Annotated in this window: 51 protein-coding genes (1 of these 51 only partly in view); 28 read left to right on the plus strand and 23 right to left on the minus strand. The window is 71.5% G+C overall.

All coding sequences use genetic code 11. From position 1 onward, the window contains the following. Window positions 1-114: 114 nt before the first annotated feature. The 5 genes from ACQP10_RS18060 (at window position 115) to ACQP10_RS18080 (ending at window position 7229) form a co-directional block, all read left to right on the plus strand. A complete protein-coding gene (locus ACQP10_RS18060) occupies window positions 115-1167 on the plus strand; it encodes an NAD(P)-dependent alcohol dehydrogenase (protein ID WP_433541768.1) in 1053 nt (350 codons plus the stop codon). Between the two features lie 102 nt (window positions 1168-1269). Continuing rightward, complete coding sequence (locus tag ACQP10_RS18065; RefSeq protein WP_433541769.1) at window positions 1270-3099, plus strand: glycoside hydrolase family 15 protein; 1830 nt, start codon at window positions 1270-1272, stop codon at window positions 3097-3099. Next, a complete protein-coding gene (locus ACQP10_RS18070) occupies window positions 3096-4466 on the plus strand; it encodes a glucose-6-phosphate dehydrogenase (RefSeq protein WP_346021565.1) in 1371 nt (456 codons plus the stop codon). Before ACQP10_RS18065 ends, ACQP10_RS18070 begins: the two co-directional genes overlap by 4 nt. Then, window positions 4466-6235 carry an IlvD/Edd family dehydratase gene (locus ACQP10_RS18075; RefSeq protein WP_433541770.1) on the plus strand — a complete coding sequence of 590 codons (1770 nt, stop codon included), beginning with the start codon at window positions 4466-4468 and terminating at the stop codon, window positions 6233-6235. The genes ACQP10_RS18070 and ACQP10_RS18075 overlap by 1 nt, the downstream gene beginning before the upstream one ends. Beyond that, entirely contained in the window at window positions 6222-7229 is a 1008-nt protein-coding gene (locus tag ACQP10_RS18080) for a C-terminal binding protein (protein ID WP_433541771.1), read from the plus strand. The genes ACQP10_RS18075 and ACQP10_RS18080 overlap by 14 nt, the downstream gene beginning before the upstream one ends. A 57-nt stretch (window positions 7230-7286) precedes the next feature. Here the strand turns inward: ACQP10_RS18080 and ACQP10_RS18085 are convergent, their stop codons facing one another. Genes ACQP10_RS18085 through ACQP10_RS18095 form a run of 3 tightly spaced genes read right to left on the minus strand, consistent with a single transcriptional unit; the run spans window position 7287 to window position 9639 of the window. After that, window positions 7287-8114, minus strand: coding sequence for an SGNH/GDSL hydrolase family protein (locus tag ACQP10_RS18085; protein WP_433541772.1), 828 nt, complete (start codon window positions 8112-8114; stop codon window positions 7287-7289). Beyond that, window positions 8111-8854, minus strand: coding sequence for a hypothetical protein (locus tag ACQP10_RS18090; RefSeq protein ID WP_433541773.1), 744 nt, complete (start codon window positions 8852-8854; stop codon window positions 8111-8113). Before ACQP10_RS18090 ends, ACQP10_RS18085 begins: the two co-directional genes overlap by 4 nt. Continuing rightward, window positions 8854-9639, minus strand: a complete 786-nt coding sequence (locus tag ACQP10_RS18095) for an SDR family NAD(P)-dependent oxidoreductase (RefSeq protein ID WP_346021560.1) — start codon at window positions 9637-9639, stop codon at window positions 8854-8856. The genes ACQP10_RS18090 and ACQP10_RS18095 overlap by 1 nt, the downstream gene beginning before the upstream one ends. A gap of 68 nt (window positions 9640-9707) precedes the next feature. On the opposite strand from ACQP10_RS18095, the gene ACQP10_RS18100 reads away from it, so the two are divergent. Then, complete coding sequence (locus ACQP10_RS18100; RefSeq protein ID WP_346021559.1) at window positions 9708-10202, plus strand: MarR family winged helix-turn-helix transcriptional regulator; 495 nt, start codon at window positions 9708-9710, stop codon at window positions 10200-10202. Window positions 10203-10506: 304 nt separating this feature from the next. After that, a complete protein-coding gene (locus ACQP10_RS18105; RefSeq protein ID WP_346021558.1) occupies window positions 10507-11760 on the plus strand; it encodes a cation:proton antiporter domain-containing protein in 1254 nt (417 codons plus the stop codon). Here the strand turns inward: ACQP10_RS18105 and ACQP10_RS18110 are convergent. Beyond that, on the minus strand, window positions 11741-12067 hold the full coding sequence (locus ACQP10_RS18110) for a hypothetical protein (RefSeq protein WP_346021557.1): 327 nt from the start codon (window positions 12065-12067) through the stop codon (window positions 11741-11743). The two genes, ACQP10_RS18105 and ACQP10_RS18110, sit on opposite strands and share 20 nt — an antisense overlap. A gap of 268 nt (window positions 12068-12335) precedes the next feature. Between ACQP10_RS18110 and ACQP10_RS18115 the strand changes: the two genes are divergently transcribed. Continuing rightward, the gene (locus ACQP10_RS18115; RefSeq protein WP_346021556.1) at window positions 12336-13112 is read left to right on the plus strand and encodes a glucose 1-dehydrogenase; all 777 of its coding nucleotides are present in this window, start codon (window positions 12336-12338) and stop codon (window positions 13110-13112) included. 1 nt (window position 13113) lies between these two features. Here ACQP10_RS18115 and ACQP10_RS18120 read toward each other — a convergent pair whose 3' ends face one another. Continuing rightward, window positions 13114-14583, minus strand: coding sequence for an alpha/beta fold hydrolase (locus ACQP10_RS18120; protein WP_433541774.1), 1470 nt, complete (start codon window positions 14581-14583; stop codon window positions 13114-13116). Window positions 14584-14755: 172 nt separating this feature from the next. On the opposite strand from ACQP10_RS18120, the gene ACQP10_RS18125 reads away from it, so the two are divergent. After that, window positions 14756-16018: a sensor domain-containing protein gene (locus ACQP10_RS18125; protein ID WP_433541775.1), complete on the plus strand. Its 1263-nt coding sequence runs from the start codon at window positions 14756-14758 to the stop codon at window positions 16016-16018. 15 nt (window positions 16019-16033) lie between these two features. Beyond that, complete coding sequence (locus ACQP10_RS18130) at window positions 16034-16678, plus strand: response regulator transcription factor (protein WP_346021553.1); 645 nt, start codon at window positions 16034-16036, stop codon at window positions 16676-16678. A 310-nt stretch (window positions 16679-16988) separates the two neighbouring features. On the opposite strand, the gene ACQP10_RS18135 is transcribed toward ACQP10_RS18130, so the two are convergent. Further along, window positions 16989-17384 carry a RidA family protein gene (locus tag ACQP10_RS18135; protein WP_346021749.1) on the minus strand — a complete coding sequence of 132 codons (396 nt, stop codon included), beginning with the start codon at window positions 17382-17384 and terminating at the stop codon, window positions 16989-16991. Between the two features lie 132 nt (window positions 17385-17516). On the opposite strand from ACQP10_RS18135, the gene ACQP10_RS18140 reads away from it, so the two are divergent. The 5 genes from ACQP10_RS18140 to ACQP10_RS18160 all read left to right on the plus strand — a co-directional run bounded on the left by ACQP10_RS18140 (window position 17517) and on the right by ACQP10_RS18160 (window position 21109). Beyond that, window positions 17517-18485, plus strand: coding sequence for a helix-turn-helix transcriptional regulator (locus ACQP10_RS18140; RefSeq protein WP_346021552.1), 969 nt, complete (start codon window positions 17517-17519; stop codon window positions 18483-18485). Window positions 18486-18614: 129 nt separating this feature from the next. Continuing rightward, on the plus strand, window positions 18615-19457 hold the full coding sequence (locus tag ACQP10_RS18145) for a helix-turn-helix domain-containing protein (protein WP_346021551.1): 843 nt from the start codon (window positions 18615-18617) through the stop codon (window positions 19455-19457). A 73-nt stretch (window positions 19458-19530) separates the two neighbouring features. After that, window positions 19531-20142: a dihydrofolate reductase family protein gene (locus ACQP10_RS18150; protein ID WP_346021550.1), complete on the plus strand. Its 612-nt coding sequence runs from the start codon at window positions 19531-19533 to the stop codon at window positions 20140-20142. A gap of 177 nt (window positions 20143-20319) precedes the next feature. Next, window positions 20320-20688 (plus strand): nuclear transport factor 2 family protein, encoded by a 369-nt coding sequence (locus ACQP10_RS18155; protein ID WP_343965530.1) that lies wholly within the window; start codon window positions 20320-20322, stop codon window positions 20686-20688. Window positions 20689-20743: 55 nt separating this feature from the next. Continuing rightward, window positions 20744-21109, plus strand: coding sequence for a DUF1330 domain-containing protein (locus ACQP10_RS18160; protein WP_433541776.1), 366 nt, complete (start codon window positions 20744-20746; stop codon window positions 21107-21109). Here the strand turns inward: ACQP10_RS18160 and ACQP10_RS18165 are convergent. The 3 genes from ACQP10_RS18165 to ACQP10_RS18175 form a co-directional block, all read right to left on the minus strand. Beyond that, entirely contained in the window at window positions 21099-21398 is a 300-nt protein-coding gene (locus ACQP10_RS18165; RefSeq protein ID WP_346021548.1) for an anti-sigma factor, read from the minus strand. The genes ACQP10_RS18160 and ACQP10_RS18165 overlap by 11 nt on opposite strands. A gap of 49 nt (window positions 21399-21447) precedes the next feature. Further along, complete coding sequence (locus ACQP10_RS18170) at window positions 21448-24186, minus strand: AAA family ATPase (protein ID WP_433541777.1); 2739 nt, start codon at window positions 24184-24186, stop codon at window positions 21448-21450. 248 nt (window positions 24187-24434) lie between these two features. Continuing rightward, the gene (locus tag ACQP10_RS18175; RefSeq protein ID WP_433541778.1) at window positions 24435-26552 is read right to left on the minus strand and encodes a hypothetical protein; all 2118 of its coding nucleotides are present in this window, start codon (window positions 26550-26552) and stop codon (window positions 24435-24437) included. Window positions 26553-26827: 275 nt separating this feature from the next. Between ACQP10_RS18175 and ACQP10_RS18180 the strand changes: the two genes are divergently transcribed. From ACQP10_RS18180 to ACQP10_RS18190, 3 genes are all read left to right on the plus strand, one after another. Beyond that, window positions 26828-27475: a DUF998 domain-containing protein gene (locus tag ACQP10_RS18180; protein WP_399500740.1), complete on the plus strand. Its 648-nt coding sequence runs from the start codon at window positions 26828-26830 to the stop codon at window positions 27473-27475. 34 nt (window positions 27476-27509) lie between these two features. Next, entirely contained in the window at window positions 27510-27674 is a 165-nt protein-coding gene (locus ACQP10_RS18185; RefSeq protein WP_346021544.1) for a hypothetical protein, read from the plus strand. A gap of 68 nt (window positions 27675-27742) precedes the next feature. Then, window positions 27743-28984, plus strand: a complete 1242-nt coding sequence (locus tag ACQP10_RS18190) for an RNA polymerase sigma factor (protein WP_346021543.1) — start codon at window positions 27743-27745, stop codon at window positions 28982-28984. A gap of 175 nt (window positions 28985-29159) precedes the next feature. On the opposite strand, the gene ACQP10_RS18195 is transcribed toward ACQP10_RS18190, so the two are convergent. From ACQP10_RS18195 to ACQP10_RS18220, 6 genes are all read right to left on the minus strand, one after another. Then, window positions 29160-29891, minus strand: a complete 732-nt coding sequence (locus tag ACQP10_RS18195; RefSeq protein ID WP_399500741.1) for an HAD family hydrolase — start codon at window positions 29889-29891, stop codon at window positions 29160-29162. A gap of 436 nt (window positions 29892-30327) precedes the next feature. Next, window positions 30328-31521, minus strand: a complete 1194-nt coding sequence (locus ACQP10_RS18200) for a cytochrome P450 family protein (RefSeq protein WP_433541779.1) — start codon at window positions 31519-31521, stop codon at window positions 30328-30330. A 210-nt stretch (window positions 31522-31731) separates the two neighbouring features. Next, the gene (locus tag ACQP10_RS18205; RefSeq protein WP_433541780.1) at window positions 31732-32358 is read right to left on the minus strand and encodes a TetR/AcrR family transcriptional regulator; all 627 of its coding nucleotides are present in this window, start codon (window positions 32356-32358) and stop codon (window positions 31732-31734) included. Window positions 32359-32585: 227 nt separating this feature from the next. Continuing rightward, window positions 32586-33815 (minus strand): cation:proton antiporter, encoded by a 1230-nt coding sequence (locus ACQP10_RS18210; protein ID WP_390001964.1) that lies wholly within the window; start codon window positions 33813-33815, stop codon window positions 32586-32588. 424 nt (window positions 33816-34239) lie between these two features. Continuing rightward, a complete protein-coding gene (locus tag ACQP10_RS18215; protein ID WP_346021538.1) occupies window positions 34240-34707 on the minus strand; it encodes a peroxiredoxin family protein in 468 nt (155 codons plus the stop codon). A gap of 48 nt (window positions 34708-34755) precedes the next feature. Further along, the gene (locus ACQP10_RS18220; protein WP_346021537.1) at window positions 34756-35331 is read right to left on the minus strand and encodes an RNA polymerase sigma factor; all 576 of its coding nucleotides are present in this window, start codon (window positions 35329-35331) and stop codon (window positions 34756-34758) included. Between the two features lie 1525 nt (window positions 35332-36856). On the opposite strand from ACQP10_RS18220, the gene ACQP10_RS18225 reads away from it, so the two are divergent. The 4 genes from ACQP10_RS18225 to ACQP10_RS18240 are packed head-to-tail and all read left to right on the plus strand — an operon-like array spanning window position 36857 to window position 39649. Beyond that, window positions 36857-37099 carry a hypothetical protein gene (locus ACQP10_RS18225; protein ID WP_433541781.1) on the plus strand — a complete coding sequence of 81 codons (243 nt, stop codon included), beginning with the start codon at window positions 36857-36859 and terminating at the stop codon, window positions 37097-37099. A gap of 4 nt (window positions 37100-37103) precedes the next feature. Next, window positions 37104-38903 carry a DEAD/DEAH box helicase gene (locus tag ACQP10_RS18230; protein ID WP_346021535.1) on the plus strand — a complete coding sequence of 600 codons (1800 nt, stop codon included), beginning with the start codon at window positions 37104-37106 and terminating at the stop codon, window positions 38901-38903. Between the two features lie 2 nt (window positions 38904-38905). Further along, on the plus strand, window positions 38906-39466 hold the full coding sequence (locus ACQP10_RS18235) for a hypothetical protein (protein ID WP_346021534.1): 561 nt from the start codon (window positions 38906-38908) through the stop codon (window positions 39464-39466). 12 nt (window positions 39467-39478) lie between these two features. Then, complete coding sequence (locus ACQP10_RS18240; RefSeq protein WP_433541782.1) at window positions 39479-39649, plus strand: hypothetical protein; 171 nt, start codon at window positions 39479-39481, stop codon at window positions 39647-39649. 805 nt (window positions 39650-40454) lie between these two features. On the opposite strand, the gene ACQP10_RS18245 is transcribed toward ACQP10_RS18240, so the two are convergent. Further along, the gene (locus tag ACQP10_RS18245; RefSeq protein WP_399500745.1) at window positions 40455-41891 is read right to left on the minus strand and encodes an MFS transporter; all 1437 of its coding nucleotides are present in this window, start codon (window positions 41889-41891) and stop codon (window positions 40455-40457) included. Window positions 41892-41980: 89 nt separating this feature from the next. On the opposite strand from ACQP10_RS18245, the gene ACQP10_RS18250 reads away from it, so the two are divergent. The 3 genes from ACQP10_RS18250 to ACQP10_RS18260 all read left to right on the plus strand — a co-directional run bounded on the left by ACQP10_RS18250 (window position 41981) and on the right by ACQP10_RS18260 (window position 47053). Beyond that, window positions 41981-42550: a TetR/AcrR family transcriptional regulator gene (locus ACQP10_RS18250; RefSeq protein WP_346021532.1), complete on the plus strand. Its 570-nt coding sequence runs from the start codon at window positions 41981-41983 to the stop codon at window positions 42548-42550. 568 nt (window positions 42551-43118) lie between these two features. Further along, window positions 43119-43448 (plus strand): trypco2 family protein, encoded by a 330-nt coding sequence (locus ACQP10_RS18255; RefSeq protein ID WP_433541783.1) that lies wholly within the window; start codon window positions 43119-43121, stop codon window positions 43446-43448. A gap of 62 nt (window positions 43449-43510) precedes the next feature. Then, the gene (locus ACQP10_RS18260) at window positions 43511-47053 is read left to right on the plus strand and encodes a tetratricopeptide repeat protein (protein WP_433541784.1); all 3543 of its coding nucleotides are present in this window, start codon (window positions 43511-43513) and stop codon (window positions 47051-47053) included. A gap of 66 nt (window positions 47054-47119) precedes the next feature. On the opposite strand, the gene ACQP10_RS18265 is transcribed toward ACQP10_RS18260, so the two are convergent. Genes ACQP10_RS18265 through ACQP10_RS18275 form a run of 3 tightly spaced genes read right to left on the minus strand, consistent with a single transcriptional unit; the run spans window position 47120 to window position 50418 of the window. Continuing rightward, the gene (locus ACQP10_RS18265; protein WP_433541915.1) at window positions 47120-47614 is read right to left on the minus strand and encodes a helix-turn-helix domain-containing protein; all 495 of its coding nucleotides are present in this window, start codon (window positions 47612-47614) and stop codon (window positions 47120-47122) included. Beyond that, window positions 47512-47733 carry a recombinase family protein gene (locus ACQP10_RS18270; RefSeq protein WP_390001978.1) on the minus strand — a complete coding sequence of 74 codons (222 nt, stop codon included), beginning with the start codon at window positions 47731-47733 and terminating at the stop codon, window positions 47512-47514. Before ACQP10_RS18270 ends, ACQP10_RS18265 begins: the two co-directional genes overlap by 103 nt. A 12-nt stretch (window positions 47734-47745) precedes the next feature. Further along, window positions 47746-50418: a tetratricopeptide repeat protein gene (locus tag ACQP10_RS18275; protein ID WP_433541785.1), complete on the minus strand. Its 2673-nt coding sequence runs from the start codon at window positions 50416-50418 to the stop codon at window positions 47746-47748. Window positions 50419-50584: 166 nt separating this feature from the next. On the opposite strand from ACQP10_RS18275, the gene ACQP10_RS18280 reads away from it, so the two are divergent. Further along, on the plus strand, window positions 50585-51049 hold the full coding sequence (locus ACQP10_RS18280) for a hypothetical protein (protein ID WP_433541786.1): 465 nt from the start codon (window positions 50585-50587) through the stop codon (window positions 51047-51049). A gap of 63 nt (window positions 51050-51112) precedes the next feature. Beyond that, window positions 51113-51853, plus strand: coding sequence for an ABC transporter permease (locus tag ACQP10_RS18285; protein WP_390001984.1), 741 nt, complete (start codon window positions 51113-51115; stop codon window positions 51851-51853). Window positions 51854-51923: 70 nt separating this feature from the next. On the opposite strand, the gene efeB is transcribed toward ACQP10_RS18285, so the two are convergent. The 4 genes from efeB to ACQP10_RS18305 all read right to left on the minus strand — a co-directional run bounded on the left by efeB (window position 51924) and on the right by ACQP10_RS18305 (window position 56730). Continuing rightward, window positions 51924-53180: an iron uptake transporter deferrochelatase/peroxidase subunit gene (gene efeB, locus ACQP10_RS18290; protein ID WP_346021525.1), complete on the minus strand. Its 1257-nt coding sequence runs from the start codon at window positions 53178-53180 to the stop codon at window positions 51924-51926. A 39-nt stretch (window positions 53181-53219) separates the two neighbouring features. Further along, complete coding sequence (gene efeO / locus ACQP10_RS18295) at window positions 53220-54359, minus strand: iron uptake system protein EfeO (RefSeq protein WP_346021524.1); 1140 nt, start codon at window positions 54357-54359, stop codon at window positions 53220-53222. Window positions 54360-54370: 11 nt separating this feature from the next. Next, the gene (gene efeU, locus ACQP10_RS18300) at window positions 54371-55195 is read right to left on the minus strand and encodes an iron uptake transporter permease EfeU (RefSeq protein WP_346021523.1); all 825 of its coding nucleotides are present in this window, start codon (window positions 55193-55195) and stop codon (window positions 54371-54373) included. A gap of 263 nt (window positions 55196-55458) precedes the next feature. After that, window positions 55459-56730, minus strand: coding sequence for an MFS transporter (locus tag ACQP10_RS18305; protein ID WP_433541787.1), 1272 nt, complete (start codon window positions 56728-56730; stop codon window positions 55459-55461). A gap of 129 nt (window positions 56731-56859) precedes the next feature. Between ACQP10_RS18305 and ACQP10_RS18310 the strand changes: the two genes are divergently transcribed. After that, window positions 56860-57103: the beginning of an ArsR/SmtB family transcription factor gene (locus ACQP10_RS18310; protein ID WP_346021521.1), read on the plus strand. Its footprint extends 728 nt past the window's final position; only the first 244 of its 972 coding nucleotides appear in the window; the start codon lies at window positions 56860-56862; the stop codon falls past the right edge of the window.

The following is a 57103-nucleotide window of genomic DNA, read 5'->3' on the forward strand; positions in this document are numbered from 1 at the left end:
CGGTCCACCGGGAAAGGGCCCAGGTTAAACGCCGAGATCGACAGGGTAAATCTGGCCATGTTTGGGGCGTTCTCGGCGACGCCGGAAACGGGGGGACATTCGGGAGGGGGGACGATGCGAGCGTTCGTGATGAAGGAGATCGGACGGGTCGGCTTGATGGACAAGCCGATCCCGCGGCCAGGTCCGCTGGACGCCGTTGTGCGAACGACCACCGCCCTGATCTGCACATCGGACTCCCACACCGTCAATGGCGGCATCGGGCCGCGGGAGAACCTGACGCTCGGCCACGAGGGCGTCGGCGTGGTGCACGAGGTGGGCGGCGAGGTGACGGTCTTCCGGCCGGGCGACCGGGTCCTGGTGGGCGCCATCACCCCCGACTGGGGTGATCTCGCCTCCCAGAACGGTCATCCGTCACAGTCCGGCGGACCGCTCGGGGGGTTCAAGTTCGCCAATTCCAAGGACGGGGTCTTCGCCGAGTACTTCCACGTGAACGAGGCCGACGCCAACCTGGCGAAGATCCCCGACGGCATCCCCGACGAGATGGCGGTCTACTGCGCCGACATGCTCTCGACCGGGTTCATGGGCGCGGAGAACGGCAACATCCCCATCGGCGGGACGGTGGCCGTGCTCGCCCAGGGGCCGGTGGGCCTCATGGCCACCGCGGGCGCCAGGCTGCGCGGCGCCGGCCTGGTCATCGGGGTCGAATCGGTGCCCGGCCGGCAGAAGCTCGCCCGCGACTACGGCGCCGACGAGATCGTCGACTTCACCACCGAGGACGTCGTCGAGCGCATCCTCGACCTGACCCAGGGGCAGGGCGTGGACACCGCCATCGAAGCCCTCGGTGCGGACATCACCTTCCAGACCGCCATAAAGATCACTAAACCCGGCGGAACGGTGTCAAACATCGGCTATTACGGAGAAGGCGAGTTCGTGCGCATTCCCCGCATCGAGTGGGGCGTCGGGATGGCCGACAAGACGATCACGACCGGCCTGTGCCCGGGTGGCCGGCTGCGCATGGAACGGCTGCTGCGCGTCCTGGAGGGCAAGCGGCTCGATCCCACGCACATGACCACTCACACGTTCCGCTTCGACGAGATGGAGCGCGCCTTCGAGGTCTCGGACAAGAAGCTCGACGACATGGTGAAAGTGCTGATCACCTTCTCGTGAAGAAGCTGATCATCATTCGGTAACGGACAGCGGCGACGTCCGCCTGCCAGGAGCACTCCCCCTCTCCGACGGTGCACGTCGGCATGGAGGAGAAGGCCAGGCATGCTCGATCTCGATCCGCCCTTCCGCCCGGTGCGTCACCGGGAGGGCTATCTGGCGCTGGAGGACCTGGGCCTCATCGGCGACGGCGCGACGGCGGCGCTGGTCGGCCTCGACGGTTCGATCCCGTGGCTGTGCCTGCCCCGCTTCGACAGCGACCCGCTGCTGTGCGGCCTGCTGGATCATGAGCGCGGCGGCCACTTCACGTTGACCGTGGACGACCTGCGCGAGGCCCGGCAGTTCTACGAGCCGGACACCGCGGTGCTGGTGACCGAGTTGCGCGGCCCGACCGGCCTGGTCCGGATCACCGACGCGCTGGCCCTGCGCACCGGCGCCGACCTCAGCGACGACGCGGGCAGCGGCCGGGGCGAGCTGGTCCGGTCCGCGGTCGTCCGGGCCGGGACCGTACGGCTGCGGACGGAGTTGGAGCCGCGCGGCGGCGGGCAGGCGCGGGCCCTTTACAACGGCCTGGAGGTGCGCGTCTCCCGGCGGCCCGCCCTGCGGCTGCACCTGCGCTCCAACCGCCCGCTGGCCGACCTGCGCACCACGCACGACCTTCAGGAGGGTGACCGCCTCGACCTGGTGCTGTCCTGGGGCCGCATCCACCGCCACCACCGGTTCGACCCCGAGGCGATGCTGCGCCAGACCGCCGAGGCCTGGCGACGCTGGATGCGCAAGTGCAGCTACCACGGTCCGCAGGAAGCGCTGGTCCGACGCTCGGTGATCACGCTGAAGCTGTGCGACGACTGGGGCAACGGCTCACTGGTCGCGGCGCCCACCTCCTCCTTGCCCGCGCCGATCGGCGGGGTGCGCAACTGGGACTACCGCTACACCTGGATCCGCGACGCCGCCTACGCCGTGTTCGCGCTGCGCCGCGTCGGCTTCGAGGAGGAGGCCGACGCCTTCCTCGGCTGGGTCCTCGACGCCTTCGAGCAGAGCCGCAATCTACGCATCATGTACACCCTTGACGGCCGCCCCGTACCGGAAGAGATCCACGACGCCGACCTGGAGGGCTACCGGCGCTCAGCCCCGGTGCGGTGGGGCAACGGCGCCGCCGACCAGCGCCAGCACGACGCCTACGGCGAGGTGCTGGACTGCGCCGACCAGTGGCTGCTGCCCGGCCGCGAGCTTCAGCCCGCGCTGTGGTCCGGCCTGACGAAGCTGGCCGAGGCCGCCGCGCACACGTGGCGGCAGCCGGATCAAGGCATCTGGGAGGTCCGCAGCGAAGGCCGGGTCTTCACCTACTCGACCGGGATGTGCCAGGTGGCCCTGGACCGGGCTGCGGCCATCGGCGAGCGACGCGGCCTGTCCGGGCCGATCGCCACCTGGCGCGCCATCGCCGAGAAGCTGCGCCGGCTCATCCTGGACGAGGCCTGGAACGAGGAGGCGCAGTACTTGAGCGAGCACCTCGACGGCCACGGCGGTCTGGACGCCAGCCTGCTCGCACTGCCGCTACGCAAGGTCGTACCGGCCGGCCATCCGCGCATGAGGGCCACCACCGCGGCCATCGCCGAACGCCTGTCGGCCGGTGACGGCCTGCTCTACCGCTACCTGCACGAGCACTCGCCCGACGGCCTGCCCGGCGACGAGGGCGCCTTCGTGCTGTGCAGCTTCTGGCTGGTCGACAACCTGATCCTGCAGGGCCACCGCGACCGCGCCGAAGAGCTGTACGCCTCGCTGTGCGCCCGCGCCAACCCGGTCGGGCTGATGCCCGAGCAGATCGACCCGTCCACGGGCGCGTTCATGGGCAACTTCCCGCAGGCGTTCAGCCACATCGGAATCATCGCCAGCGGCGTCAACCTGGCACGAGCGGAAGCAGGCACCACGGCATGATCGACCGGCTCCTCATCCTCGGTGCCACCGGCGACCTCAACGCCCGCTACCTACTGCCGGCCCTGGCCGCCCTGCGCACGGCAGGGCACCTCGGCGACCGGTTCGAACTCACATACGCCGACCGGCAGGACTGGACCGGCGAGGAGTTCCGCCGCTGGGCGTCCGCACAGCTCGACCTGCACGCCCCGGCGGAGCCCGGCGAGACCAGGAAGGCGATCGCCGGCTCCGCCCGATACCGGCAGGCGGACGCCACCGACGCCGCCGACATCGCCTCGCTCGTCGCCGGTGACGGGCCCGTCGCCGTCTACCTCGCCCTTCCGCCGGCGATCTTCCCCGGCACGGTCACCGCCCTGGGCGCCGCGAACCTGCCGCCGGGCAGCCGGATCGTGCTGGAGAAACCGTTCGGCGAGGACCTCGACAGCGCGGTGGAGCTGAACCGGCTGCTGGCGGGGGTCGTGCCCGAGCAGGCGGTGTTCCGCGTCGACCACTTCCTGGCCATGACGACCGTTCAGAACGTGCTCGGCAGCCGGCTGGCCAACCGGGTCCTGGAGCCCATCTGGAACGGCGCGCACATCGCCGAGGTGGAGATCGTCTGGGACGAGGTCCTCACCCTGGAGGGCAGGGCGAGCTACTACGACGGCGCCGGGGCGCTCAAGGACATGGTGCAGAACCACCTGCTGCAGGTGCTGTGCCTGGTGGCCATGGAACCGCCGCTCAGCCTCGGCGAGCGCGACCTGCGCGACCGGAAGATCGACGTGCTGCGCTCGGTACGCCTTCTGACGGACGACGACGTCGTACGCCGCACCCGCCGTGGCCGCTATCTGGCCGGCCGCATCGGAGATCGTGACGTTCCCGCCTACGCCGAGGAGGAGGGCGTGGACCCGCGGCGCCGTACCGAGACCTTCGCCGAGGTGGAGCTGGAACTCGAAAGCTGGCGCTGGTCCGGCACGACCTTCCGGCTCCGTACCGGCAAGGCGCTCGGCCATGACCGCAAAGAGGTCGCGGTACGCTTCCGGCCCGTACCGTACCTGCCCTTCGGCTTCGACCAGGAAGCCGCGCCCAACGTGCTGCGCTTCGGGCTGGAGCCGGAGAGCATGACCCTGACGCTGACCGGCATCGGCGCCGATGCCCACAACCTCGCCCCGCTCACCCTCGCCGCGCAGCCGGCCCTCCCCGAGCTGCCCGCCTACGGTCGGCTGCTGCTGGACGTGCTGCACGGGAACGCCGCCCTGTCCATCCGCGGCGACGAGGCCGAAGAGGCCTGGCGGGTCCTCGCACCGGTCATGTCGGCCTGGTCCAGGGACCTGGTGCCGCTTGGTGAATACCCGGCCGGATCGGACGGGCCCGCCTCGGTGAGGAGCAGCTGATGCCGTCGACGAAGCACGCCACGGGTGGCCTGCGCAGCCAGGCATGGTGGGACAACGCGGGCAATCCGGAAATGACAGCTCTGTATCTCGAACGCTTCCTCAACTTCGGGCTGACCCCGGCCGAACTCCAGTCCGGCCGGCCGATCATCGGCATCGCCCAGACGGGCAGCGACCTCGTTCCCTGCAACCGCCACCACCTCGCCCTGGCCGACCGGGTCAGGGACGGGATCCGCGACGGCGGTGGCATACCGCTCGAGTTCCCCGTCCATCCGCTGCAGGAGACCGGTAAACGCCCGACCGCCGCGCTGGATCGCAACCTCGCCTACCTCGGGCTGGTCGAGGTGCTCTACGGATATCCCCTCGACGGAGTCGTTCTGACGACAGGCTGTGACAAGACCACGCCCGCGTGCCTGGCCGCGGCGGCCACGGTGAACATCCCGGCGATCGTCCTGTCCGGAGGGCCGATGCTCAACGGCTATCACCACGGCCGGCGGATGGCCGCATCGGGCTCGGGGCTGGTGATCTGGCAGTCCAAGCGGCTGCTCGCCACCGGGGAGATCGACTACGACGAATTCATGGCGCGCGTGGCAGCTTCCGCGCCCAGCATCGGTCACTGCAACACGATGGGCACCGCGCTGTCGATGAACAGCCTGGCCGAGACCCTGGGCATGTCCCTGCCAGGCTGCGCGGCGATCCCGGCCCCCTACCGCCGGCGAGCGCAGATGGCCTACGACACAGGCCGCCGAGCGGTGGATCTCGTACGCGAGGACCTCACCCCGCGCAAGATCATGACCTTGCGGGCCTTCGAGAACGCGATCGTGGTCGCCTCGGCCATCGCCGCCTCCACCAACGTGCCCATCCACATCAACGCCATCGCGCGACACGTCGGGGTGCCACTGTCCATCCAGGACTGGCAACGCGTCGGAGCCGACATCCCGGTGCTGACGAACGTCGCCCCCGCCGGTGAGTTCCTCGGTGAGGACTTCTACCGCGCCGGCGGGGTGCCCGCCGTCATGCGGTCGTTGCTGACCGCAGGGTGCCTGCACGGCGACGCCATGACCGTCTCCGGCCGTACGGTGGCCGAGAACCTGGCCGACACCCCGCCCGGCGACCCGGCGGTCATCCGTCCCTTCGACGAGCCTCTTGCCGCGCGCGGCGGACTCCTCATCATGACGGGCAACCTGTTCGACTCCGCGGTCATGAAGACCTCGGTCCTCACCGACGGCCTCCGCGCGGTGTCCGACTATCGCGCCATCGTCTTCGACGGGCCCGAGGACTACCACGCCCGCATCCAGGATCCCGAACTGGGCATGGACGAGAGCTGCATCCTCGTCATCCGCTACACCGGGCCGATCGGCTATCCGGGATCGGCCGAGGTCGTGAACATGGAACTCCCCGCCGCGCTGCTCCGGCGGGGCGTCGCCACGTTGCCCACGCTCGGTGACGGCCGCCAGAGCGGCACCTCGGACGCACCGTCCATCCTCAACGCCAGCCCCGAGGCCGCGGCCGGCGGCAATCTCGCCATCCTGCGCACCGGCGACCGGATCCGGATCGACCTGGACAACGCGCGCGTCGACGTCCTGCTGTCGGATGAGGAGATCGCCGAGCGGTGGGCCCACCACACACCGCCGGTACTGGACAACCAGACACCGTGGCAGGAGATCTACCGCTCCACGGTCGGGCAGCTGGACAGCGGAGGCTGTTTGGAGCTCGCCCTGGCCTACCAGGATCTCGTACACACCAAGGGGATTCCCCGTGACTCGCACTGACGCCAGAGGCACGATCATGATCGCCGATTTCGACTTCGGCGATGTGGACATCGAACGTGCGATCGTCGAGGGCGCCGGATTCGAGCTCCTCGCCGCACAGTGCAAGAGCGAGGACGAGGTGATCGAGAAGGGCCGGGACGTCGATGGCGTGCTGACCCAGTACGCCCGGGTCGGGCGCCGCGCCATCGACGCGTTCACCCGTTGCCGGGTGATCGCCCGCTACGGCACGGGCGTGGACATCGTCGACGTCGACGCCGCGACCCGGCGGGGCATCCAGGTCACGAACGCGCCGAACGACTGGTGCGCCGAGGAGGTCGCCGACCACGCCGTCGCGCTCTGGCTCGCCGCCGCCCGCAAGATCTGCGCATACGACCAGGCGACCCGCCAGGGCGTATGGCGGTGGCAGAGCGGGGAGCCGATCTGGCGGCTGCGGGGACGGGTGTTCGGGCTGCTGTCCTTCGGCTTCATCGCACAGCTCATCGCCGAACGCGCCAGAGCGTTCGGCGTCGAGCTCTGGGCGCACGACCCGTTTCTCGACGAGTCCGAGATCCGATCACGTCAGGTGCGGCCGGTGTCCTTCGACCGACTCGTGGAAGGCGCCGACTACCTCGTGATCCAGGCGCCGCTCACCCCCGGGACACACCACGCCTTCGACCGTGCGACGCTCCGCAGGATGAAGCCGACCGCCATCCTCATCAACACCGGTCGCGGCCCGATCGTGGAGGACGCGGCGCTTCACCAGGCGCTCAGCGAAGGGTGGATCGCCGGTGCGGCACTGGACGACCTCGAGGAGGAGCCCGCGAAACAGCGCGACTGGCGCCCCCGCAACCCCCTGTTCACGCTGCCCAACGTGATCGTCACCCCTCATGCCGCCTACTACTCCGAGCAGGCCGTCGCAACAGTGCGGCACTTCGCCGCAGAAGAGGCCGTACGGGTCCTGACCGGGCGAAGCGCCCGTAGCCCGGTCAACGACGTGACGACCGGCTCCTCCTGAGGAATCCAGGCAGGAGCTCGCTGGTCATGCCGCCGGTGGCGCCGAGGACGAGCGGCTTCATGGCGCGTCGGCGAGGGCGTCGACCAGAGCGGCGGCGAGCGCCCGCTGACCGGTGAGAGAAAGGTGCAGCCCGTCCTCGGTATGGAACGGCTCCGCCGTCCGCCCGGCGATGACGGGCCGCGTGTCGACGGTGACGTCCGGCAGCCGGGTCACGATGTGGCCGACGGCGTCGATGTCGTGATTGGCCCATGTGATCCCCAGGTGCTGGAACGGCGGGTAGGCCGCGACCCGCGCCTCGTCCACCGTGGGAGGCGTCAGCCACACCCGGCGCGCCGCCGTGCGCCGCGCCGTGAGCTCGCGTAGCGCGCGCAGGTTGCGTTCGGTCTCGGCGAGGCTGACCAGGGTGGGCCCGTCGGCCGGCTCTTCGGCGGATCGGAGACGCTGGACGTCGTTGGCGCCCAGCATGCACAGCACCCAGTCGGGGCGTTGCAGGCAGAGGCCGGGCAGCGCGGCCAGGGCCTGGGTGGTGGTCTGCCCGGAGACCGCCGTGTTGATGAGGGTGATGGCGTCGGCCGGGCGCCGCAGGTCGAGGAGGTGGCGCAGGATTTCGAACCAGGACAGCAGGTCGCCGGTGGTGCTCTCGCCGATGGCCATGACGCGCTGGCCCGGCTTGAAGGGAAGGCGGTCCACCTTCGCCGCGAATCCCGGGTCGGTGAGCAGGTCCGTCGCGGCGTCGCGCGCCTGCGCGCCGTACGCTTGGCGCGTCCGGCGGTAGACGTCGACGTCGAGTCCGAACAGGTTGGCGATACGGTCGTCGCCGAGCCTGCCGAGGTAGCCAAGGACCTTCTGCGGGTGCTGGAAACGGATGAGTCGTTCGGAGTTCATGCGGCTTGCTCTTCTTCTCGATCTTCTGATGTCGTCACCCGGTCGCGGCTGGAACCGGTCTTTCGAGTACGGGTGCGGGGCAGCAGGAAACCCGCGGCGATGAGCCAGGCCAGGGCCGTGAAACGGGCCACGGGCAGCAGGAAGGCCGCCTCGGTGACGAGCAGGGTCAGGGTGGAGATCTCCGCGACGGCGGCGATCACCAGACCGGCGAACGCGAGCGGCCGGGGCAGCAGCCCTGCCAGCAGCCCCGGTACGGCGACGCCCGCCACCAGCAGCCCGAGGAACACCACGTGTGCGACGCCTCCGGTGGCGAACGCGAGATCGTGCAGCACGCGGACCAGAGCGGGTTCGGTGAGCGCCGCCGGCCGGGACAGCGCCCACTCCAGCAGCGCGGACAGGGCGAGCAGGCCGGCGGCCAGCAGGCCCCCGGCCAGGGCGATGGTGGCGCCCGGGGCGCGGATCCCCAGGTCGCGAAGCCGCACGGACACGGTGGCGGCGTAGATCGCCATCGGCACGGAGGCGGCGAAGTGCAGCAACGCGCTCACCCGTACGGCGTCGTGGTGCCCGGAGAAGAACGCGAGGATCTCCTGCGGGGAGCCGAACGGAGACGGGAAGACGGCGCCGCCCGCCAGCGCCGTACTGACGGCGATTCCCCCGGCGAACAGAACCGTGAACACCACGGCGAGAACGCCCGGCGGCGGCCCGCCCTGCCTCTGGGGCCGGGTGTGCTGCGCGCTCATCACACGCTCACCCGCCCGCCGGTCAGGTCGAGCGTCGCCCCGCTCACCCAGGACGACGCGTCCGAGGCGAGATACAGCACGGCCTGGGCGACGTCGTCGGGCCGGCCGATGCGGCCCAGCGGGTAGGCGGCGGCCAGTTCGTCCCGTTGCTCCGCGGACATGAAGCGCCGCATGCGATCGTTGAGCACCGCCGAGGGGGCGATGCAGTTGACCCGGACGCCATGCCGGCCGACCTCGCCGGCCAGGTGCCGGGTGAACATCACCACGCCGGCCTTCGCGGCCGCGTACGCCGCGTTCGAGCCGCCCGGCCGGCGTCCCGCGGCGGACGACATGGTGATGATCGACCCCGCGCCCTTGCTGATCATGCCGGGCAGGAACGCGGCCGCCGTCAGGTAGACCGAGGTCAGGTCGGAGGCGATGATCGCACGCCACCGATCGGCACCCAGTTCGACCGTCGGCGCGGGGGCGCCCTGGCCTCCGGCGAACGCCGCGAGGATGTCCACCGGCCCCAGCTCGCGCTCGACGATGTCATGTATCCGCCGTACGTCCGCCTCGTCGGTGACGTCGCCCGGCGCCGCCACCGCCGTGCCCCCGGCTGCCGCGATGCCGCCGACCACGGCGTCGATCGCCGCCTGGTCCCGGCCGTTCACCGCGACCTTGACCCCGTTCTCCGCCAGGGTGGCGCAGGTCTGCGCCCCGATTCCCCTGGAGCCGCCCGTGACCAGCGCGACCTTGCCCGCCAGGTCCGGATGACACGGTCGTGCTCCGCCAAGCTCTGCGACCATCTCAAGTCCCTTCTCTATGGTGAATCATTCATAGCACAGAACTGTTCAGTCGGTACTAATATCACCCCATGAGCACACCGCCACCGGCCGGCGCCACCGGGGAACCGGCTGCGCGATCCGCGCCGAAGAGAACAGCGTTCCTGCTCGCCCAGGTGGGCGCGCACGCCGCGGCACGGTTCGCCGAGCGGATCAGCGAGCTGGAGGTGGTGCCCGCCGACGTCGGCCTCCTGCGCATGATCGCCACTCGCCCCGGACGCAGTCAGCAGTCCCTGGCCGAAGAACTGGGCGTCGTGCCGAGCCGGGTGGTGGCGCTGATCGACAACCTGGAGCGCAAAGGGCTCGTCGAACGACGGCGGAACCCGCAGGACCGCCGCAACTACGCCCTGCACCTCACGGAGCAGGGCGCCCATGTCATGACACAGATGCGCCGGCTCGGCAAAGCACATGAGGACGACATCTGCGCCGCGCTGGACCACGCCCAGCGCGCCCAGCTGACCGAGCTGCTGGAGGCCATCGCCGCCCAGCAGCAGCTCACACCCGGCGTCCACCCCGGCTACCGGTAACGGCGCCCCGGCCCCCTTCTCTCCCCATCCTCCACCCCGCGTGCGGGACGTCCTCGCGCCCGCCTCGTGCGGAACACGGACGACCCTCTACCGCGGTGCGATGCGCCCGGCGCAGGCTGGTGACACGACGCTCCCCTTCCGCCGTGCCCGCCCGGGAGCGCCACGCCTACCCAGGGAGAGAAGACATGCCCCCTCACCTGTTCGCCTCCGGGCCGACGGCCGCAGGCCGCCCCGGCGGTACGGCCGGCCGTACCGCCCCCGCGAGCGGGCCGTGCCCCGGACCGGACGCCACCGGAGCCCTCCGGTGAGCCCCGAGCAGGTCGCGGCCCTCCTGCTCGGCGTCGCCGTGATCATCATCGCGACCCGGCTGGCCGGCACGCTGGTCGCACGTCTCGGCCAGCCGCCCGTGATCGGCGAGATCCTCGCCGGGATCCTGCTGGGACCCACCCTGTTCCACGGGGCGGTGACCGACGCCCTGTTCCCGGCCGACATCCGCTCCCACCTCGGAGTCCTGGCCAACATCGGGGTCATGGTGTTCATGTTCCTGGTGGGACTGGAACTGGACCACGCCCTGCTGCGGGGCACCGGCCGGCTGGCGGTCAGCGTGTCGCTCAGCTCCATCCTGCTGCCGCTGGTTCTCGGCGCGTTGCTGGGGCTGTACCTCCTGGAAAGCCACCCCAACCCCCACCGCCTGGGGTTCGCGCTGTTCGTGGGGGCGGCGATGGCGGTCACCGCCTTCCCCGTGCTGGCGCGCATCCTCACCGACCGCGGCATGCACCGCACCGCCACCGGCGGGCTCGCCCTCACCTGCGCCGCCGTCGACGACGTGCTCGCCTGGTCGCTGCTGGCCGTGGTGGTGGCGGTCACCGGCGCGGACACCGGCCAGTGGCACGCCGTCCTCGTCCTGCCCTACGTGGCGCTGATGTTCTGGGTGGTCCGGCCGCTGTTGCGCCGCCTGGCAGCCGCCCACCGCCGGACCGGGCACCTCAGCCCCGGCATGCTCGCCGCCGTCCTGGCCGGCCTGATGCTGTCGGGCTGCGTCACCGAGTGGATCGGGCTGCACTTCATCTTCGGCGCCTTCCTGTTCGGCGTCGTCATGCCGCGCGAGGGCGCCGACCGGCTCCGCGAGGAGATCTCCGAACGCGTCGGACAGGTCAGCACGGTGCTGTTGCTGCCGATCTTCTTCGTGGTGAGCGGCCTCAAGGTCGATCTTTCCACCGTCGGGATGCCGGGCCTGGCCGAGCTGGCGCTGATCCTGCTGGTCGCCGTCGGCGGGAAGTTCGCCGGCGCCTTCACCGCGGCCCGGCTGAACGGCCTGCCCCCGCAGCAGTCGGCCACGCTGGCGACGCTGATGAACACCCGTGGCCTCACCGAGCTGGTCATCCTCAGCGCGGGCCTGCAACTGGGCCTGCTCGACACCGGGCTGTACTCGCTGATGGTCGTGATGGCCCTGGTCACCACCGCGATGGCCGGTCCCCTGCTTCAGCTGCTCCGCCCGGGGCGGACGCCCGTGGCGGCGGGCGTCCGCGAAGCGGAACTCAGGAGCAGTTCCACCTGATGCCCTGATAGTTCAGCCCGTTGCCCCACTTGTACGACCGCCAGCGGTTCGGGCCGACGATGAAGCAGGGACTGTCGGGCCCGACCCGCCGGACGGAGAAGGAGACGGTGGAGGTGCAGTTGTTGGTGACCTTCACGGTCTGGGTGACGTAGCCGGACGAGTGGCTGACGCGCACGCAGTTCGCGGCGCGCGCCTGGGCGGACGTGGGCGCGGCGGCGCTGGCACCGGCCTGGCCTGCGGCGACGACGGCCAGCAGCGCCGCCGCGGACAGGGTCAGTGCGCCGTTGCGGATCCTCCGGTGAGCCATTCGCGATCCTTTCTCGGGAATCCACGGAAGAGATTCTCCCTTCCGCTCCACGGCCTTTTAGATGGCCGTCCGGCTCCCGGCGTTCGGCGTTTCACCGATTTTTTTCGGCCCACCCCCATTCGATTTCCTGAATCCCCAAATTTTGTGCTTTAAAATAAATAACCAGAAATTTCATTAAAAGATGGCAGGGTACGGCGAATCAGCCCGGAGTACGGCCGGGGCCCACGCGGCGCCTGGCCGATGATCGCGGACGGCCGTAGATTCGGTGGTGACGAAGCAACCGATGATCGTGGGGGTCCCGATGACACCGCTGAAGGGCAGGGTCGCCGTCGTCACCGGAGGGTCGCGGGGCATCGGCCGGGCCGTGGTGGAGCGCCTCGCCCGGGACGGCGCGGAGGTCGTGTTCAACTACGCCAGCAGCGCCGACGCCGCCGCCGAGGTCGAGCGGGCGGTGGCGGAGGCGGGCGGCGCCGCCCGCGGCGTCCGGCTGGACCTCGCCGAGCCGGACGCCGCCGAACGCCTGATGGAGACCGCCGCGAAGGAGTTCGGCGGCCTGGACATCCTGGTCAACAACGCCACGCTGAGCTTCACCCCGACCCCCATCGCCGAGACCACGGACGAGCTGTTCGACCGGGCCATGGCCGTCAACGTCAGGTCGGCGTTCCTGACCATCCGGTACGCGGCCCGGCGGATGCGCGACGGCGGGCGCATCGTCAACGTCTCCACCCTCAACACCGTGCGTCCCGCCCCGGGCCTGGCCCTCTACATCGCCGGCAAGGGCGCTCTGGAGCAGCTGACCGCCGCGGCGGCGCAGGAGCTCGGCAGGCGCGGCATCACCGTGAACACCGTCTCCCCCGGCGCCACCGACACCGACCTGCTGCGGGCCACCAACTCCGCCGAGAACCTCGAGATGGCCGCCAGGATCACCCCGCTCGGCCGGCTCGGGCAGCCGTCCGACGTGGCCGACGTGATCGCGTTCCTCACGGGCCCGGACGGCCGCTGGGTCACCGGCCAGAACATCCGCGCCACCGGCGGCCTGGGCTGAGTCACTCGGCCGGGCAGACCGTGCCCGGCGCGGGCGGCGTCAGGTCGGTCAGATACCGGGTGGCGTACCGGATCGGGCACTTCTTCCCCGACAGGTACAGGACGTGACCGGGCCCGTCGTAGGCGACGGTGACCGACCCCGGCACCAGCCGGGTGAAGCTCTCGGTCCACGCGTAGTCGCCCCACGTGCTGCCGGCCCCCAGGAACGGCGGCAGGCCGCGCACCGGCAGCGGGCGGGACGGGTTGGCCACCGGCAGCGGCCACCCGGCGCAGCCCAGCGCGTCGAACCCGGCCCCTCCGAAGTCCGGCGAGACCTTCCGCGCCTTCCGGCGGAACGCCTGGAACTCGGTGTACCCGGCGTATCCCCGATCGTCCCCGCAGGTCATCGCCAGTATTCCCGGCATGGTCCAGACCTGCGCGTTGCCCAGGGCGAAGTCGGCGAAGCCGGATCCGTCCCCGCGCCGGGCCCTGTCCACCGCCTCGGCGAAGGCCAGCCAGCGGGAGTTCCCCGGTCCGGGGTCGGTGGCGAAGCCGAAGCTCCTCAGGTGCCATCCGGTCAGCTCGCCCTTCCCGAACTGCGCGGAGGTTACCGGGATCGGCCTGCGGTCGGCGTCGCGGACGAGGCGGCGCCAGACCTTCCCGGCGTCCTGCCCGTGCAGCGCGCAGGTGGAGGTGGTCGCGCACCAGCGGGTGAACCCGGCGAACACCTTCTCGATGACGGGGAGGGCCCGCAGCGCCTGGTCGGGCCAGCCGTTCACCTGGTTGATCGTGCCGTCGAGGTACATGGCCCGGATGCGCCGCGGGAACAGCCGGGCGTAGGCGGCGGCGGGGACCCCGCCGTAGGAGTTGGCCATGAAGCTCAGCCGCTCCTCCCCCAGGGCCTCGCGGACCGCCTCCATGTCCCTGGCCGCCGACAGGGAGTCCAGGTGGCCGAACAATCCGGTGCGGTCCGCGTCCCGGCACGCCTTGAACGCCCGGGTCATCGCCGTGGTCAGCGCGGCGTACTCCTTGCGGTCGCGGGGCTCGCGCAGCGTCGCCCCGGGCTGCCTGCAGACCGGGGGCATCCGGTCGCGCCATACGGTGGTCCGGGGGTCGTAGGCGACGAGGTCGAACCTGCGCCGCAGGTCGGTGAGGTCGATGGCGGCGCGCTTCAGGTCGTCGATCCCCTTCGCGCCCGGACCGCCGGGGATGCCCAGGACGCCGCCGATCCGGTGCCGGGGCTCGGTGGCCGCCAACCGGGCCAGCTTCAGTGTGATCTTCGGCCCGTCCGGCCGGGACCAGTCCACCGGCACCTCGATCGCGGCGCACCGCATGTCCGCGGGCGCGTCCTTCCCGGCGCAGTCGCCCCACACCGGCCGGTCGTCCCGGGCGGCCGACGCCGCCGGGGTCGTCCCCGCCAGCGCCGCCGCCGTCATGCCGATGACCAGCCATCCGGTTCTGCCGAGGGAATGTCGTCGCTTCGTCGTCGTCATGACTCCACCGTGGCCGGGCCGGGCGGGCGCCCGCCACGGGGATGTCCTCCGTACCGGGTTCGGGATGTCCCCCGGGTGCCGTCCGGCTGGGCCCGCGCCCGCGCGTCCGCCAGGCTTTACGACGACACCGCCGGAAAAGAGCCGTCGGCGGCGCCGCGGGGTGAGGAGGGGCATGGAGAGCCAGGCGGGAAACGGGCCACGGCGCGCGGCGGGCGCGGCCCCGGTGTGGGCGCGGGCGTGGCGCGAGCTCATCTACGCGCTGGTGACGCCGCTGATGGCCGTGATCGGCCTGGTCTGCACCGTCGTGGTGGCGCTGAGCGTCGTCTCGGCGGCCGGTGTCGTCGGCCTGCCGCTGCTGGCGCTGGGCGTCCCGGCGGCCAGGGGTCTCGGCGCGGCCAACCGGCGGCTGGCGCGCGCGCTGGCCGGGGTGCGGGTGGCCGATCCCGCCCCGTTCCGGTCCCGGCCGGGCCTGGCGGGCCGGATCGTGGCGGCGCTCGGCGACCTGACGGGGTGGCGCGCCGTCATCCACGGCCTGGTCCGGCTGCCGGCGGCCGTCCTGGCCTTCACCGTCGCCGCCGGGCTGTGGGGAGGCGGCCTGGTCCTGCTCGGCTGCCCCCTGTGGTGCCGCTCCGCCGCCCTACCGGTCCTTTCCTCGTACGGCTGGCCGGGCGCGGTGCCGGCGAGCGCCGCCGGGGCGGTGCTGCTGCTGGCGGCGCCGTGGGGCGTCCACCTCGCGCTGGCCCCCGAACGGCTGCTCGCCCGGACGCTGCTGGGGCCGGCTCCAGGCGAGGCCAGAACCCTGAGGCTGGAACGGGCCCGGGCGATGGCGGTGGACGGCGCGGCCGCCGAGCTGCGCCGGATCGAACGCGACCTGCACGACGGAACGGCCGCGCGGCTGGTCACGCTGGCCATGAGGCTGGGCATGGCCCTGGAGGAGCTGGAGCACGCCGACCGGCCGGAGCGGCCGGCCCGCGCCCGCACCCTCGTCGAGGACGCGCACCGCGACGCCAAGGAGACCCTGGCCGAGCTGCGCGACCTGATCCGCGGCATCCATCCGCCCGCGCTCGGCGAAGGGCTGGAGACCGCCCTGGCCACGCTCGCCGCGCGCAGCCCGGTCCCCGTCCGGTTCGACGCCGACCTGCCGGAACGGCCCACCCCGGCGATCGAGGCCATCGCCTACTTCTGCGCCGCGGAGCTGCTCGTCAACGTGGCCAGGCACAGCGGCGCCCGCCGCGCCGTACTCGGCGTGCGGGCGTCGGACGGGCTGCTGACCCTGCTCGTGCGCGACGACGGCGCCGGCGGCGCGGCGATGAACGCCGGATCCGGACTGCGCGGCCTGGCCGGCCGGGTGGCGCCGGTGGACGGGACGATCGACGTCCACAGCCCGCCGGGAGGGCCTACGGTGGTCACCGTCGAGCTTCCCCTGCACGTCTGAACGGAGGACGAGCCGGTGCGCATCGTGATAGCCGAGGACGCCGCGGTGCTCAGGGACGGGCTGCGCATGCTGCTCACCTCCCGGGGTCACGAGGTGGCGGCGGCCGTGGGCGACGGTGAGGCGCTGGAGGCGGCCGTGGCCGAGCACCGGCCCGACGTCGCCGTGGTGGACGTGCGCATGCCGCCCTCCCACACCGACGAGGGACTGCGGGCCGCGCTCCGGATCCGCCGCGCCCATCCGGGTCTGGGCGTGCTGGTGTTCTCCCAGTACATCGAAACGCGCTACGCCGCGCGGCTGCTCGCCGACGGCGCCCACGGGGTGGGCTACCTGCTGAAGGAGCGCGTCGCCGACGTCGGGGACTTCATGTCCGCCCTCGACCGGATCGCGGCCGGGCAGACCGTCCTCGACCCCGAGGTCGTCACCCAGATCATGGGCGCCGGCCACCGCGCCGAGGCGCTGGCCGCGCTCACCCCCCGGGAGCGCGAGGTGCTCTCCCTCATGGCCGAGGGGCGTTCCAACAACGCCATCGCCGCCGCGCTGTTCCTGTCGTACGGCTCGGTGGAGAAGCACGTGGCGCAGATCTTCACGAAGCTCGGCCTGTCCCCGTCCGACGGCGACCACCGCCGGGTGCTGGCGGTCCTGCGCTATCTCCAGGGCTGATTGTGTTCATTGCGACGCTGCGCGTCGCGGCTCGGGGCTCTTGGTCCGGTGCCTTCCCTCGCTGTGTTCATTGCGACGCTGCGCGTCGCGGCTCGGGGGCTGGAGCCCGGTGCCTTCCCTCGTCACTCCGTCGCTTCGCTCCTGCGTTCCTCAGTCCAGACACCGGCGCCCCCTCGCTGCGTTCATGGCGACGCTGCGCGTCGCGGCTCGGGGGCTGAAGCCCGGTGCCTTCCCTCGTCGTTCACTCGCTGCGCTCGCTCCCTCCTCGGTCCAGACACCGGCGCCCCCTCGCGGGCTCAGGCCGGCCGCGTCACGCGACGGCGGTCCCCTCGAGCTCGACCATCAGGCTGGGGATCGCCAGCCGTGTCACCCCGAGCATCGTGGTGGACGGTGCCACCCCGGCGGCGCCCAACCTCGACGCCAGCACGCCGTAGTGCTCGAAGAGCCGATCGACGTCTGTGGTGTAGACGTTGAGCCTGACGAGGTTCGCGAGGGACATGTCGGCCTCGCCGAGCACGGCCTCCAGGTTGTCGAGGCTCAGCGCCAGCTGCGCCGCCATGTCACCGGCATGCTGGGGCCTGCCGTCGCCGCCCATCGCGGTCTGCCCGGCGCAGTACAGGGTCCGGGTGTGCTCGGAGACGATCTCACCCTGGTTGTACCCCAGCTCCACCGACCACGCCCACGGGTTGACCGCCGTTCGCTCCATCTCCACATCAGCTCCATTCGATTCCTCATCACATGCGGCGACCGGCTCGGTCGCCGCCGTCTTTCGATCGCGTTGATGAGCCTCCCAGCGAATCACGACATCCTGTGTCGTATATTTCGGTAAATTCCTTATATGCGCGCCGACCGGCTGGTCTCCCTGGTGTTGCTGCTGCGGCAGCACGGCCGGCTGTCCGCGGCCACGCTGGCCCGCGAACTGGAGGTGTCCACCCGCACGGTGCTGCGCGACATCGAGGCGCTGTCCGCGGCCGGCGTCCCGGTCTACGCCGAACGCGGCCGGCACGGCGGGTTCGCATTGCTGCCCGGTTTCCGGACCGAACTCACCGGACTGAACCCCGACGAGGCCCTTGCCCTGCTGGTCGCCGGATCGCGGCGCGGCGCGCAGGCGTTCGGCCTCGGCTCGGCGCTCGCTTCGGCGATGCTCAAGGTGGTCGACGCGCTGCCCGAGAGCTATCGGGACACCGCGGCCGGCGCGGCCGAGCGACTGCTCGTCGACCCGGAGACCGACCTGCTCTCGCGCCGGCTGGCCGCCGAGGAGGTGCCTGACGCCGTGGCGGCCGAGGTCCTGCGCGCGGTGTTCGCCGGACACCGGCTGCGGATCCACTACGCGGCTGTGGACCGGACCCCGAAGTGGCGCACGGTGGACCCGATAGGCCTGGTCACCATACGTGACCGGGGCTACCTGCTGGCCATGAGATCCGGCGAGGACCGCACCTACCGGTTGTCCCGGATCCTGTCCGCCGAGGAACTCGCCGAACCCGCACGGCGACCGGACCGGGTCGATCTGGAGCGGGCCTGGCAGGAGCGCAGCACCCGGTTCCGGGCCGGCGGCGACCAGGTCACCGTGCTGGTGCGGATGGACCCGGCGCGGCGGGAGGACCTGGTGGGCACCGCGCTGGCCGTCCTCGCCGAGGAATCCGACACCGACGGCCGGCTGCGGCTGGAGGTGACCTTCCAGGATCCGAGACACGCCGAATGGGCGCTGTGGCAGCTCGGCACGAACGCGGAGGCCCTGGCCCCACAGTGGTTGCGCGACTCCCTGCGCGACCGCGCAGCCGCGGTCGCCGCCCGCTACGGAATGTGATCCTGAGAGCCGTCGCCTTCCGCGGGCCGCCCATCCCCTTCCCGCGGCGGCCCTCGACGCGGCGGGAGACGGGCCGGCGCGCGCCGCCCGCCCCACTCCCGTCGCGCCCTCGTCGGCCACACTGCCTCCATGGAATACGTCGTCCGGGTGCCCGCTCCGCCGCTCGACCGGTTCATCGACGACATCTACTGCCTGACCGGGACGCCGCGCCACCGCCGGATGAACGTCCCGCCGATGCCGTCGGCGCACCTGTTCGTCAACCTGGGCGGACCCGTCCGCCTGTGGGACTCCGATCCTTCGGTGCCGCCGGCGGTGTTCACCGATGCGTGGTTCATGGGTGTGTGGACCAGACGTTTCCTCTTCGAGTACCCCACACCGGTGCGGCTCGTCGGGGTGCACTTCAAGCCCTGGGGGATCTCGCCGTTCACCGGCATGCCGGCGACCGAGCTGCGGAACCGGTGGGTGCCGGTCGACGCCGTCTGGAGACGGTCCTCGGACCGGATCCGCGACCAGGTCGGTGACATCGCATCACCCACCGAGAGACTGCGGGTGTTGGAGGAGGAGCTGCGATCGCGACTCGCCGAGGCGCCATCGCGCGGTCTCAGCCTGGTCCAGCACACGGGCGGGCGTTTGGAGACCTCCCACGGCGGGATCCCGATCGGTGCGCTGACCGATGCCGCCGGGGTGAGCGGCAATCACCTGGCCATGCAGTTCAAGTCCCATGTCGGGGTCACCCCGAAGCGGGTGGCGCGGATCTACCGTTTCGCGCGGCTGATCGTGTCCGTGGACGCCCTGCGCCCGGTCGACTGGTCACGGCTCGCCCATGCGGCGGGGTACTTCGACCAGGCCCACTTCAGCAGGGAGTTCAAGGACTTCACCGGCCACACCCCGACGGATTACCTGGCCCTGCGCCGCCGGTTCCCCGCCGAGCGGGGGTTCCCACCGGACAGCGGCCCGATGCCCGCCGATTGATTTTTTACAAGCCCGCCCGCCCCCGAGAGCGGCAGGATCGGGGGCGGATACGCGAGGGACTCCGGGAGAACCTGTGGGCACAGTGATCATGCACAGTGTGGTGTCGGTGGACGGCTTCATCGCCGACGGGAACGATGACGTCGGACCGCTCCACGACTGGTATTTCAACGGTGACATCCCGATCACCGAAGGCGGCGACCGGCAGTACGACCATTCCGGAGCCGGAAGCCGCATCAAGGTCTCACGGGCCTCGGCAGAGTACATCCGGTCGACGTGGGAGACGATCGGCACGATCGTGATGGGCCGCCGGCTGTTCGACCTGGTGAACGGCTGGGAGGCGCGGCCGCCCGCGGGTGACCACGTGGTGGTGGTGTCCCACCGGCCCAAGCCCGAGGGCTGGCACCCCGAGGCGTCGTACCACTTCGTCGATGACGTGACGGCTGCGATCGACAAGGCCCGGGAACTCGCCGGGGAGCGGACCGTCGCGGTGAACGCCGGTGAGGCGGGCAGCCGGATCCTGGCGGCCGGCCTCGTGGACGAGGTGGCGATGGACGTGGTGCCGGTGGTGTTCGGGTCGGGCAAACGCTACTTCGGCGGCATCGACGGACGACATCTGCTGGAGGACCCCCACGTGGTCATCCAGGGCGAGGGGGTGCTGCACCTGAGGTTCAAAGTGCGCCGTTGAATCCGATGGGGCGCGAAAACGCCGGCGGGCCCCGGCACCGCGGTGGTGGCGGAGTTCAGCCGGCCCCGGACCGCCTTGCCTCACAGGGCGGAAGTACCTAAGCACGTCAGATTCCCCGTCGTTCCCGTCTGCGTAATTTGGTGGTCACAAGAGAGAACGACCACTGAGGAGACAGCCATGAGCGACATGAACGAGCTGGTCCAGCGCTACCTCGCCGCGTGGAACGAGACCGACGCCGCCGCGCGGCAGGCCGTGCTGGCGGAGGTCTTCGCCGAGGACGCGGTGTACACCGACCCGCTGGTCTCCGTCAGGGGCAGGGACGGGCTCGACGCCACCATCGCGGCGGTCCAGGGGCAGTTCGGCGGGCTGGTCTTCAGCCTCGGCGGCGCCGTGGACGCCCACCACGACATCGCGCGCTTCACCTGGCACCTGGGACCTGAGGGCGCCGAGCCGATCGTCATCGGCTTCGACGTCGCGGTGATCGGTGACGACGGGCGGATCAGCCAGGTGCTCGGCTTCCTCGACAAGGTGCCGGCCGGAGCCTGAACGGCTCGGGGAGACGGCCGGGCCGTACCGCTCATCCAGGAACAGAGGAGGAACCATGACCGCCTATGTCATCGCTCACCTGCAGGACGCCGCTCCGCACCCGGAGATCGCCGAGTACATCGAGCGCCTGCCCGGGACCTTCGAGCCGTACGGCGGCCGCTACCTCGTGCACTTCACGCAACACGAGGTGAAGGAGGGCAGCTGGCCCGGGAGCGTCGTGATGCTCGGCTTCCCCGGGATCGCCGAGGCGCGGGCCTGGTGGGACTCACCCGCGTACCGGGAGATCGCACCGCTGCGCTCGCGGCACATCGAGGGCGACCTCATTCTGGTGGAAGGCGTCCCCGAGGGCTACGACCCGGCCGCCGCCGTGAAGGCGATACGAGATGCCTGCCTGCCGAGTAGCGGCCAGGTCAAGCGGTGACGTCGTAGTTGAAGCCGAAGACGCGCACACCGGTCTCGGTACGGGGCCGGTGGCTCGTCCTGGGGCCGAAGGCGACGTAGGTGCCCGGTCCGTGGGTGCGGTCGCCCTCGATGAGCTCACCGCTCACGACGAAGTACGCCTCGCCGTAGGTCTCATGGACGTCGAGGCCCGGCCATTCGGCGCCCGGAGCGAGGTCGATCACCCACGGCCTGATCCCCGGCATGCCCGGGAGCATCCGCACGTGGACGCCGGGGCCCAGCTCGATCGGCGTGACCTCATCGACGTCCACGGGGAGAATCCGCCCAGGTGGAACCTGCTCCATCATCGATGACAGGATCTCACAGCCCCAGTTGATCGGCGAAATCCCTGAGCTCGCTCCGGGATGCGACGCCGAGCTTGGGATAGGCCTTGTAGAGGTGGTAGCCGACCGTCCGGTGGCTGAGGAAGAGCTGCGCCGCGATGTCGCGGTTGGACAGGCCCTGCGCGGCGAGCCTGGCGATCTGCAGTTCCTGCGGAGTGAGGCCGGCCGCCACGCCTTCGGCGGGCCTGGGGCCCTGGTCCTGGGCGCCGGTCGCGGTGAGCTCGCCGCGGGCGCGTTCGGCCCACGGCCGCATGCCGAGCCGGTCGAAGACCTCCAGGGCCTCGTTCAGCGGTCCGCGCGCCTCGGCCTTCCGCCGGGCCCTGCGCAGCCATTCGCCGTAGAGCAACGCGGTCCTGGCGTACTCCAGCGCGCGGCCGTCCTGGTCGTGCAGTTCGAGGGCCGCCGTGTAGAACTCCTCGGCCCGGTCGTCGGCGGCGAGCAGCCCACGGCAGCGCATCACGAGCGCGTCGGCCCACGGCTGCCTGACCGACGCGGCCCACCGCTCGAAGCGCGCCAGAGGCTCGGCGGCGCGTTCCTGCGCCCCCACTCGTACGGCCGACTCCACCAGGTCGGGAGTGGAACGGATGGCGCAGATGTGATGGCGCATCGGCTCACGGGTCAGGCGCTCGAAGCGGGCGAGCGCCGCCTCGGCGCGGCCGAGGCCGAGGTCCAGCAGGCCGAGCGACCAGTGCGCCCACGGCGCACCTGGGGAGATGGTTCCGGCGGTGGCCCCCGCCAGTCCCTCATCGGCGTTGCGCCGGCAGGCGGCCTCCTCTCCCCTGGCCGCGGCGAGGTAGGCGAGCACGCTGCTGAACTGGCTGACCCACTGCTGCTGTCCGGTGTCGTGGGCGAGCCTCAGCGCCTCGGTCGCCGTGGTGAGCGCGTCCAGGTGCCGTCCGGTGAACACCTCGCCCTCGACCACGAAGAACAGCACCGTCGGCAGCCGCCCGGCGCCGCCCCTGGCGCGGTGCCCGGCGGCGAGCGAGGTCGCCAGCTCGTAGGCGTCGGCGTCCTGGCCCAGCGCGAGTGCCGCGCCGCAGAGGATCATCAACACCTGGTCGGGGGTACGGCCCCGCCGCCGCACCGCCGCGAGGGTGTCGCCCAGCGGCGGCGGGTTGTCGGACCGGTTCCGGTCGAGGTGGACGAGGTAGGGTCCCACCGGCGCGAGGGGATCCGCGTCGTCCAACGGCAGCGCGATCAGCCGTTCCAGCGTTTCCGCAAGCTGCTGCTCCCCCAGGTACCAGGAGGTGTGCACGGCCTGGATCAGCAGCACGGCGGCCTGGCCTGGATCGGTGTCGCGGATGAGCCCGGCGCCGTCGAGCAGCAACCGGTGGGCGGTGGAGTAGGAGCCCTGCCAGAAGTCCGCGAGCGCGCGCACGTGCGCGAGCCGCGCGTTCACCGCCGGGACCCCGTTCAACCGACGGGCCGCGCGGCCGCCGAGGGCTCTGGCCCGCTCCAGATCGCCGGCCTCCAGTGCCGCCTCCGCCGCCAGGGCCTCGCGGTGAGCCCTGGCGCCGGGCTCGGCGCTCAGGCGGGCGGCCCGTTCGTATGCCGCGGCTGCCGCCTCGTGGCCGCTGCGTTCGCGGGAGCGGGCGGCGGTGCGTTCCAGCGCGGCGGCGGCCTCCTCGTCGACACCGGTGGCGGCGGCCGCCAGATGCCAGGCCCGGCGGTCCGCGTGCTCGGGCGAGTCGAGGGCGGCGGCGAGCGCGCGGTGGGCGGCGAGGCGTTGCCCGAGCGGCGCTCGCTGGTAGACGGCGGCGCGGATCAGCGGATGGCGGAAGCGAATCGTGGTGCCGTCAGCGTCGCCGCGGACCACCAGGCCGGCCCGCTCGGCGGGAGACAGGTCCTCGACGGCCGCTCCCAGCGCGGCGGCGGCACGCAGGATCACGGTGAGCTCGCCGGTCTCGTCGGCCGCCGCCACCAGGAGCAGACTCTGGCAGGCCTCGGACATCCGGCTGACCTGGCCGTGGAAGGCCAGTTGCAGGCGGCCGGTGAGGGGAAGCGCCCCCGGTGAGAACGCGCTGCCGCCTTCGGCGGCCAGGGCGACCGGCAGCTCCAGCAGAGCCAGCGGGTTGCCGCCTGCCTCGGCGAGCAGGCGGTAGCGCACGGCGGGCGCGAGTGGATGCCGGTCGAGCAGGGCCGCGGCCGCCTCAGGGGCCAGCCCGGACAGGCGTGACTCGGGAAGGCCCGGGGCGGGGAAGGATCCCTCGCCGTCCCTGGCTGCGAAGATCATGACCACGCCCTCGGCGTGCAGGCGCCGGGCGGCGAACAGGAGCGCGTCCCGCGACGCCCGGTCGAGCCACTGCGCGTCGTCGACGAGGCAGAGCAGCCCCGTCTCGTTCGCGTGTTCCGCCAGTAGGGAGAGCACCGCCAGTCCCACCAGCATCGGCTCTGAGCCGGCCGCCGGCCCGAGCCCGAACGCCGCCTCCAGAGCCTCGCGCTGCGGGCCGGGCAGCGCGTCGAGGGATCCGAGGGCCGGGCGCAGCAACAACTGCAGTCCCGAGAACGGCAACTCCGCCTCGAACTCGACCCCCGCGCCGCGCATCAGTCGCATGCCACCGGCCGCCGCGGCGGCGTGGTCGAGCAACGCCGTCTTGCCGATGCCCGGTTCGCCGCGCAGTACCAGCGACGAGCTGGTGCCCGCCCGGGCTCCTGCCAGCAGTTCGGCGATCGTGTCCTCTTCGGCCTTTCGCCCGTGCAGTTCCCCCGCGCCCATGACCCCATCCTGGCATTCGTCCGGGACTGTCCCGTACAGGCGGGAAAGGGTGAGGCGGGCCGGTCGTGAGGAAGGCTCGGGAGCTGAATATGCCAGTAGGCCCATGGGGCCCACCTGGAATTGAACCAGGAGAGAAGGAAGCCCTCGAATGGCCTCACGACCGGCGTGCGAGGAAGGCGGGAGAACTGGAGTTTTCACTAAAAGGTGAGAGAAGGAAGCCCTCCCATGGCCTCGCGGCCCCAACCGTATCAGGCGGGAATCAGCTCGTGCAGCGTCCCGGGCGTGTACACCCGCGATCCCGGCGGCGGATCGGCCGGCGTCTCCAGCCCGATGTAGGTGGTGTGATCGGCCGCCGAACCCCTGGCCCGCAGCAGGTCGGCGAGATACCGGACCCGCAGGTGGTCACGCTCCACGATCGAGCGCGCCAGTAGCGAGGTGGTGACCCGGTTGCCCTCGACCTGGTTGAAGCGCGGGAACCCCTTCAGGTAGAGGTGCAGCCACTTCACCCGCCACCGGCCGTCGTCTTCGCGCAGCAGGACGAACGGCAGGGCGACCCGGCCCGACCCGCGCAGGTCGGACTTCATCCGCACGGTCCGCGGCTCGAACGGCCTGCCCTCCTGGGCGGCGTCCCTGGTCATGTAGCCGAAGAACGCCTCGGCGGCCTCGTCGAACGGCTCCCCGCCGTAGATGTTCACCTGGGGGATGATGATCGGCCGGGTCGCCTCGGCCAGCCGGATGTCGATGAACTCCGACGCGCCGTCGGGCGCCTCGACCAGGTCGCCGGAGTAGGTGGCGAAGCCGGTGCCGTAGTTCGTCCACGAGATGTGCTCGGGGTCGCCGTAGGAGGCGTCGAGCATGAGCGCCGATAGGTCGTAGTCGGTGCGCCGCGCGGCCTGCCGCCAGTGGACGAAGAACCGGAACAGCTCGCCGTCCACCGCCGACAGCGAGCCGCGGGGCAGCACGCCGATCCCGGGTGCGACGGCCTTGCCGGACAGCGGCAGGGCGACGTCGAGCACGTCGGGGTCGACGATCAGCTCGCCGGGGTCGGGGAGGCGGCGGATGATCTCCTCGTCCAGGACGGCGAGCGCCCGCGTCAGGAACTCCCGCGCCAGCGGCGGGCGGGAGTCGGGCGTCGTCCACGCCCTGCCGTACCGGTTGGTGAAGACGCGGCCCGCGGCGGGGGCGAGCCGGTTCTGCAGGTGCTCGCGCAGGGACAGCAGCACGCGGCCGGAGGCGCCCGCCGCGGCCTTCTCCGCGGCGTCCAGCACGGCCGGCGCGGAGCCGGTGCGCAGCAGGTGGTCCAGGCGGCGCAGCAGCGCGCCGGGCGCGTTCCCCAGCAGCTCGACGGCCTCGGCGGTACGGCCCGCCGAAAGGGCGGCCTCGACGCGGCCGTCGAGGCTCACCACTCGGCGCTCGCCCCTGGCCGCCTCGAAGACGCGGGCGGCGCGCTTCAGGTGCGGGTACTCGTGGGGGTGCAGCCGCTCGCCGAGCCGCTTCCATCGCTCCCGGTGGCGCGGCACGTCGCCGAGCGCGGCCGGGGAGGCGACGGCGTCCAGGGCTTCGAGCAGGGCCCGCCGCTCGGCTCGGCGGAACGAGCGGAACCGGGTGGGTACGGCCAGCGTGACGTCGCCCCCGGAGCAGCCGCAGGCGAGCCGCAGCACGTCGGTCACCGTGTCGACGAGCAGCGGCCGTCCGGCGGTCAGCCGTGCCTCGTTGACGACGGCGCGGTTCTCCCGCACCGGGATGCGCTCCGGCTGCTCCGGCCGGTCGGCGCAGAACGCGGCCAGGGCGCGCAACGCCGCCAGGTCCTCGGCGGCCAGCGGCGTCTCCGCGCCCGCCAGCGACAGGTAGAGCCCGGCCGCCTCCGCCTCCAGGCTCCCGCCGAGCTCCAGCACGGTCACCCGGTCGGCGGCCAGCGGGAGCAGTTCGGCGTGCGCGGCCAGCAGGTCGGCGTAGGAGTGCCGGTAGCGGCCGTAGCCCGGCAGGGTCAGCAGGTCGAGCACCGGCGGCCGGACGCGGTCGGCGGCGACCGGGTCGAGCAGCGCCTCCCGCATCAGTCCGGCCCAGAACTCCAGGGTGTCCGGCACGTTCGCGGGGAAGTCGATGAAGTAGGCGTTGTGCCGTACGTGGTCGCCCACCAGCTCCCGGACGGCGGCCAGGACCCGCACGCCCAGATCCACCACGGTCTCGCCGGGCAGCTCCGCCAGGCGGCCGAGCAGGGCCGGCGAGCACGTGAAGCCGACGCTCAGCAGCGCGGCGTCGAGCTGGCGGGCGGCCGTCTCCCCCCAGCCCGGTACGGCGCCGGCGGGAGCGTCGACGGGGACCCGCAGCCGCCTGGTGATGACGAGCCTTTCAAGATTGTCCACGGCCGCACCCTATGCCGGGGAAAGCTGGCTTTTCCTGGATTTTCCGGTGCCCGGCGACCGTCCAGGTGCCGGCCGGACGGTTCAGGGCCTTCGGGCCGGCGCCCGGGCGTCGCGTCCCGTCCTCCTCGTGTGTCCTGGTGAGTGCTCGCCGGCACCCCGGAGGCGGCCCGCGAGCCTCGATACGCCTCCGGTGTGCTTCAGATCACATCGGGATCGTGTCGAGATGCCGGATTCCACCCCGAGGTAGCGGCAGGAATCCCACCAAGGAGGAAACCATGGCCACCACCGTGACCACCGCCGGCGTTCCCGGCGTCCGCCGCTCATCCCACCGCCTGCTGCTCGCCGGCGCCCTGGCCGGGCCGGTCTTCTTCACCTCGGCGATCGTCCAGATGCTCACCCGCGAGGGCTTCGACATCACCCGTCATCCGATCAGCCAGCTCGCCACCGGCGACCTTGGCTGGATACAGATCACCACGTTCGTGCTCGCCGGCGTGGGCGGCGTGGCGCTGGCCACCGGCATCGGGCGCACCGTCACCGAGGGGGTCGGCCGGCGGGCGCTGCCCATCCTCGTCGGGATCTTCGGCGCCGGGATGATCGCCGCCGGCCTGTTCACCATGGACCCGGAGAAAGGGTTCCCCGCCGGAACCCCCGACGGGCCGGTGGCCCAGATGTCCTGGCACGGCATCGCGCACTCGGCCGTGGCCGCCGTCTCCTTCACCTCGCTGGCCATCGCCGCCATCGTGCTGGCCGTCCGATGCGCCCGCCGCCGAGCCGCGCCGCCGGCCATCGCCGGCGGCGCCGCCGGGCTCGTCCTGCTGCTGCCCATGTCGCCGGAGCACATGAGCATCCAGATCGCCGTCAACGGCCTGGTCGCCTTCACCTGGACGACCGTCGTCGCACTGCGGCTGCGCCGTTCCGCCTAAGCTGGCCCGAGCACGACCACGAAAAGGAACAGCGGTGAAGTACCCGCCGCCCGGCTGCACCCCGGCCGTCGTCTGGGACGCCGCGACCGCTGACACCCCTTCCGGGGAGGCGTCGGCGATGTTCGCCGCCTGCCGGAAGTCCGAGCGGGAGCCGATCGCCATCGGCGAGCCGGCCGGCGGCGAGGACCTCACCGCGTGACCGACCAGGCCGGGCGGCGCCCGGCGCGGGCGGGAGACCGTCGTCACCGGGAGAAAGGCGCACCTGGCATGAACACCGACATCGAGCATCTGTTACGCGTCGAGGCGCCACAGGTGCTCGGTGCGCTGGTGCGGCGCTTCGGCCGCTTCGAGGTCGCCGAGGACGCGGTGCAGGAGGCACTGCTGGCCGCGAGCCGCACCTGGCCGGCCGAGGGCGTGCCGGACAACCCGCGTAGCTGGCTGATCCGCATCGGCTACCGGCGGATGGTCGATCTGCTCCGCGCCGACCAGGCCCGGCGCCGGCGTGAGCAGGAGGCCGGCGCCGCCGAACTGGCCATGCAGGAACCGGCCCGCCGGGCGGACCCCGCGCAGGAGACCGACGACAGCCTCGCCCTGCTGCTGCTCTGCTGCCACCCCGCGCTGAGCACCACCTCCCAGGTGGCGCTCACGCTGCGCGCGGTGGGCGGCCTGACGACCGCCGAGATCGCGCACGCCTACGGGATGACCGAGAACACCATGGGTACCCGGATCAGCCGCGCCAAGCAGCAGCTGGCCCGCGCCGGCGCCCGCTTCACCCCGCCGACCGACGCCGATCGGGACAGCCGGGTGACCGCCGTGACGCAGGTGCTCTACCTGATCTTCAACGAGGGCTACACGGCCTCCGCCGGCGACCTGCTCGCCCGCGTCGACCTGACCAGCGAGGCCATCCGGCTGACCCGCATGCTCCACCGGTCCCTGCCCGCCGACGCCGAGGTCACCGGCCTGCTCGCGCTGATGCTGCTCACCGAGGCACGCCGTCCCGCCCGCACCGGCGGCCACGACGAACTGGTGCCCCTGGACGAGCAGGACCGGACGCGCTGGGACGCCGAGCTCATCCGCGAGGGCACCGAGCTGATCGACGGCGTCTGGAACCGCGGCGAGGCCGGCCCCTACCGGTTGCAGGCGGCGATCGCGGCCGTGCACGCCGCGGCCACCGCGCCGGAGCAGACCGACTGGCCGCAGATCGCGGCGCTCTATCTGTGGCTCGAACGGCTCAACCCCACCCCACCGGTACGGCTGAGCCGGGTGGTGGCGGTGGCCAAGGCGTACGGGCCGGCCCGAGGGCTGGCCCTGCTCGACGACCTCAACCGCCGCTTCCAGCTCGACCAGGACCCGCTGATCCGGCAACGCGAACGCGCGGTGCGCGCGCACCTGCTGCGGATGACCGGTGACGCGGAGGACGCGGCGAGGCTGTATCGTGAGGCGGCTTCCCTGACCGGCAACCAGATCGAGCGGCGGTACCTGCTCGACCAGGCCGACCGCCTCGGCTGAGGACGCGGCCGCGGTGGGCGAAGGCGCCGCCCCACGGATCATCAAGACCGATTCCCCTCGGGACCATCGGGAACGGATCCGCCGACTCCACCAGGCCGGGAGAGGCGTCTCCGAGGCCATCGGGGAGAAGACCGGACTCCCCGCCCTCCGACCACGCCGAGGTCCGAAGGGCCGGTCAGGCGTTCGGACCTGGCAGGTGGCCGGGAAGGTCGGTGAGGCGTTCGATGCGGAGTACCGTCTCGTCCGCCGCCGGCGATGGTCCACCGGTGACGAAGTCGATGCCGCGGTCCAGCCAGATGCCGGTGAGTCCGGCGAGGGCGGCCGCGTTCACGTCGCTTTCCAGCATGTCGCCCACGTTGACCGCCTGCCCGGGGTCCGTCCGCATCCACCGGCAGGCGGTGGCGTAGGCGACGGGCTTGGCCGCACCGAGCTCGGTCGGGGTCAGGACGGCTTCGAAGTACTCCAGGAGGCCGAAGCGGGCGAGCTTGGCGCGCTGCTGCGCGGGGTCCCCGTTGGTGAGAACGGCCAGACGCGGTCCCCGGGGAAGCCGTCTCAGGTTCTCCAGGCAGGGCTCGACGTCGGGGTAGCACCGCCAGGAATCCTCGAACGCGGTGAGGTAGCGCTCGGCGATCCAGGCGTCCAGGAGGCCGGGATCCTCAGGGACCGGTTCACCGAGCGCGGGCAGGAAGGAGCGGAGCCTGCGTCGATGGTGCTCGGCGAAGGAGCACTGACCGGCCAGGTACTCCCGCATGTGGCGTCCCTCCAGCGTCCACCACAACGTCACCAGCTCCTCCGGTGAGACCGTCGCGTTCGGCGCGGCCCGGACGATCTGGCCGATCGCCTCCCAGACCGCGCTTCGGTGATCGACCAGGGTGCCGTCCAGATCGAAGAAGACCACATCCGCCATGGGATGATCATCCCGTGGCGCTCGTCCCTGACGCCAGACAGGTCGCGCAGCACCTTGGCGCCCGATCCGGTGGACCACGCCATCTGAAGGCCGGCCACCAGGGCGTCGAGCCGGAACTGCGGGTTCTGATCACGCGTCGAGACTCGCGCGTACACCCAGACGGTCATCGACCATCGTCTCGTGGGCAGGGCCGACCCCGCCGTCTCCTGGGCATCATGACGCCGGCCACCCTGTTCGCGATGATGATCTCCGGAAGGGCCGGGTTGCGCGCCCGGATGTGGGCCCAGGCCGAGACCAAGTCCCCGCGACTGAGCGGCCTGCGCCGGGTGATCGGCAACGTGGTGGCGTTCACGTTGGCGTTTGAGGCGCTGACCGCCGTCGCGCTCGCGGCCCGGTTCGCGTTCGGCTACGGCGAGCCGCCCGCGTATCCGGGGTCTCATGGTCGTCCACAGGTGCGGACCGGCAACGAGGTGAGCGCGCGCTTCATGCCCGGCTGCCAGGTGATCTCAGCCGACGGCACGGCGAGGGCGAGCCGGGGGAAGCGCTCCAGCAGGGAGCGCAGCGCGATCTGGGTCTCGGCGCGGGCCAGGGCGGCGCCGAGGCAGTAGTGGAGGCCGTGGCCGAAGCCCAGGTGCCCGTTGTCGGGCCGGGCCGGGTCGAGCAGGGCGGGGCCGTCGAAGCGGCGCGGGTCGCGGTTGGCCGCGGCGTACACCACCTGCACGGCCTCACCCGCCGGGATCACCGTGCCGCCGAGCTCGACCGGCTGGAGCGCGTAGCGCATGACGGCGATCTCGGCCGGGCCGGTACAGCGCAGGAACTCCTCCACCGCCGCCGGGATCCGCTGCGGGTCGGCGCGCAGGAAGGTGAGCAGGTCCGGGTGGGTGAGCAGCAGATGCACGCTCTGGCTGAGGAGGCCGACCGTGGTCTCGTGACCGGCGATCAGGATGCTGATGGACATCGCGATCAGCTCGTCGTCACCGAGCCGGTCGCCGTCGCCGTCGCGCACCGCGGTCAGGGCCGACAGCAGGTCCTCGCCGCCGCGCTCCCGTTTACGCTCGATCAGCTCGGCCATGTAGCCGACCAGGCCCCTTGCTCCTCCGGCGATCCGCTCCAGGTCGGGTGCGCTCAGGTCGGCGGCCCAGCCGCGCCAGACATCGAGGTCGGCCTCGGGGACACCGAGCAGCTCGCAGATGACCCGGATCGGCAGTGGGTAGGCGAAGTCCTCGATGAGGTCGCACTCCTCGGGCAGTCCCGCGAGCAGGTCGTCGACGATCTGCTCGATGCGGGGGCGCAGCCGTTCCACCCGCCGGGCGGTGAACTCCCGCGACACCAGCCGCCGCAGCCTCGTGTGGTCCGGTGGGTCGTAGGCGCCCAGCGTGCGCATCAGGTACGGGGCCACGTCCTCGGGCAGGCCTATCGCGCCGGCCACGTCGATCGCGGACTGCTTGGCCACGTCGCTGCTGAAGCGCGGGTCGGTCAGCACGGTCAGGCTCTCCGGGTAGCCGGTGACCAGCCAGATCTCCGTGCCGTCGAGGTAGTGGCCGCGGCTGACGGGCCCGTCCGCCGCCAGGGCGGACCAGAACGCGTCCCGGTCGCGGGCGGTGAACAGATCGGCGAAAGATGGGCTCATGGGGTCTCCAGAGTCGCTGCGGACTGTGCGGGGCCGTTCTCGGTGCGGACGCGCTCGCCGAGTGCTGCGGCGGCGCGGGTCATGGACGGGTCGGTGACGGCACGGCCGATGGCGGCGGCGAGCCCGTCGGCGGACAGGCGCCTCTGCGACCGGGGCGGGTGGCGTACGGCTGGACGCCTCCGCGCGTGCCGTGGGTGACGATGAGAGCCTTCATCGCGCTTCCCGCTCCCTTTCGACCGCGTCCCAGGCGGTCAGGACGCGCTCGTCGGCGAACACCCCGCGGGTGAAGATCTCGATGCCCGCGCGGGAGAAGCGCAGCGTCGCCCCCATGTCGTGCACATCGGACACACCCAGCGCCCGCGACAGGTGCTCGCCGAACGCCAGCGGCGCCAGCAGCCACGTCACGTACAGTGCGGCGCGGGCGCGCGGGTCCTCACTCGGCCGCACCCAGCCCTCACCGACCCCTTGGTCCAGCCAGCGTCCGGTCGCCTCAACGATCTCATCGAACAGCGCCGCCGCCTGCGGGGTGCCGTCCAGGAACGCCCGGCCCAGGTAGCGCCGGACCGCGGTGCCGGCCTCCAGCATCGCCGCCAGCCCGGCCGTATCGCCGAGGTCGGCCTCCGGGCCGCCGCGCACCAGCGAGATGACGTATTCGTCGCACGCCTTGCGCAGGCCCTCCTTGGTCGCGAAGTGGTGCAGCACCAGGGCGTGGGAGACGCCGGCGCGGGAGGCGACCGCCCGCAGGCTCACCCGGTTGACGCCTTCGGCGCCGAACAGTTCCAGCGCCGCGTTCCTGATCCGAGCCCGGGCGGTCAGATCCTCATCTGCTGATCGCATGGTCAGCATGCTAACCAAATGGTCAGTCTTCAGGGAAGACGTTCCCTGGTGCGGACCTCCAGCAGGACATGCCGCTACGAAAAGGCCGGGCAGCGCGTAGAGGCCTCCGGGCTCTACGCGCGGCTCACGTCGTCGACCGCGACGACGTCACCGCGGCGTTCGCTCACCGCGGTGGTCCGGACGGCGGGCACGGCTCCAGCGCGGTGCGCGATCCCGCGCCTCCGTGCTCATGGAGTGGGCTCCTGACGGACCCGGTCGCGCAGGCGGCGGGCGACGCCGTACCAGGCGGGCACGTCGCGCTCGTCGTCGAACCAGCGCGCCACGACGATGTCGGTGGAGGAGTGCAGCAGGATCGAGGCCACGATGGTGACCGCGATCAGCTGAAACTCCTGGCCGGCCGCGGCGATGCCCGAAGACAGCACGATCAGGCCGTACACCACGGAGGCGAACCCCTTGGGCCCGAACCACGCCACCGCGGCCTGCTCCCGCACCGACAGGCCGGAGCCCAGGAAAGAGACCCAGATGGCGATGGGCCGGGCCGCCACCAGCGCCAGGACGGCGAACAGCCAGCCGGTCCAGCCGACCGCGCCCAGCAGGGCCGGGGTGATGAGCGCGCCGAACACCAGCAGGGCGGCCAGCTTGAACAACTCGGCGATCAGCTCACCGAAGTGCTCGAACGCCTCGCGCTGCCGCTGCCCGAAGGTGGCGACCGTGATGCCGGCGGCGAAGGCGGCCAGGAACAGGTTGCCGTGGGTGGCCTTGCCCAGCGCCAGCACGAGCAGGCCGATCGCCAGCGCGTTGAGCGGCTCGTAGGCGGTGGAGGCGGAAAACCAGCGGGTCTGCTCCAGTTTGATGGCCAGCCACGGCACGGCCACGCCGATGATCAGACCCAGGGCGAGTTCGAGTCCCAGCTCGCCCAGATGCAGGTTGCGTGAGCCGGCGGCCAGAGCCAGGAAGACCATCACGAACGGCAGCGCCAGGCCGTCGTTGACGCCGGATTCGACGTTGAGCAGCTGGCGCAGCCGGGGCGGCACTTTCTCGTTGCCTACCAGGGCGGCGGCGAAGACCGGGTCGGTGGGGGCCAGGACCGCGCCGATCAGCAGGGACTCGATCCAGCCCAGGCCGATCAGGTAGTGCGCGATCAGCGCGGTGATCACCAGGGTGAGCGGCAGGCCCCAGCCGAGCGCGCGGCCGGGCAGCCGCCAGGCGCTGCGCAGGTCGGCCCAGCCGACCCGCATGCCGTCGGTGAACAGCACCGCGAACAGCGCCAGCTCGGCCAACGTGCCGACGACCTCGTCGCCGGCGGTGATCGACACCACGCCCAGGACGCCGTCGCCGAGCACGAACCCGGCGACCAGGAACAGCGCCGCCGTGGACAGGATCGTGCGATGGGCCAGGCTGGACAGCAGGACCGCCACCAGCAGCACGCCGGCGAAGGCCGGCAACAGGGCGTTCACTGATGACCCGGCCCGTACGGGCGGCGTCCGTTGACCGAACGCTTCGCCGATTGCCGTACCACGGCGCCTCCATCTGGACCGACGTCAAAGGACATTGCCGACCAGACTTCCCGGCGCACCGCGCTCTACCGTAACAGCAGGCATCCCGCGGAAAAGCGGACAGGTGCGGTGAACACCGGTCCGGCGGGTTCGGCATGATCAAACATGCGCGACAGCGGGGCACCGGCGGTCTTTCTCCGGCCGATATTCGCAGATGACCCACCGACATTGCCCGGCACGTGCCGGTGTGTACGCCTGACACGTCTCCACACGGCAAGATCGCGCCCTGGTCCACCGGCACCCGCAGGACGCCTTGGACCTGGTCTGCGACCTGTGTCGTCGGCATCGGCGCCTGAACGCCGAAAGATGTGGCTCCTCATGCAGATCACCCACGTGTGCGGAGGGCCTGGACGGCGGCGGTGATCGCCTTCCTGTCGTAGCCGCCGGTGGGCATGGTGGCGCCGTGAGCGTGGCGGACGATGCCCTGGGAGTCGATGAGGACGCTGCCTGACTGCTGCAGCGAGCCGAAGACCTTTCTGCCCAGGCCGATCATCTCGTGCGGGGTGCCGTGGCGGCCGGTGAGGACGGGGAACGGGATCTGACGCCTGGCCTTCCATTCGGCCGCCGCCCGGCGGTCCTCGGGAACCGCGACGAACACCCGGACGTTGTCGGCGGCGAGCTCGTCGCGGCGCCGGATGAGGTCCTGGACGTGCCGGTTGCAGACAGGGCACGACGTCGACCGCATGAAGTAGATGAGCACGGCGTGATCGTCCTGGTGGCCGGACAGGCGGACGGCCTGGCCGTCGGTGTCCTCCAGTACGACGTCAGGCGCGGGCGATCCGGTTTCAAGCATGGCGGAACTCCTCTTCAACTCGGGTTGTGGAAACATGGCCTGCTCAGGTCAGGCGCTGGTGGGTTCCTGGGTCGTGCGGCCGCCCGTGGCGCCGGTCTTTCCACCCAGGCCGAGCCGTACCGTGCTGCGTGCCCGGTGTAGCTGGGACTTCATCGCGGCGTTGCTCAGGCCGAGCCTCTCCGCGACCACCCGCCCCGGGTAGCCCAGGACGTCCCGCATGATCAGCACTCTGCGCTGAACGTCCGGCAGCTCCCTGATCGCCTGCGCGACGATCTCGGCTTCCAGACGCCGGATGACCTCCTCCTCGGCCGACGTCACCAGACCGGCGCCGGCCTCGTCATGGCGATCGACCAGCAGTCGCGCCCGGCGCAGGCACTCGTTCCGGACGATTCTGAACATCCACGATGCCAGTGCTCCGGTGGCGCGGAGCGAACCGATCTTCCGGTAGAGAATGATCAGCGCTTCCTGCGCGGCGTCCTCGGCGTCCTGCGGGGACGCACAAAGATGCTCCGCGAAGCGCCGCACATGAGAATGGGCGCCATGGACCACCGCGGTGATCGACTCTCGATCACCGGCCTGGGCGGCCTCGATGAGCCGTGTGCTCACCCAGCCGCGGTCAGCCACGTCCGCACCCTTGCCACCGGAACGAGGCCGTGAACAGTGCCTGCCTTACGGCCGGCATCACGACGTCACTCATCCGAATCCCCTTCCCAGCATGACCGTCATCCCATAAGAGGCTCCCGCACCGCGAAAGGATTCACCGTTTCAGGATCGATCTCGCTCGGCGCACCCCGAGCGGTACCCGGGGATCGAGGAACATCCGTGTCAGATCGTGCGCTAAGCGTTCTGGGTCCTCTTGGGTGGTTTGACCAGGCTGGGGCTCCAGCTGCGCCGCCTCACCCGTGGCGGCCCCGAGCACCCCACCTGCAAGGCCATCGAGGAACTCGGCAAGGCGGTCGAGAGCATCTTCGTCGTCAGGCCTTCTCGGGTTGGCTGGGAAGGGCGGCCCAGGAGGTGTGCTGCGCGCTCTTCCATGCCGTCAAGGACCCGCCGGGCCACCTGCGTCGCTTCCTCACCTGGGACCGGGGCACCGAGCTCGCCCAGCACGCCGCCCTCACCCTCCGGACCGACATGCCCGTCCATTTCGCCCACGCCCGTTCCCCCTTGGGAACGTGGGACCAGCGAAAACACCAACGGCCTCATCTGTGATCACCTGCCAGAATCGACGGAAATCCCAGGAGATCTACAACACCTTCGGGCCATGGCTGATTGGCTCAACGGCCGGTCCCGTGCTCCATTGGGATTCAAAACGCCAGGGGAAGTGTTCGCGGAGCTCCTTCTCCAAGAAGCCGAGCCACCCTCAAGGCCAATTCATTCCACCGATTGAGCTCGTCATCCTACTAGGCTTGAGACCACTCCGAACGCCCCTTCACCATTCTCGGTCTTACATAGCGAGAATGCGGTCGGCTCCGTCCCCCTGCCTCTCTATGCATACCCCGGCGACTTCTGTTCCGCCGACCCGGGCGAATTCCAATCCTCCCATTCAAAAATTCGCGGGGAAGAACGTCCGGCCTGTCGAACCGGCAGGCCGAAAGGACCGCTCGCATGGGGCCCGTCCTGGGTGCTCTGCCGCTCCCGGCGCCCCAGGACGGGCCCCGGGAGCGGCCGCACCGGCGCCGGCGCCCACCCCCTTCTTGTCCCCGGTGCGGTGCACGACGCGGGACACGGTGCCGGTGGCCATCCAGGAGCCAAGGCATCACCGGATCCTGGCCACGTACTCCTAGTTCTCAGCGGCCACCACCACGCGGGGCGGGACAGGGCGCGGAGCAGAGGCAGAGCACGGGGTGGGGCACGAAATTCACGCGAAGTCAAACAACGGGATCAGAAATTGACAGAGCGCTTGGCGGTATGCCCACGGGGGCGCACCGAGCCGCCGGTCCGCTCACATCTCCAAGAATTGACAGAACACTTGGCGGCATGCCCTCGGGGCCCTGGAAAATCGCCGACCGTTACCGGCCACCCGGGAATTGACACGCGCCCGATGGTTGTCTACGGTCCGCTCGTCAGCTTTTCCAGACCGCGTCCGAAGGTATTCATGACCACATCCATGTTGCCGAAGTCCAGGCAGCAGTTGATTCTTGTCGTTCTCATGGTGTGTTCACTGCTGATCTGGCTGGACAACACCGTCCTGAGTACCACCCTGGAGACCCTCGCGGACCCGGTCCGTGGGCTGAACGCCGGCCCGGCCGAGCTGCAGTGGGCCACCGGCTCGTACACGCCGGCCTTCGCCACCTCGATGTTCACCGCGGGTGCGCTGGGCGACCGCTTCGGCCACCGGGCCGGGGCCGAGGACCTGACCGCCCGCGAGGGCGACTACGCGGGCGCCCGCTGACGCCATGGGAACCAGGCAGAGACTCCCCGAGGCGCGGTCGGGCAGTCAGGCCACGTACCTGCCCGACCGGCACATGTTCGCCCTGTGGACCTGGGCCGACGGCGCCGTGGGGGCGGCCCCGCCGGTCGGTGACGTCCAGACCGTCCCCCTGGTCGTTCCGACACCGGACCCCGGCAGGCTCAAGGTGTCCGACGTCGACTGCGTGCTGATCGAGCCGGACCGGCTCGTGGCCGTGCCCCTCGACTCACCGGGCCGGTCGGTGGACGTCTGGCGGTCGTGGATCGCGGGCGGCGAGCCGGCTCTGCCGATCGCCGCGCACGCGGTCCCCGACGCCACGGGGGTCGCCGTCACGACAGCGGAACACGCGAGCGGCGTCTTCCGCCGCACCACCGCGGTGGGGGCCGAGATGCGCACGGCGCTCACCGCCAAGCTGCGCCCGTATCAGGTGCGCGGGGTGAGCTGGCTGCGCGAGACCGTCGAAACGCACGGCGGCGCGGTGCTGGCCGACGAGATGGGACTCGGCAAGACCTTGCAGACCATCGGCTGTGTCGCCGGACGGGCCGAGAAGGGGCCGCAACTGGTGGTCTGTCCCACGTCGTTGGTGGGGAACTGGGCACACGAGATCGGGCGGTTCGCACCCGGCCTGCGGGCCACGATCTGGCGCGGCGGGCCACTGCCCGCGGTGGACGGCGGCACGGTGGTGCTCACCGGCTACCCCACGCTGCGCACACACAGCCCGGCCCTGGCGGGGATCCAGTGGAGCACCGCGGCCTTCGACGAGGCGCAGGTCCTGAAGAACCCCCGTACGCAGGTGTCGAAGGCCGCGCGCACCATCGCGGCCGACGCGCGGATCGCCCTGACCGGAACGCCCGTCGAGAATCACCTCGACGAGCTGTGGGCCCTGCTCAACCTGGTCGCACCGCACCTGTTCGGGAACCGGACGCAGTTCCACCGTCGCTTCGTGCGGCCGATCGCGGACGGCTCCCCGGCCGCTTCCGCCCGGCTGCGCGGGGCCATCGAACCGGTCGTGCTGATGCGGAAGAAGTCCCAGGTCGCGGTGTCGCTCCCGCCCAAGATCCACGCCGATCTCATCTGCGACCTCACCGAGGAGCAGGAGAGGCTGTACGACCGGCTGCTGGAGCAGGTCATCGACGACGGCTTCGGCAGCGGCGCCCAGCGGCAGACCAGGGTGCTCGCGGTCCTGACCTCGCTCAAGCAGGTCTGCAACCATCCGGGCCTGATCACGGACGACCTCGGTGAGCTGTCGGGCAGGTCGGGAAAGCTCGACCTGTGCACCGACATCGTGGCCAGCAATCTGGAGAACGACTCTCCGACCCTCGTCTTCACCCAGTACCGGCAGACCGGTGAGCTGCTGGTCCGGCACTTCACCGAACAGTTCGGGGTGAGTACGCCGTTCTTCCACGGCGGCCTGAACCAGGAGCAACGGGCCGGCATCGTCCGCCGGTTCCAGTCCGATGACGGTCCGAAGGTGCTCGTCCTCAGCCTGAAGGCCGGGGGCACCGGGCTCACGCTCACGCGCGCGGCCGACGTCATCCACTTCGACCGGTGGTGGAACCCGGCCGTGGAGGCTCAGGCGTCCGACCGGGTCCACCGGATCGGTCAGACCCGCACGGTCACCGTCACCACCCTGACCACCGGGACCACTGTCGAGGAGCACATCGCGGCCATGCACGACCGCAAATCCGCACTGTCGGACATCACCGATATGTCCAGCGTCGCCGAGCTGACCCGCCTGGACGACGATCGTCTCATCGAGGTCCTGCGCCGGAAGCGAGTCAACTGACCATGGCCGACCACGACTACGGTTACACGAAGTGGGGCAAGGACTGGGTCCGGTTCGCCGAGTCGCTGCGCCAGACCCGTCCCGATCCCCAGCTGCCGAGTGCGCGGCGCATGGCGCGCGACGGGAAGGTGCAGATCACGTTCGACGGCCGGACCGTGCGCGCCGTCGTGCACCGAGGCCGCGGCACCTCGGTGGTCACGATCGAGGTCGCGCCGATGTCCGCGGGGGCGACGGCCGGGATCTCCCGTCAGCTGAGCGGCATCCAGCCCCTGCTCACCGACGATCTGTACCGCGCGATCGCCGACGCGGGTCATCCGCCTGCGCCGGTCCTCGACAGCGTCGACTGCTCCTGCCCGGCCGCCACCCCGCGGTGCGTCCATGAGCTGGCCGTCTACTACGACATGGCGCGGCGCATCGACGACGATCCCCGCATCGCTCTCGACGTGCAGGGCTTCTTCCGCGCTTCGGCGGGCGGCGGCCAAGCACCCGCCGAAGCGACAGCGCAGCGCTGGATCGCGCTCAACTCCCTTGATCCGGCCGTCTACTTCACGGCGGCCGAGTGACCGGGGGTCGGGGTGATCCGGACTCCCGCGGTCCGCGTCTGGTGGGAGAAGGACACGCTGGCCGGGCTGCGCGCCGAGGGTGTTCCCGAGGAGGGCGTCGACACCCTGGTGAAGGGGCTGCGGGAGGTGGATCCGCGAGGCCTCGACCGGATCCGCGCCACTGCGATCGCCTACGACCACTGACCCGACTTAGGACTTACTCGTCTAGAGCTGGACGCCTGGCCGTGGTGCAGGAGGGCGAGCCAGGCCGGGTCATGGGCGGTGGCGATGTAGTCGGCGAGCTCCTCCGGCGGAAGCGCCGTACACCCCACGTAGGGGCGGGCGTATCTGCCTCCACATGCCTCATGCACACCCCACATGCGCCTCCTACGCTGGCATGTCAGCACGCTGGAATGCCGGCGTGCCGGCGTGGAGCCCCGGGCCGCAGGCAACCTGGCGGCCGCTCCAGGCGTCCTACGTCCGTTTTCGGCCCTCCGCTCCCGAACGTGTCCCCAGCCGCCAACTAGCGCCGACCACTCAGAATCTTGATTCTGTCCGCTTTCTGAAGTGGCATGGCCGCAGGTCAGCGCAGGGGTCATGTTCTCTGAGCGGATTCGGCCACATCTCAGCATCACCTTCCCGCCGCCGAAATCCCAGCCTCCGCGCCGTTCGGAACACGCCCCTGGCCTGCAACGATCGGCCTACTTCGGGTCTGGGGACGCCTTCGGGAGGAAGCCGGCACGGTGCTCTGTCTCTGGCACGAGGCGGATGCGTCGTCCGCCGTGTGCGGTGGGGAGATGCACGCCCGGTGGGCTGACGGCGCGTCCGCGGCGCGGGGGTCCGGGGGCGGTGGAGCCCACAGGGCGCCAGGGACCAGCCGTTCTTCCCCAGGGAGGACGGCCGGAGAGGCTGCGGCTTTCGAGTGGGGTCAGGCGGTGGAGGCTCGGACGTTTCTTAACGGCACCCCATGACCGGCGGCTCGCTCGCCGCTGCGAATGACCCAGCAGACCTACGCCGAGCGGCTCAAGACGTGGGCCGACTGGGAGGAGCTGTCAGCGACTGCTTGACCTCCTGACTGTTCGGCCTGGACGTCCCTCGGCGTCCGGGCCGCGGTCAGCCACAGGCCGGTGAACACGGCGCAGGCCAGCGTCACGGCACCCGCCGCGAGGAAGGCGCTGCTGAGGCCGGACTCGAAGGAGGCGCCGCTGGACTCCCGCGTGTGGACGATCGCCCCGAGCACCGCCACGCCGAGCACCGCGCCGATCTGCCGGGTGGTGCTGCTGACGCCCGAGGCGAGGCCGCCCTCCTGCGGGCTGACCGCCTGGATCGCGGCCCCGGTCAGCGGCGACATGGTGAGAGCGAACCCGATGCCGACGACCGCCAGCCGCCACCACACGTTCCCATAGCCGGTATCGGCGTGGACGAAGCCCAGCGCCAGCAGCCCCAGCCCGGCCAGCGCCAGGCCGATGCTGACGACGACGCGGAAGCCGTACCTGGCCGCGAGCCGGCCCGCGTACAGGCTGACGATCACCATGGCCAGCGAGGTGGGCAGGGTCCGCAGCCCGGCGACCAGGATCGAAGTGCCCTGGACGTAGACGAAGAACTGGGAGAAGAAGAACGACGACCCCATCAGCGCGAACCCGACCACGACCATCGCCGTGTTGGACACCGTGAACAGCCGCTGACGAAACAGCCGCAGCGGCAGCATCGGCGTCGGCACCCGGCCCTCGACCACCACGAACGCGGCCAGGAGTACCAGTCCGGCGGCGAAGCCGCCCAGGATCACCGGCGAGGTCCAGCCTCGGGAACCGCCCTCGATCAGGCCGTAGGTCACAGCGCCCACGCCCGCGGCGGACAGGACCGTGCCGGGGACGTCGATGGGCGGCGCGCTCGGGTTGCGGGACTCCCCCAGCACGCGCAGCCCGGCCAGCAGCAGGACCGCCCCGATGGGCACGTTGACCAGGAAGATGGCGGGCCAGCCGAAGGACTCCACCAGGATCCCGCCCGCCAGCGGTCCGGCGGCCAGGCCGATGCCGCTGAACCCGGCCCACAACCCGATCGCTCTGACGCGCTCCCTCGGGGCGGGATACGCGGCGGCGAGCAGCGCCAGTGAGGCGGGGCTCAACGCCGCGGCGCCGACGCCCTGCAACACTCGCCCGGCGATCAGCCAGCCGATCGAGGGCGCGAGCGAACACACCACCGACGCGGCCGTGAACACCACCACCCCGGCCAGGAACACCCGCCTGCGGCCGAACCGGTCGGCGAAGACGCCGCCCGACAGCAACAGCATGGCCACCACCAGCACGTAGGCGTCGACGATCCACTGCAGGCCGGTCAGCCCGGTGTGGAGCCGCTGCTGCATGTCGGGCAGGGCGGCGCCGACGATCGTGTTGTCGAGCAGCACCATGAACTGACCTGCGCAGGTCAGGGTGAGTAACGCTCTCACGTGCATCTCTCCTAAAAGCAGTTAGTGACTGCGTTAACGTAGACCCTCTCAGGCGCTAACGCAAGTCCCAACTGCGTTAAGGTGGACGCATGGATGAGCAGGGGCGGGTCAAGCGGCCCGGCGGGCGCAGCGCCCGGGTCCGCGCGGCAGTGCATCAAGCCGTTACCGAGCTGGTCAGGGAGCGCGGCTACGGACATTTCACGGTCGGCGACATCGCGGCCCGCGCGGGCGTGGCCGACACCAGCCTCTACCGCCGGTGGGGGAACCTCCAGGCCCTGCTCAGCGATGTGCTGCTGACCCGGCTCAACGCGCAGTCGCCGATGCCTGACACCGGCAGCCTGGCCGGCGACCTGCGGACCCACGCCGCCAACGTGGCCCGCGAGGTCACCGGCCCCGACGGTCTGGCGCTGGTGCGGCTGACGCTCGCGCTGTCAGGCGAGGGTCAGCAGGGCCTTCAGGCGCGCGACGAGCTTCTGGCCGACCGCACCAGCCAGCTGCAGGCCGTGCTCGACCGCGCCCGCGACCGCGGCGAGGACCCGCCTGACGTACTGGAGGTGCTGGACCATCTCCTGGCGCCGATCTACATGCGCGTCCTGTTCGGCGCGGGCCCGCTCACCCCTGACTACCTCGACGGGTTGGTCGACCGGTTGCTCGCCTGATCCAGTCCGTCGCGCTGTGGAAGGGGAGCAGACCAAGTACGTCGGAAAGGGTTGATAGGGCTGGTCAGGCGGTGGGGGCGGAAGTCGGGGTTTCCGCTGTGGATGGCCGTGCCCGGTGTGGGGCCGGATTGGCTCCCGCAGCGGTCTGGCTGCGCTGACCCGGTCAGACGCCGTCCCGGAAACCGGACAGAGCGTTCATTCTGTCCGGTAGAGCTCCCCCGACCTAATGCACTGACCTGAGGGAACGTCTCCCTGGCCTTCGGTACAGCTGCCGTGGCGGCCAATGCATTCAAGGTCAGCGCAGGCGCGGCGATGGCGAAGCCGCTCCAGGATCCGGTCAGGTACACGGCGCGACCAGAGCAGCCTTGTTCACCGTCGGCGCCCTGGGTCGGCGGTGAATGGGAAAGAGCCCGTACCAGTCCGGGGGCCGGCGGCGGATCGGCGGTGATCCGCGGAAACCATCAGCGTCGGCGGGACGTCTGCTTTACGGTGAGTGATCCCATGATGCGTCCCGGAGCCGATGCCGTACCGGGGCGCGCGGGCAGGCGTGTGGTGCTGAGGAGGCGTGGTGGAGATCGAGCTGGCGGACGCGGTCGAGGCGGTCCGGGACGAGTTGCTGGCGGCCGCGGTGCGCGGCGCGGACAGTGAGATCGCCTTCACCGTGGGGCCGATCGAGCTGGAGTTCACCGTGGAGCTGAAGGTGGACGCCAAGGCCAAGGGCGGGTTCAAGGCGTGGGTCGTCACCGCCGACGCCGAGACCGGCGTCGCCCGGGGCCGCACGCACAAGGTCAAAGTCACCCTGACGCCCAGGCACCGCGACGGCGCCGACCTGCTGATCAGGGGCGGGTCCGGCCCCGGTGACGGGCCGGGTGAGGTGACGGGGCACCTGGGCCGCTGACCTCAGGGGGCCGGTGCGGCCAGGCCACGGCGTACGGCGGGCGACAGGGAAGGCGGAAGGGCATGCAGGTGCGGCGGGTCGTCGGCGTCACCCGTCCCGGCGGGCGGGGATCGGGGTATGTGGTCGCACCGCGTCTGGCGCTGGCCTCGGCGCACGTGACCGGCCCGGCCGGCACCGCCGTGCGGGTATTCCACCCCGGGCGGGCCGGGTCCTACGGCGGTGCGGTGGTGTGGGCCGGTACACCCGGCGGCCGCGACGACGCCGCGCTGGTGGCCGTCGACGACCCGGCCTGGGAGCCGCCCGCGGGCGGGGTGGTGCGGTGGGGCCGCACCGTCACCTACCGGCCCGGTATCCGGTGTGAGAGCTGGGGCCTGCCCTCCTTCGCCCAGCGCGGGGACCGTCCGGCGGAGCTGTGGCAGCCCGCCGGGACGCTGAACCCGGGCGACCGCTACGTCGGCGACCGGTACGTGATGACCCCGGACGGCCACCCGCCCGAAGCTGCCGGGGACGGTGCCTCGCCGTGGGAGGGCATGTCCGGGGCCGCGCTGGCGTGCGGCGACCTGCTGGCCGGGGTCATCACCGCCGACCCGGTCCACCTGGCGCACGCGCGGCTGGAGGCGGTGCCGGCCTACGTGTTGTTGGCGAACCCGACCTTCCGGCGGGTGCTGGCCGCGCACACCGGCCGGGCCGATCAGGTGCTGGAGCCGATCGAGTACCAGCACCTGGCCGAACCCGCCGAACCCGCCGGAGCGCAGGCGGCCTCTCCGGCGGCGCTGCTGCAGCCGCACCGGCAGGTGGTGCCCTTCCACGGCCGCGAGGAGATCCTCACCCGCCTGCACGCCTGGGCACAGCGGCCGGGGTTCGGCGCCTGCCTGGTGCACGCCGCCGGTGGGCAGGGCAAGACCCGGCTGGCCCGGCACCTGGCCGGCCGGCTGGCCGGTGGGGGGTGGGCGGTGGTGTGGCTGGACGCCCGGATAACGGCTGCGGACCTGGGCGCGGTCAAGGACGCCGCCACGCCGTTGCTCGTCGTCGTCGACTACGCCGAAGCCCGTACCGAGCAGGTCGGTGCGCTGCTGGAGGCCTGCGCCCGCCACGACGGCGCCTCGCCGATCAAGATACTGCTGCTGGCTCGCACCGCCGGCTCCTGGTGGCAGGCGCTGCCGGAGACCTCCCGGGACGCCGAGCAACTGCTGGACAGCGCCGTGGTGATTAACCTGCCGGCGCTGGAGCCGGACGCCGACTCCCGGGTCGGGGCCTACCGGCAGGCCGCAGCCGCGTTCGCCGGCGCGCTGGCGGCGCTGCCCGGCCGGCAGGGCCACCCGTGGGCGCGGCTGGCCGCCACCCTGCCCGGCCCCGCACGGCGCGACGAGCTGGGCAACGCGCTGACCCTGCACATGACCGCGCTGGCCGACCTGCTCGACCGCGCCGCCCCCGCACCGGACGAACCCGGCACACTCGGCAGCGATGAGGGCGCGGAGGGTGCCGAGGGGGTGGAGGATCGGCTGCTGGTCCACGAGCGCCGCTACTGGCGCACCACCGCCACCGGGCGCGGCCTGCACCCGGCGTTGAGCATGGAGACCCTCACCGACGCGCTGGCCGCCGCGGTCGGCTGGGGCGCCGCCACCGGCCCCGAAGTCGACGCGCTGATGCAGCGGGTGCCGGGGCTGGCCGACCAGCCCGCCGACCGCCGCTCCGGGGTGCGCGCCTGGATCGGCGGCCTGTACCCGTCGGCCACCGAGCTGCCCTGGGGCCAGCTGCAGCCCGACCGGCTCGCCGAGCGCTTCCTCGGCCGCCATCTAGAGAACAACGCCGACCTGGCCGACCGGCTCACCCCGGCCGCGAGCCCAGCCCAGGCCACCCGGCTGCTGACGGTCTACGCCCGCGCCGCCGCCCACCCCGTCTTCACCCACCGTCTGGATGAGGCCCTGACCGACCTGTGCGTGCGGCACGCCGAGGTCCTGGCCGTCCCGGCGATCCAGGTCGCCACCCAGGTCGAAGTCCCCCAGCCGCTGCTGGACGCCCTGCACCGGTTGTTGTCCGACCCCGGCATCGACGCCGAGACTCTGTGGCGTTGGCACGACCAGCTTCCGCTGGCAAGCCATGCCCTGGCCGATTGGGTCGCCCAGCTGACCGCACGCCTGGCGGACCACTCCCGTCACCACGCCGACCTTCCCGCTCTGGTCATGAGCCTGAGCAACCTTTCGGTCCGGCTGGCGGCCCTGGGACGCCGTGGGGAAGCGCTGGAGCCTGCCGCCGAAGCCGCTCGGATCTGCCGTCGGCTGGCCGAGGCGCATCCTGACGCCTTCCTGCCCGACCTCGCCGTGATTTTGAACAACCTCTCCAACCGCCTGGCGGAGCTGGGTCGGCGGGAGGAGGCGCTGGAGGTGATCACCGAAGCCGCCACCATTCGCCGTCGCCTGGCCGTGGCCCGCCCCGACGCCTTCCTGCCCGACCTCGCCCTGAGTCTGAACAACCTCTCCATCCGGTTGGCGGACCTGGGACGGCGGGAGGAGGCGCTGGAGGCTGTCGCCGAAGCCGTTCAGATCTATCGGCGTCTGGCCGGGGCCCGCCCCGACGCCTTCCTGTTCGATCTCTCCGCAAGCCTGAACAATCTCTCCAATCGGTTGGCGGACCTGGGACGGCGGGAGGAGGCGCTGGAGGCCATCACCGAAGCCGTCGCCATCCGCCGTCGCCTGGCCGAGGCGCGCCCCGACGCCTTCCTGCCCGACCTCGCCGGAAGCCTGAACAACCTCTCCAACCAGTTGGCGGAGCTGGGACGGCACGAGGAGGTACTGAAACCGGTCACCGAGGCCGTCCGGATCTACCGCCGTCTGGCCGTGGCCCGCCCCGACGCCTTCCTGCCCAACCTCGCCCTGAGTCTGAACAACCTCTCGGTCCGGCTGGCGGAACTGGGGCGGCGGGAGGAGGCGCTGGAGGTGATCGCCGAAGCCGTGGCCATCCGCCGTCGCCTGGCCGAGGCGCGTCCCGACGCCTTCCTGACTGACCTCGCCGGAAGCCTGAACAACCTCTCCAATCGGCTGGCGGAGCTGGGCCGCCACGAAGACGCGCTGGAGGTGATCGCCGAAGCCGTGGCCATCCGCCGTCGCCTGGCCGAGGCGCGCCCCGACGCCTTCCTACCCGACCTCGCCATGAGTCTGAGCGACTTCTCCAACCAGTTGTCGGACCTGGGACGGCATGAGGAGGCGCTGGATCGCGTCACCGAGGCCGCCCGGATCTATCACCGCCTGGCCGAGGTCCGCCCCGAGGTCTTCCTGCCGGGCCTGGCCATGAGCCTGAACAACCTCTCCAACCGGCTGGGTGACCTGGGGCGGAGGGAGGAGGCGCTGGAGGCCATCACCGAAGCCGTCACCATCTTCCACCACCTGGCCGCGACATACCCCGGGACCTTCCTGCCCCGCCTGGCCATGAGCCTGAACAACCTCTCCAACCGGCTGGGTGACCTGGGGCGGAGGGAGGAGGCGCTGGAGGCCATCACCGAAGCCGTCACCATCATTCGCCACCTGGCGAAGACTCACCCCTCTGTCTACCAGGAAAACTTGGAACAATTCTTGAGGACCATGGAACGGCTGCGCAGCGGCGCTTGACGGGAAGCGCACATCGACATGTCGCCGTCGATGATCCGCTGTAGGCCCTCGGCTGATCCTGTGGGGTCATGAGCCGTCGTCTTCCAGGGCCCGATACAGCGTGGAGCGTCCCACGCCGAGGGCTTCGGCGATCGTGGTGACGGACTGGCCGCGGGCCCGCCGGGCGCGGGCGGCGGCCAGGACGTCGTCGCTGACCGCTGGGGGCCGGCCGCCTTTGCGGCCATGGGCGGCCGCGGCGGCCAGGCCGTCAAGGATGCGTTCGCGGATCAGGTCGCGTTCCATCTCCGCGGCCATGGCCGCGACCATGAAGAGCATCTTGTCGGCGACCGTCTGCCCGCCGGGCCGGTGGAGGCTGGCGCAGATGCCGCTCAGGATCTCCAGGTTGATGCCGCGCGGGGCGAGCTCATCTTCGAGGAAGACCAGCAGCTCCTTCACGCTTCGGGCGATCCGGCCGGGCTTTAGATGACCAGGGTGTCGCCGGCGCGCATCCGCGTCACGGTCGCGGCCGGCTCGGGCCGGTCCTTTCGGGTGCTGGCGGTCTCCTCGACGGCCTCGCGGCAGTGCACGACTGCGAGGGCCTCCATCTGCAGCAGGTGGTCCTGGGCGCGAGTGGAGACACGGGCATAGCCGATCCGGATCGCGTTGGACGGCGCGGCGGCCGTGCGGGTGAGGGCGGTCACCTCGCCACCGTTTCAGAGACGCTCCTCAGCCTCCTTCGTCCACCGGGCAAGGCCGGCCCGGGCGGCTAGCGTGTCTGGATGCTTCGGACCCATTACCCGCTCGAACACCGGGAGTAACACCTCGTACTGGTCCCGGGCACCGGCCGCATCCCCCGTTTCCCCCGTCACAGCCGCGAGGTTGGCCCGGGCGGTCAGTGTGCCCGGACGCTCCGGACCCAGCACCCGCTCAAGTACCGGCACCAGAGCTGCGTACCGATTCCGGGCACCGGCCATGTCCCCCGCCTTTCCCGTCCAGAACGCCAGGCCGGCCCGGGCCATCAGCGTGCCCGGATGCTTTGGACCCAGTACCCGTTCGAATACCGGCAGCAACGCCGCGAGTTGGTCCCGGGCACCTGCCGCGTCCCCCGCATTGCCCGTCCAGGACGCCAGATTGCCCCGGGCCGTCAACGTCTCCGGATGCTCCGGGCCCAGTACCCGTTCGAATACCGGCAGCAGCGCCGTGAGTTGGTCCCGGGCACCTGCCGCGTCCCCCGCATTGCCCGTCCAGGACGCCAGATTGGCTCGGGCCGCCAGCGTGTCCGGATGCTCCGGGCCCACTACCCGTTCGAACACCGGCAGCAGCGCCGTGAGTTGGTCCCGGGCACCTGCCGCATTCCCCATCTGCCCCGTCCAGGACGCCAGATTGGCTCGGGCCGCCAGCGTCTCCGGATGCTCCGGACCCAGTACCCGCTCGGCGACTGGTACCAGGGCCGCGTATCGATCCCGGGCACCGGCCGCATCCCCCGCCTCCTCCGTCGCAGCTACGAGGTGGATCTGGACGATCAGCGTTCCGGGATGCTTCGGACCCGCTACCCGTTCGAATACCGGCAGCAGCGCCGTGAGTTGGTCCCGGGCACCTGCCGCATTTCCCGCCCTCCCCGTAAAGAACGCCAGGTTGGCCTGGGCGCCCAGCGTCTTCGGGTGTTCAGGTCCGAGGGCGTGGTTCAGCGCGATGTAGCGGCGGTGTTGCAGGGTCCGGGCGGTGCGGTAGTCGCCGCTGGCGTGCAGGTAGCGGAGGACCGCATCCATGGCGTCGGAGCCGGCGTCCAGGACGGCCTGGGCATGCGGCAGCAGCCGGGCGTAGGCAGACCAGGAGGAGATGTGCTCGGGGCCGTCGGGCAGTGCGGCCTGCAGCAGGCCGGCGGCGACGGCGCGGGCAGCAGTACGGACGTCATCGGGCAGGGTGGCCAGGGTGACGGCCTGGACCAGGCGGTGGACGCTCACCGCCCGCCCGTCCCGCGACCGGTTGATCATGCTGTAGGAAGCCAGTACGCCCAGTGCGTCGGCGATGGCGGCCGCGTCGGCGTCCTCGAATCCGGTCAGCGCTTCACACGGCAGGTCGTCGGGGGCGTAGCAGGCCAGTATCCGCAACAGCCGCATCGCCCGCGGGTCGATCCGCTCGATCCGTGCGCACGTCACCTGCCAGACCCGGGTGACGACCCGGTCGGTCGCCGTGTCGTGCCGTGGGTCGGCGCTCAGTGCCCGCGCCGGGGTGGTGCGCAGCAGGTCCAGGTAGGCGGTCGGATCCATGCCGGGGGTGGCGGCGATGTAGGCGCCGGCCTGCTTGAGGGCCAGCGGCAGCTCCCCCAGCTCCGCTGCCAGCTCCTCAGCCGTCGCCCGGTCGACCGGGGTCTCGGCGCCGATCATCTCCAGCAGCAGCTCCACCGCCTCGGCCCGCGGCAGCACCTCCAGCCGCAGCACCTCGCCGACGTCGCGCCAGCCGACGGCGCGGCGGCTGGTGACCAGCACGTGCCCGCTGCGCAGGCGGCCAAGGTAAGGCTGCAGGTCCTCGGTGTCCTCGGCATTGTCGAAGATCACCAGCCAGTCGTCATGGGCGGCCAGCCAGGCCAGCGCCCAGGCCTCGGCCTCCTCGGCCGGCGCCTGGGCCGCGGAGCCGGAGGCCACGCCCGCGCACAATGCGCGGCACAGCCCGGCCAGCCCGGCCCGGATACGCTCCGGAGTGTCGGCGGCGATCCACCACACCAGCCGATAGGCGTCCCGGTGCCGATGGGCGTACTGCAGGGCCAGCTCGCTCTTGCCGATCCCGCCCAGCCCGACCACCGCCTGGGTGATCACCCCGGGGCCGGAGCGCAGCGCCGCCTCCAGATGCTCCAGTTGCTCTGCCCGGCCGACGAACACTCCCGCCGGGCGGCGCGGCAGCCCGGTCAGTCCGGCCACCGGCACCTCCACCGCGTTCACGGGCGGCAGCGGCGGGCGCGCCTCGGCGGTCGTCGTGGTGACCGTGGTTCCGTCACCGGTGATGAGCATCCCGGCGGTGAGGTCACCGGCGACGGCCACCGCCCGATCTCCACCGGCCACGGCGCCGCCCGGGCCGGTCACCGTACCGCCGGAGACCTGCCCGACGACCATGCCGCCCGACATCGCCCCGCCCACCACCGGCGACCCCGGCCCCGAGGAGGGGACGGAAGGCACGGCGGGCGCATCAGAAGGCGGCGGGGCCTGTTGACGCAGCTGGGCCAGCAAACCTACTCCGGCCACCGCCAGGCCCGCGATGCCGACGAACAGGCTCAGCACGCTGGCCCGCTTGTCCAGCACGTCCAGCACCGCATCGGGCAGGTGCAGCGGATCGGCGAAGAACCCCACCAGCCCGGCGGCCAGCGCCGGCACCGACACGGTCACGACCACGGCCGTCACCACCCGGCGTCGGCGATGCCGAACCGATGCCGGCGGTGCGCTCGGGGGCTGCGGGGAGGGAGATGTCGACACCCTTCCAAGATTGCCGTTTGCGGCCGACAGCGCGCCAAGGTGTCACGAACCCGTTACTGGCATCGTCACCTAGCCGGCATCGCTCGTGGCCAACCGGGACGAACCCGTCCCCACCTCGCCTGGTACGAATCCCGCGCAGACCACCACTGGCGAAGGCCTGCGGCTTGCCCGGATCGGCCCGGTCCTCGCCCTGGCCCTGATCGGCTCGGTGCTGCTCAGCGTCGGCCTGTTCGCCGGCGCGCTGTGGGCCTTGGGCTTTCCCGTGCTCGCTCCGGTCGGCCAGAGCGGTATCCCGCTGGCCCGGCTACCGGATCTGCTGAAACTGTCCTTCGCCGTGGTCGCCGACATCGGTGGTGTTGTCGCCCTGGTCGTCGCTTACCGTCGGCAGAAGGTCGCCGAGGCTGCCGAGTACCGTCAGCAGGCCGCAGAGCTGCGCGCTGATGAGATCCACCAACGTGAGGCGACGGCCGGCTTAGCCGATGACGCTCCCATTTGGCGGCCGGCCGGGCCAGGACCTTGGCTGCGGGCGATGGCGGCCGCCCTGCCATGAGATGAAGGGCGGCAATCGAGAGTTCGCGTGATCGAGCCGGTTCGCGGCGGGACACTACCGGCTGTGCGTTCCTCATCTCTGATCACCATGACCTCCGCCCTGCCCGTGGCTCTGGCGGCCCTGGTCGCCGTGGGATCCCTCGTGGCGTGGCTGGGCCGCCTCGGCCACGGGCGGGCGGTGCTGACCGCCTGCCTGCGGGCGGCCGTGCAACTCGGCGCCGTCTCCCTCCTGATCACCTGGGTGATCGGCTATTCCGCGGCCACCGCCGGGTTCATCCTGCTCATGTACGGCGTCGCCGCCCTCACCGCCGGCCGGCGCATCACGCCGAGCCGATCGGCCTGGTGGGCGGCGGTGCCGGTCGCCGCGGGCACCGCGCCGGTGCTCGCCCTGCTGGCCGCCACCGGAGTGGTCGCCATGGACGCGATCGTGGTGATCCCCATCGCGGGCATACTGCTGGGCGGCTGTATGACCGCCACCTCGCTGGCCGGCCGACGGGCCGTCGACGAGCTCAAGCAGCGCAGGGGCGAGGTGGAGGCGGCGCTCGCGCTGGGCCTCCCGCCGAGGGACGCGGCGCTGGAGATCTGCCGCCCGGCGGCGAACCAGGCTCTGATGCCCGCCCTGGACCAGACCAGGACCGTGGGGCTGGTCACGCTGCCCGGCGCCTTCGTGGGGATGCTGCTCGGCGGAGCCAGCCCGATCCAGGCCGGGATCGTGCAGCTCGTGGTGCTGGTGGCCCTGCTGGCCGCCGAGGCGATCGCCATCCTGGTCACGACCGACATGGTCGCGCGCGGATACTTCGCGTGAGACGATCCGGGCGAGCGCCGGCTCCGGCCGGAGCCGGCGCTCGCCCGGTGCGCGAAGCGGTCGCCGCCGGTCAGCCGAACAGCGAGCGTCCCCAGTAGTCGCCCGCGTCCTGGACTCCCGGCGGGCAGGCGAACAGGCCGCTGGAGACGTGCTGGATGTACTCGTTCAGCAGATCGTTCTTCGCCAGGCCCATCTGGATCGGCACGAACTGCTTGCGCACGTCCCGCTGGTAGGCGATGAAGAACAGCCCCGCGTCCAGCCGCCCGAGCCCGTCGGAGCCGTCGACGTAGTTGTAGCCCCGCCGCAGCAGGTGAGCGTTGCCGTGCGAGCTGGGGTGCGCCAGCCGTACGTGGGACCTCTCCGCGATGTACGGCTGGCCGTCCGGCCGCCGGGCCGCGAAGTCCGCCGCGTCGAACTCCTGCTTCTTGCCCAGCGGGGCGCCCTCGCCCTTGTCCCGCCCGAAGATGTCCTCCTGCTCCCGCAGCGAGGCACGGTCCCAGGTCTCGATGTTCATGCGGATCTTCCTGGTCACCAGGTAGCTGCCGCCCGCCATCCACGCACTGCCGTCCTGCTCCGCCGCCCAGAGCTGGTCGCGCAGCAGTTCGGTGTCCTCCAGCTTCATGTTGGCGGTGCCGTCCTTGAACCCCATCAGGTTGCGCGGAGTCGCCTGGGCCCGCGAGGTGGATGAGGTCCGGCCGAAGCCGAGCTGCGACCAGCGTACGGAGACCCGGCCGAAGCCGATCCTGGCCAGGTTGCGGATGGCGTGCACGGCGACCTGCGGATCGTGGGCGCAGGCCTGCACGCAGATGTCACCGCCCGAGATCTCCGGGATGAGCCGCTCACCCGGGAACTTCGGCAGGTCGGCCAGCGCGGCGGGCCGTTGCGCCGCCAGACCGAAGCGGTCGTCGAACAGCGTCGGGCCGAACCCGATCGTCAGCGTCAGGCCCGAGGCCGGCAGTCCCAGCGCCTCGCCCGTGTCGTCCGGCGCCGCCTCGGGGTCGCCGCCGGCCGCGCCGAAGGAACCGGCCTCCTTGCCCTGCGTGAGCCGGGCGGCCGCGGCCGTCCACTCCTGCAGCAGCGACACCAGTTCCGCCTTCTTCGTGGTGGTCACGTCGAAGGAGACGAAGTGCAGCCGGTCCTGGGCGGGCGTGACGATGCCCGCCTGGTGTGGGCCGTAGAACGGGAAGGGGTCGGAGGGAGAGGGGGCGTGCGCGGTCGTCGGCTGCTGCGGCGCCGAGCGGGTCGCGAGAGCGCCGGCGCCCGCCGCCGCCGCGAGCCCGGCCGCGCCGAGGCCGAACACCGTCCGGCGGCTGATCCGCTCGCTCATGACATCACTTCTCTTCTCCTGGGACTTCTTCTCCTCGCGCTACTTCGCCACGATCGGCGCGATCCTGCTGATCGGCTCGGCCAGCGCGTTGATGGCATCGGAAAGGGCCTTCAGCTCCGCCTTGGACAGCTCGTTGTGCAGTCGCCAGCCGTCGCCCTTCCGGTGTGCGCCCAGCGTGGTCTCGGCCGCCGTGAACTTCTCGTCCAGCGTCTTGACCAGGTCGGGGGCGCGCTCCTCCAGCACCGGGCGCAGCGACTGGACGGCCGCCTTGGAGCCCTGCAGGTTGGCGTCGAAGTCCCACAGGTCGGTGTGCGACCAGATGTCCTCCTCGCCGGTGATCTTACCGGTGGCGACCTCGTCGAGCAGTCCCTTGGCGCCGTTGGCCAGGTTGAGCGGGGTGAGCTGGGCGGTGCCGGCCTTGGCGACGATGGTCTTGACGTCGGCGAGCAGCTTGTCCGCGATGGGCCCGTCCTTGCTGATGTCCTTGCCGACCCACAGGTCCTTCTCGATCCTGTGATAGCCGGTCCACTCCTCGCCTTCGGCCAGGTCGGCCTCGCGGGCGTCGATGGCCGGGTCGAGGTCGCCGAAGATCTCCGCGACCGGCTCGATGCGCTCCCAGTACGTCCGCGAGACCGGGTAGAGCTCCTTCGCCTTGCCGATGTCGCCGGCCTTGACCGCGTCCACGAACTCCTGCGTCTTGACCAGCAGCGTGTCGCTCTGGCTCTCGATGTAGCGCTTGTAGCTCTTCGTCGCCTCGGCGAGCTTGGCGTCGGCGTCGAGCGGCGTGTGCTCGCCGGTCACCTTCAGCGCGTTGCGGATGCCCTTGCCGACCATGCCGGGCTTGCAGGCCGTCTCATAGGTGCCGGCCGGCAGCTCGGCGATGAGTTCGCGGGTCAGGCCGGGCACGATGTTCTCCATCTCGGCCATCACCCGGTCGCCGGGCGCGTACACGTAGAACTCGGTGACCTTGCTGCCGCCGTTGGTGATGGCGAAGGTGCTGGTTCCCGCGGCGATCTCGGAGACGGCCACCTTGCACTCGGTGTCGGTGGCGGCGACGGTGACCTTTCCCGGCGACTTCCGCTCCGCGGCGGAGCCGTCGGAGGCGGGGGTCTCGGTCGCGCAGGCCGTGAGCGTGGCCAGAGCGAGCACGCCGAGGGTGAGACGGGCGATGGTGGACATGACGCTCCTGTTCAGGCCGCGGGTGCGGGGGTGAACTGCGCACGCGCGGGGCGCAGGAAGAGGATGAGGACCGGGATCAGGTAGGCGGCCCAGGCGATGACCTCCAGGACCGTCGGCTGGGGGGTGATGTTCAACATCCCCGACAGCAGCGCGCCGTACCAGGAGTCGGCGGGCAGCGCGGCGCTGAGGTCGAAGGCCGGGGTGCCCAGTCCGGGCAGGATGGCCGCTTCCTGCAGGTCGTGCACGCCGTACTTGAAGATGCCCGCCGCGACGAGGATGAGCAGCAGGCCCGTCCAGGTGAAGAACTTGGTGAGATTGATCTTGATGGCCGACTTGTACAGGCCGTAGCCGATCGCGACCGAGGTGAGCACGCCGAGGCTGATGCCGATCAGCGGCTGGGCGGTGGTGGTGGCGCCCTGGGCGGAGGCGAAGAACAGCAGCGCCGTCTCCAGGCCCTCGCGCGCCACGGCCAGGAAGGCCATGACGACGACGGCGGTCGAGCCCAGTTCGAGGGCGTCACTGAGCTTCCCGCGCAGCTCCTTCGACAGCGCGCGGGCGGCTCTGCGCATCCAGAAGATCATCCACGTGACGAAGACGACCGCCAGCAGCGAGGCGACCGCGTCGAAGAGCTCCTGGCCCGTATGGCCGAGATTGGCCGAGGTGAAGGTCAGCACCGCCCCGAAACCGACGGACAACGCCACCGCTGCGAGCACACCGGCCCACACCGAAGGGAGCCGGTCTCTCCGCTCGCTTTTGACCAGGAAGGCGACCAGCACGGAGACGACGAGCGCCCCCTCCAGCCCTTCGCGCAAGCCGATGAGATAGCTGGCGAACACTGTGGCTCCAAGACAGTTAGGAAGGCTTACCTGATTGGGTTGCGCGGCGGGCTGCTCGGACCGTTCGTCGCGGGGGATGCGGAGGATGCGGCGAGCACGGCAGGCTCCTCAGGTGACCGTGGGAAGCGAGCCCCGCATCCAAGCTCTTTTACACGATAAAAGTTAGCATAGGCTCACCTAATGAATAAGGTGGGTGGCCCCCGAACCCCACCGGGGCGGCTCGAACTTTCCGTGGCCACGGGGTGGCCGCCGAGGGGACGGCCTCAGCCGGCGTCGTGTGGTCGCGCCGGCTGCTCCCCCGCCGGGAGGTCGCGCAGCGCCCGCAGCGGCGAGCACACGATCGGCAGGCAGCTTATCGCCAGCACGCCCACCCCTGCCCACAGGGCCGCCCGCACCCCTGCCAGCTCGCCGACCAGGCCGGACACCCCGGCGCCGATCGCCAGCGCCCCGGTCAGCAGGAAACGCATCGTCGCCCCGACCCGGCCCAGCAGCCGGTCCGGGGTGACCCGCTGCCGGTAGCTCACCTTGATCACGTTGCTGACGCCGACCTTGACGGTGAGCACCGTCCACGCGGCTCCGGCCGCCCACAACCCGGTGCCGCCGTCCAGCATCGGCACCAGCGGCAGGAAGGGCACGATCCCGACGCTCGTCAGCAGGATCAGCCGCCCCTCCCCCAGCCGCCGGCCCAACCGGCGCGCGGCGGCCGAGCCGAGGAGGGAACCGGCCCCGCCCACGCCGAGGAACGCGCCGAGCCACAGCGGGGACAGTCCCGGCTCCCGGACGAACAGCACGGGCAGCATCGTCTGGACGACCTGGATGCCCAGGTTCGTCAGCGCGCCCTCGGCGGTGAAGGCCCGCAGGATCGGATGACGCGCCACCAGGCGGACCCCTTCGGCGATGTCACGGCCCAGGCTCGCCCCCGCCGGGTGGGGCCGCGGCTCGGGGCGGCGGATGGAGCGCAGGCACAGCGCCGACCACAGGAAGCTCAGCGCGTCCACGGCGATCGCCACCGGGGCCGACAGCAGCTCCACCAGCAGACCGCCGACGCCCCGGCCGGCGAGCTGGTTGGCCGCGTCCATGCTGACCAGCGCGGTGTTGGCGGCCGTCAGTCGTCCGGGCCCGACCAGGTGCGGCAGGTAGCTCTGGTCGGCGACGTCGAAGAACACCGTGGCCACCCCGCACAGCAGTGCCACCGCGTACAGCTGGGTCAGGGTCAGCGCCCCCGCCCACCAGGCGAGCGGCACCGATCCCAGCAGTACGGCCCGCGCCAGGTCGGCCGTCACCATCACCGGCCGCCGCCGTACCCGGTCCACCCAGGCCCCCGCGGGCAGACCGATCAGCAGGAACGCCAGCGTGCTCGCCGTCGCGAGCGTCCCGACCTCCGCGGGACCCGCTCCGAGCGCCGTCACCGCCGCCAGCGGCAGCGCCAGCTGCCCGACCGAGGTGCCCAGCCTGCTGGCGGCCGCCGCGGCGAACAGCCGCCGGAAGCCGGGATCGGCGAACACCGGGCCGCCATGTGTCGTCACAGTCGTCATGCGCCGAACCCTGCCGCCGCCCGGCGGCCCGCTCCATCGATTCGCGCTGGAGCGAATCGGCCGGCGCACGGTACCGTTCCGGCTGCGGCGCAGAGCCGCCGGGGCGCGGGTGGAGAGGAACGGTACGGCGTGCTGCGGCTGGAGTTCGGGCTGGCCGACCTGGCCTGCACGCGGTTCGCGTTCTCACCCCTGTGGGAGGTGGTGGCGAGCACACGGGTGCTCAGGAGTCCCGGCGAGCACCCGCTGCACCGCCCCTGGGTCTCGGCCGTCACGCCGAGGCTGCGGGCTGCGGGCGTCGACTGGGGCGTGCTCGCCGAGCTGGTGCCGGTGCCCACCCGGGTGATCCCGGCGTTCGTCTGCCCGCCGCCGGTCA

Source organism: Streptosporangium sandarakinum (genome assembly GCF_050942225.1).
Lineage (GTDB): Bacteria > Actinomycetota > Actinomycetes > Streptosporangiales > Streptosporangiaceae > Streptosporangium > Streptosporangium nondiastaticum.

What these genes read in the sequence shown, in the direction of transcription:
- ACQP10_RS18305 (WP_433541787.1), bottom strand. Translation starts at nt 56,730, where the DNA reads ATGACGACTGTGACGACACATGGCGGCCCGGTGTTCGCCGATCCCGGC.
- ACQP10_RS18225 (WP_433541781.1), top strand. Translation starts at nt 36,857, where the DNA reads ATGGTGTGTTCACTGCTGATCTGGCTGGACAACACCGTCCTGAGTACC.
- efeB (WP_346021525.1), bottom strand. Translation starts at nt 53,180, where the DNA reads ATGAGCGAGCGGATCAGCCGCCGGACGGTGTTCGGCCTCGGCGCGGCC.
- efeO (WP_346021524.1), bottom strand. Translation starts at nt 54,359, where the DNA reads ATGTCCACCATCGCCCGTCTCACCCTCGGCGTGCTCGCTCTGGCCACG.
- ACQP10_RS18170 (WP_433541777.1), bottom strand. Translation starts at nt 24,186, where the DNA reads ATGGGCGCGGGGGAACTGCACGGGCGAAAGGCCGAAGAGGACACGATC.
- ACQP10_RS18065 (WP_433541769.1), top strand. Translation starts at nt 1,270, where the DNA reads ATGCTCGATCTCGATCCGCCCTTCCGCCCGGTGCGTCACCGGGAGGGC.
- ACQP10_RS18140 (WP_346021552.1), top strand. Translation starts at nt 17,517, where the DNA reads ATGCGCGCCGACCGGCTGGTCTCCCTGGTGTTGCTGCTGCGGCAGCAC.
- ACQP10_RS18195 (WP_399500741.1), bottom strand. Translation starts at nt 29,891, where the DNA reads ATGGCGGATGTGGTCTTCTTCGATCTGGACGGCACCCTGGTCGATCAC.
- ACQP10_RS18145 (WP_346021551.1), top strand. Translation starts at nt 18,615, where the DNA reads ATGGAATACGTCGTCCGGGTGCCCGCTCCGCCGCTCGACCGGTTCATC.
- ACQP10_RS18125 (WP_433541775.1), top strand. Translation starts at nt 14,756, where the DNA reads ATGGAGAGCCAGGCGGGAAACGGGCCACGGCGCGCGGCGGGCGCGGCC.
- ACQP10_RS18205 (WP_433541780.1), bottom strand. Translation starts at nt 32,358, where the DNA reads ATGCGATCAGCAGATGAGGATCTGACCGCCCGGGCTCGGATCAGGAAC.
- ACQP10_RS18180 (WP_399500740.1), top strand. Translation starts at nt 26,828, where the DNA reads ATGGCCACCACCGTGACCACCGCCGGCGTTCCCGGCGTCCGCCGCTCA.
- ACQP10_RS18120 (WP_433541774.1), bottom strand. Translation starts at nt 14,583, where the DNA reads ATGACGACGACGAAGCGACGACATTCCCTCGGCAGAACCGGATGGCTG.
- ACQP10_RS18060 (WP_433541768.1), top strand. Translation starts at nt 115, where the DNA reads ATGCGAGCGTTCGTGATGAAGGAGATCGGACGGGTCGGCTTGATGGAC.
- ACQP10_RS18135 (WP_346021749.1), bottom strand. Translation starts at nt 17,384, where the DNA reads ATGGAGCGAACGGCGGTCAACCCGTGGGCGTGGTCGGTGGAGCTGGGG.
- ACQP10_RS18260 (WP_433541784.1), top strand. Translation starts at nt 43,511, where the DNA reads ATGCAGGTGCGGCGGGTCGTCGGCGTCACCCGTCCCGGCGGGCGGGGA.
- ACQP10_RS18235 (WP_346021534.1), top strand. Translation starts at nt 38,906, where the DNA reads ATGGCCGACCACGACTACGGTTACACGAAGTGGGGCAAGGACTGGGTC.
- ACQP10_RS18200 (WP_433541779.1), bottom strand. Translation starts at nt 31,521, where the DNA reads ATGAGCCCATCTTTCGCCGATCTGTTCACCGCCCGCGACCGGGACGCG.
- ACQP10_RS18100 (WP_346021559.1), top strand. Translation starts at nt 9,708, where the DNA reads ATGAGCACACCGCCACCGGCCGGCGCCACCGGGGAACCGGCTGCGCGA.
- ACQP10_RS18190 (WP_346021543.1), top strand. Translation starts at nt 27,743, where the DNA reads ATGAACACCGACATCGAGCATCTGTTACGCGTCGAGGCGCCACAGGTG.
- ACQP10_RS18090 (WP_433541773.1), bottom strand. Translation starts at nt 8,854, where the DNA reads ATGAGCGCGCAGCACACCCGGCCCCAGAGGCAGGGCGGGCCGCCGCCG.
- ACQP10_RS18085 (WP_433541772.1), bottom strand. Translation starts at nt 8,114, where the DNA reads ATGAACTCCGAACGACTCATCCGTTTCCAGCACCCGCAGAAGGTCCTT.
- ACQP10_RS18095 (WP_346021560.1), bottom strand. Translation starts at nt 9,639, where the DNA reads ATGGTCGCAGAGCTTGGCGGAGCACGACCGTGTCATCCGGACCTGGCG.
- ACQP10_RS18110 (WP_346021557.1), bottom strand. Translation starts at nt 12,067, where the DNA reads ATGGCTCACCGGAGGATCCGCAACGGCGCACTGACCCTGTCCGCGGCG.
- ACQP10_RS18075 (WP_433541770.1), top strand. Translation starts at nt 4,466, where the DNA reads ATGCCGTCGACGAAGCACGCCACGGGTGGCCTGCGCAGCCAGGCATGG.
- ACQP10_RS18250 (WP_346021532.1), top strand. Translation starts at nt 41,981, where the DNA reads ATGGATGAGCAGGGGCGGGTCAAGCGGCCCGGCGGGCGCAGCGCCCGG.
- ACQP10_RS18155 (WP_343965530.1), top strand. Translation starts at nt 20,320, where the DNA reads ATGAGCGACATGAACGAGCTGGTCCAGCGCTACCTCGCCGCGTGGAAC.
- ACQP10_RS18230 (WP_346021535.1), top strand. Translation starts at nt 37,104, where the DNA reads ATGGGAACCAGGCAGAGACTCCCCGAGGCGCGGTCGGGCAGTCAGGCC.
- ACQP10_RS18160 (WP_433541776.1), top strand. Translation starts at nt 20,744, where the DNA reads ATGACCGCCTATGTCATCGCTCACCTGCAGGACGCCGCTCCGCACCCG.
- ACQP10_RS18070 (WP_346021565.1), top strand. Translation starts at nt 3,096, where the DNA reads ATGATCGACCGGCTCCTCATCCTCGGTGCCACCGGCGACCTCAACGCC.
- ACQP10_RS18215 (WP_346021538.1), bottom strand. Translation starts at nt 34,707, where the DNA reads ATGCTTGAAACCGGATCGCCCGCGCCTGACGTCGTACTGGAGGACACC.